Origin of the sequence: Mycobacterium sp. SMC-2 (assembly GCF_025263485.1) — a bacterium.
In the GTDB taxonomy this organism is placed as follows: Bacteria; Actinomycetota; Actinomycetes; order Mycobacteriales; family Mycobacteriaceae; genus Mycobacterium.
Genome location: NZ_CP079863.1, coordinates 5,889,198 through 5,945,562, shown reverse-complemented (window position 1 = coordinate 5,945,562; position 56,365 = coordinate 5,889,198). Strand labels below are relative to the sequence as shown.

The window sequence follows — 56,365 nt, the reverse complement described above, 5'->3', positions numbered from 1 at the left end:
TGAGGACGCCGGCCGCGTTAGCCATCGAGTAGTGCCTCCGCTTCTGCGATGACGGCGTCGGCGCGCTGCCGTGCCGATTCGGTGGTGTTCTTCCAGCCGGAGCCGACCAGATAAAGGCAGCCGGCGTGTTCTACGGCGCACGCGGGGTCTCCGCAGTGCGGATCGACGCCATGGCGGCACGCTGGCGATGGGGCGCGTCCCAGAACGTGGTCGAGAACGTCGCCGCCGCACCACTGTTTGGCGAATTCGAGGGCGTCCGCTTCGTGATCGCGGATCTCCTCGGCGGTCCAGCGGGTGGTGAGAAGTGGCGGCGCTGCCGGGGCGCGTTTTCTGCCGTGCTGACGATCTCGTGGGCTCGGTCTTGCAGCTGGCGTATCCGTTTCCAGCAGCAGCCGCAGAAGTAGGCCCAGCGGTCGTCGAGGCCGCGTTTGCGCCGGGCCGTGTCGACGAGGTAAAGCAACGTGTCTTGGGTCAGTCCGGCGCGAATGAACGTCACTACGCTCGACGGCCAATCGTTCGGGATCCAGTACGGTTTCCACGCGTCGTAGACAGCGTCGAGGATGCGTTCGATGGCATCATCTTCGGCCGCGATCTCGTCGGCGGCCTGACGCATCGCTGCGGCCCAGCGCATGGCGTCTCCGGCGACGTCAGTGACGAGCGCGGCATCGGCCGGCACCGAGGACTTCCCGCTGTTGCAGTCGCTGCAAGCAGTGACGAGGTTGGTGGACTCGTCGCTGCCGCCCAGGGCTTCTGGGATGACGTGGTCGACCGTCAGCTTGACGTCCGGTGCGGTTGCTCCGCAGTAGCGGCAGGCGTGGTTGTCGCGACGCAGGATCTCGAATCGAAGTCGTTTCGATACGGCCATCAGCTGGCGCTCTCCTCCTCGCGTGGCGTTGCGGTGCAGTCGGCGCGGTGCTTGTTGTGCACGGCGTGGTAGTAGCCGCAGCCCACGCAGAAGCCCCGGCGGTCGGTCGCGGCGGCGAACACCTGCGCCCAACGATCACGCGGCTTCGACTCCTTGCTCATATGGGTGCCTCGAAATTGAGCTGGTCTTGTTGGGTCCACGCGAGCGATGAGCTATCGAGCCGCCATGTCACCAGGCAACAGCCGAACGGCGGCCGCTCGTTAGGGCCGATAGCGGCGCGGCCGGGGGCGATGAAACGCATTCGACCGGGCAGGAACAGAACGGAGAGCGGCGATCCGGGCCGGTCGCGATACGGTTCGACCATCTGCTGCCACCAGCCCTGCTCGGTCCTGTTGGCCGGCAACAGCATCGCGACGCCGTCGGTTCGCTCGTGTTCGCGCCATGCTTTTTCGACCCAGTGACCGATGCGTGAATACGGCGGGTTGCACCAGACACGTTCGCCGGCCCAGGACTGTGCGAGCCCGTTGTCGGAGTGGATGAAGTAGCGGGCGCATTTGGCGTTATGGGCTGCGGCGGCGACGTCGAGGGTGAACGGGCCAAGTGATTTGTCGAAGCGCGCGAAGTCCTCGGGGGTGGTGGCGCGGTCGTCGATCGCATCGTCGGCGCCGCCGCGTGCCGCCAGCTGCTGACGGTGGTTACGAGCTTGAAACCGAACGAGGCTCATGCGTCTGCGAATAGTCCGATGATGCGGGCTGCGGCGGTGGTGACGTCTTGGATCGTTGGGAGGGCGTCGAGCATCCGCTGCTGCAGCTCGGCCGGCGGGACGACCTGCAGGTGCAGCGCGGTTCGGTCAGCCTCCGCGTCGTATTCGGCTGCGACGGCCCGGTAGAACGCGCCGAACTGGTCGGGGCCGACGATGTTGTCGGGATCGAATTGGCGATGGTCGCCGCGGTAGTGCAGCTGGTCAGCCATCAGCAGCGGCACCCGTCGTCGGGGTCGGACGTGCGCGCGTCGATGACGGCTTGGCGGACGAAACAGTCCTTGGCTTCCAACAGTTTCCGCAGGCCGGTGGTCAGCTCCGGGCCGTCGTCCAGGTGGTCGGCCATGCGTTGAGCCAGTGCAGCGGGGAAACCGCTGACGTCCCACAAGTGCTGCGGCAGGTGGTCGTAGGCGAACAGGTCGAGCAGGTGCTGTGTCGCCGGGTGCCGGTTGCATTCGTTGGTGGCCATGCGGCTACTCGCCTTCGATGCCGTTGTGGCTGAATTCGGGGTCGAATTCGTTGAGGCCGTCACCGTTGTCGGCGTCGTGGTCCTGGTGCTCGTCGTCGACGGCATCGGGATTCACGTCGCCAGCTTCGTCGAACAGGCCGGGCTGGTCGTCGTCGGTGCTGGGTGGCTGCTTGCCCGCTTCCCAGCACGCCTGAATCGTGAGGGTGCGGGTGTAGCGCATTTCGCCGTCTTTGCGTTCGATCGGGCCGTGTTCGGCGGTGCAGCGGGCCCGCACGATGTAGGTGCGGACTTCACCGACAGCGGGGGTTCTTCCATCGCGCACGGGGTGCTGCCGAAACCCAGGTAGGCGGCGGGGGTGTCGAGCAGGTCGTCGGGGATGTTGTCGAGCGCGTTGGTGGAGGGCAGGTCTTGGGGCTTGTCGGTCACGAGCATGGGGGTGGGTTCCTTTCGGTGCGTGGGCTATTGGGGTTTGGTCGGGCCGCGCAGGTCAGGCCTCTCCCGCTAGGAGTTGGACGGGGTCGTGGGTCTGCCTTGGCGGAGTACGGAACGCGTTGACGCGGCCCGAGGTCTGCGCTCACTGCTGCGCGTCTTGCGCCTGCGCGGTTTCGAGGACGTCGATGAGCACGTGGGCTTCGGCTTTCGATAGGTCTTTGTTGGAGCCGACCAGGCGGCCGATGTTCACGTTCACCCATTGGAACCAGTCGGCGCGGCCTTCGTCGGTGTCGGCGTAGCCCTCACGCTGGCGTAGGATCGAGAGCTTCTGCAGCTGTGCTTTGGTGATGCCTTCGTCGGCGCTCGGCTCAGGCTGGGCCTGGGCTTCGTCGCCGAGCAGGTCATCCTGCTGCGGCTCGTCTGCCTGCGCCGTGTCCGCTTTTCCGGCCTCGTTCGAGTGGGGCTCAGGTTCGTCGTCGAGCAGCTCGTCGACGTCGTTGACCACCGCGGCCGCTGGCTTGGTCTCTGCCTTGGTGGCGGCGACCTTGCGTGGCTGTCGGCGGCGTTGCGCGGTCGTTCCGGCGGCGCGTGGCAGCGCGGGCCGCATGTCCTCGGGCAGCTCGTCGAGCGCGGCCATGTCGCCGCCTTCGATGACCACCGCGTCGATCAGGTCCTCGGCGATCGACGCGCCGGCCAGCACTTCGGGGAACATGCGCCGGCACATCCGCGATGACGCGCGAGCGACGAGCTTGTCGGCAGGGTAGCCGCCCAGGTCGATCTTGGCTTTGCGGGCGTTCTCCTCGGTGAAGGTGAAGGTCTGCCATTTGGATTCGTCGTCGACGTGTTCGCGGCGGCGGCCCTTGATCACCGCGCGGCTGTCGGTGGTCTCGACGAACTTGATTTCGTGGCCGGCTTCGATGATGCGGCGGCGCATCAGCTCTGCGGAGTAGCCGACTTTGCCGTTGATGACGTGCATGTGGCCGAGGCCGTCGAGAGGGTCGATGGCCATCTCGAAGCTGCGCATCATCGCGGCGGCGACTTCAGCGGGCTTGCCCTGCATGGATTTCGGTACGAACGTGGTCTTGGCGAGCACGTTGGCGACCTGCTCGGTCTTGATGAACAGATCCAGCCATTCACGGAGGCGTTCACCTTTGCTGATCTGGCCGGCGGGGACGCGTGCCAAGGTGCCGTCCCATGGTGCGGGTTGCTGGCTGGCGAACAGCTCGCGGGGGACGTCGTTGCGTGTGGCGAGTTCGGTCATCTCGTGATCTCCTCGATTTGTACGATGGGCTGGCAGCCGTATTCGCTTGCTTCTCTTGATCGTCTGGCGACGTCGGCGATCAACTGCGCTTCGTCAAAGCTGAGCGCCATGTCGAATGTTGTTTCGTCGTCGCATCCAGAAACGGTGATGCGGTGGGTCATCTCAGGCATCTATATCGACGTCCTCGAAGACGATGCGGGCGGTGGATGGGTTGGGGTCGTCGGGTTCTAGTGCTGCGCCGACGAGGTCGCGGGAGCTGTTGACGATGTCCCGCATCGCTGCGGCGATCCGGAAGGACTTCATCTGTTCGGGGCCGCTCGTGCAAGGAATGAGTTGCGCGTCATCGGAACTGATGAGGATTGCGCCGCAGCCTTCGACCTCGATCATGGGTTGTTCTTTGCCGTCGGTGTCGAGGTAGAAGTCGGCGTAGCGGTATGCCGCCAGCTGCAACGCGGTTTCGCCGAAGATGCCTTTCTCGTTGGTTTTCGCGTCCAGCAGCAGCCGTCGGCGCTGCTTCTGGTGGGTGACCTCGGCGACGAGGTCGAGGGTGCCGGCGTAGCCGTACCGGTAGGAGACGATGGTGGCTTCGACGAGGATCGGATCGACCTCGAACTTGTCGAGGAACCTGACGTATGCCTCGACGTGGCCGCGGAGTTCGTCCGGAATTCCTTGGATCTGTTCGCCTTTCACCAACCGCTCGGCGTAGCCGTGGACTTCGGTGCCGCGTTTCTTCGCTTTGTCGGTGACCGCGTAACGGGCACCTTGAAGCTGCTTGAGTCGCGCGGACGGCTGCAGTTCGGTCAGCTGATCCCAGTTGTCGACGGCGTACTCGGCGGTGGCGTTGGCCGCCCAGTTGATCAGCGCGGGTTTAGGTACGCCGTCGCCGAGCATCGTTGTGACACCGGGGATTCGGTGGCCATTGGCATCTTTGTAGTAGTGGCCTTCGGCGGTCTCGATCCGGCGCACCGGGCCGGTGAATTTGGCGCTCATGCCGCTCCGATCGTGATGGCGTAGGTCTCCCAACTGGCCGGGCAGTACTGACGGGCTTTGTCGAAGTGGCCGGCGATCTTCCCGACCGGGGTGCGGTGCACGCGGGTCCAGCAGACGGGACAGAGACGGCGGACGTGGCGGCTCATGCGGCGACCGTCCCGACGAGCCCCTTGGCCCGCTGCAGCAACGTCTTGGCGTCGTCGACGGTGGTGGAGGGTGGTCGTTGTATTCGACGATGCTGTGGCCGTGGAAGCGGCCGGGCAGCGCGTAGCGGGCGCAGGCGAGCGCGGCGTCGCGGATCTGCTCGGTGCGTGACGCTGCGGTGATCGCGGCGACGATGCAGAAGCATCCCCAGTTGCCGATGCGCTCGATGGCGTTGCCTTTGGGTAGGTGCGGGCCGACGAGCGTCCGGGCGGCCTCGAGCGCCTCGATGATCTCGATCGGCTCCGGCGGCACCAGCGCGGGCGCCGCGTACAACAGGTTCTTCATCGGGCCACCGACCCGAGTAGCGCGTATCCGAAGATCAGCCCGAACACGACGACCCAGAACGCCCACGGGCCAAGCCACGAGTCGTTCATGCTGCGGCCGCTGCGATATCAGCGCGCCACGCAGCCAGCTCGCCGGCCACCTGGTCCGGGAAGTCTCTGCGGACCAGGAACAGTGCGATGTCCAGCGTGGTCGACAGGATCGACGGGAACGCTTCAACGGCGTGGCCAGTGACGACACGTTGGGCGTAGATGCGGTCACACATGTCGATGAAGCGGTGCATGTCGGCGTCGAACAATGCTTGGTCGTCGCCCGCTCGGCGTTGCCGCCATTTCCGCAGGATTCGTTTGGGGCCGGTTAGAATCGGTGCACTCACAGGGATTGGGTTCCTTTCCGTGGGTTTGGCCCGTGCCGGCTCTCCTCCGGCGCGGGCCGCTTACTTAGCGGGGTGCTTGGGGGAACGGTCTGCGGGGCAGTCCCAGACGTGGAAGCCGGGAACCGGGGGATTGCAGTTGCAGACCGGCGGCAGGCCGAGCGCCAACGAGTTCTGCTGCTGCAGCAGGTTCCGGATGTCTTCGAGCTGCGCGCGGATCACGCCGAGGTGATCAGACATCTCGTCGAGCAACGTCAGCTCGGCGTCCGGGCGCCGGCGGCGCTCCTCCCAGATCGCGTCAGCGGCCGGATAGGCGATGTGCGCGAGGGCGTCGAAGCCAGCGGCGGCGAGCGTGCGGAGCGCGTTGATCACGACACCGCTCCGCTCACGAGCGCGAGGGCACGCTCCACCGGCGACAGCGCGCCCAGGTGGCAGGCCCGGCACAGGCAGTCATTCGGAAACGACGGCGTCCGGAACGGTTTCGAGCAGCGGTCACAGATCCCCGAGAACGTCTTGACGACCGTGACGGGGGCGGTCACCGCGCACCGCCTTGGGCGTGGCCGGGCCCGACTTCCCAGCCGGGCCCGGCCGTTCTCCTACGCTCTGGTTGTCCAGACCGAGAGAAGGAGAAGCATCTTGACTGTTCCCACCCCGACGAGGCCCGACAGGGAATGCGGGCCCTCTTGAACCACGTTCCGGAGACGATGCCGGCGACTCACAGCGTCTTGTATCTGCTTGAGTCCCTGCGCTCCGTCCGTGGTGACGAAGGTGATATATCCATCGAGAAACTCCACCAAGTTGTGAGCAAGTTCGCGGCGACGTTCTCCATCTGCGTCCAGACCTTGGAGAACCGGATCGAGCGACTCGAAGGACGTCCCGGAATCAATGACTCCACCTGGGAGGCGATCATGGTCGAGTTCGGCTTGCTGAGCGGCTAGCTCCTCGCGGACGATCTCGCGCACACGCTCCTCCGTGAGGTACGCGAGGCCGGGGAAGTTGTAGGAGCCGCTCACGACGCGGCCTCGGCGAACGCTTCGACGTCGGCCTTATTGATTCGGTAGCTACGGCCGCCCGGGACGCGGACCGCAGGCAACTTTCCTCGCGGATCCACCGCTGCACAGTGCGGTCGGTGGTGCGGTAGTGGGCTGCTACTTCGGCGACGGTAAGGAACGGGTTGGGGTTGGCAAGGTCGGGCCGATTAACATCGGGTGAGCCGATATCCATAGGCTAGAAGGTATCGGTTTAGCCGATATTGTGTCAACGTTCTCATACGGCATGTCGCAAAGCGACGTTTATGTCCTATAGTCATGCCTATGAGCATCACGGTTACTACCGAGGTCGACCCGAAGAAGCGGGCGACCAGCTTGATTGGAGAACGGGTGCACACGTTGATGTGGCGCGCCGGCCGTACGCAAAAGCAGCTCGCCGCGATCCTCGAAGTGGGCCAGGGATCAGTGTCGGATCGACTCCGAGGCAAGACGGAATGGTCGGCGATCGACATCGCCGTGACGGCCGCATGGCTAGGAGTGCGACCCGAAGACCTCATGCCCGAAGTCGAGCTGTTCCCCGGCGACGGTGACGACGGCGGTGCGGCTGGTGCCCCCACCAGGACTCGAACCTGGGACCTGCGGATTAAAAGTCCGTAGCTCTACCAACTGAGCTATAGGGGCCGCGGAGATTCAGGATACTTGGGTCCCAAACGCGGCTCGTTTGAGGATTGGGCCCACGGTGACCTAAGCTGACGTGGCTCCTAACGAAACCTCGTTGCGAGTACCCCGGAGTGATTCGGTTCTGGCCCCCATCGTCTAGTGGCCTAGGACGCCGCCCTTTCACGGCGGTAGCACGGGTTCGAATCCCGTTGGGGGTACGCGACGCGGTGACGCGGAGCAGCAGCAAGGCCCTGTGGCGCAGTTGGTTAGCGCGCCGCCCTGTCACGGCGGAGGTCGCGGGTTCGAGTCCCGTCAGGGTCGCCAACTCGGCGAGGCACTTCATGCCTTCCGGCCAGGTAGCTCAGTCGGTACGAGCGTCCGCCTGAAAAGCGGAAGGTCGGCGGTTCGATCCCGCCCCTGGCCACCAGTCTTGAGCTGCACGGACGCGGTGATGGCACTCTATGGATGGTTCGGTGTGTCCGGTTCCTGTCCGTTCGCCCGGTTTTTGGCGACGTCCTGAAGCCGGTCGAGATTCGTGGCTACGTGGTCGAGTTCGTCTGAATAGAGGTCGCTGTAGATGTTCGCGGTGACGGTCGGCGTCGAGTGCCCCATCGTCTTCTGGACGTAGCGGAGGTCGGCGCCGGAGGCCCGGGCCAGGCTGGCGTAGGTGTGGCGCAGGTCGTGAATCGTCAGCGGCACCAGTCCGGTTTTCTTTAGGGCTTCGTTCCAGTCGGTATGCCGGCGCCAGTTGTTTGATCTGAGGAACCCGCCATTTGGCGAGGTGATTGCATGTTCTGTGGGCGCGCGATTATCGATCCTTGGTTTGAGCGCGTCGATGACGATTTGGGGGAGTGGGACGGTTCGGGCGGCGGCGCGAGTTTTTGGCGGCCCGACGATGATCCGGCCTTCCACTTCTGGCGCGGCCTGGCGGACATAGAGCCGACGCGCAGTTAGGTCGATGTCGCCGACCCGCAGGCCGACGAGTTCGGACCAGCGCAGGCCGGTGAAGGCGAGGATGATCACCACGTCGCCGTGGTCGCCGCATGCGGCTGCCAGGGCGGCGACTTCGGTGGCGGTCAGATAGCGGTGGCGTTCTCGGGTGGGTATCCGCCCGGATGACACCCCGTCAGCCGGGTTGCTGTGGATTCGACCGTCCTCGCGCGCCATGTCGAGAATCGACCGCAGCAGCCGCAGCGTGGCGAGTTTGGCCCAGGGACCGACGGTCATGGAATCGATGAATTGCTGTATATCCTTTCGGCTGATTTCATCAACCGGGACGTGGCCGAAACGCGGACTGATGCGTAGTTCCCAATGCTGGGTGTAGCCGCTCCAGGTCTTGGGCGACACTGCGGGGCGTTTCAACGCGCTGTATTGCGTCCAGACAGCGGCGAGTTTGGCCCGGCCAAGTCGGGGGTCGAAGCGTCTGGCGCCGATCGCCGCTTCGCCATCCCGGTCGGCCTTGAATGCCCGCGCTTCTCGCAAGGTGGCGAACGTCGACGACGTCTCAGCCCATCCCGACGGGGAGTCTGAATCACGCACCAGGTAGCGCACTTGATAGCGCGGCAGACCGGCCGAATTGATCCGCTTTCGGATACCGCGCGGGACCGATCCGGCCACTTAGCGACGCACCTTACGAAGCCATGCGCGGACTTCAGCTGCGTCCCAACGTCTTACGCGATCAGATAGCGTGTAGCAGGGCGGTCCCACGTCTGCGCCGTGTTCGCGCAATGCGCCCCATCGACTCACCGTCGCAGCGGACACGCCAAGCAGCTCGGCCACCTGCTCCGCTGTTAGAAGCTCTGGAAAGGTCGCTGTCGCGGTGGCGCTGGTTTTGATGCCGAGGGTTGTCATGCCGATGTCCTCAGTTCTCTGCTGAACCAGCGCGACTTGAGCTTGTAGGCCCGTATTCTTGTGCGACAGAACGGATTAGCGAATCGGGCCAGAAGTCGGCGCGTACTCGCATCGTTGACCCGTCTTCGGCGATGACGTATCCGGTACCAGGCTCATTTGGGTTGATCCGATGCGCGGGGGCGGCGTCGGCGAGGCCGTCACCCAAGACCATGGCGACTTCGTCGCGTGAGCGCAGCCGCAGTGCGACGGTTTGGGTGAACAACCCGCGCATGGGCAGAATCTCCTTGCGAGGGTCCTGCATGAATGCGGCGACCACGATGCCTACAGCCCTACCCTTTGTCAGGATGCGTGAGAGTGAGCCCGCAACTTGCTTCCTCAGTGCCGCGTCCGTCATGTATGCGGTCAAGCCCGCGAATTCATCGATGAGCAGCACGACGAGCGGTTCGGCGGTGCTCGGTGTGTGCGAACGCGCTCGGCCGGCCATCCTGCGACCGCGGCTGTCTAGTAGCTCCTCCAAGTTGGTCAGCAGTCTCGCGGCGTTGGCCTCGGTCGTCGCAATGCCGCTGAATAGTGCAGACCCGACTGACACTTCGATCCCGTACTTGAGATCCACGGCGAACAGCCGCACGGTTCCCGCCTTGATGGCTGGGCCTAATCCGCCTGCAATGCCCCAAAAAACGGAGCCCTTGCCCGCACCCGAGCACCCAACAGTGAGGGTGTGCAGGCCGGCGACGCGCAGAGTCCATGCCGACCCATTCTCACGCCGGCCGACCTCGACGCCCGTCGGCTCGACGCTGGTTGGGAATGCAGCGGTCTCTGCCTCTGAAAGGCATTGTTTCATAACGAATTCCACGCGAACCGTGCCGGGGCCGATCAGTGTCGAGCGGGCGGAATGCGCCCCGACAGCGTCACGAATTGCGGGGACCGCGTTTTCGAGGTCGTCCACCGTCTGGCCGGTCCGTGTTCGGACTGTCATCCGTAGGCAGTCGCCGAACATGCTCACCCCGAGAAGGCGAGGATGAGTCCAAACTGTCCTCGTCCTGCTCTTGCCCTGTGCGTCCGTGCGTGTGACGTGCTCGGGAGTCGACAACCCGCAGGCCTTGGCAACCCGTGGCCAGGAGATCGATGCCCAGATCAGCCATCGGGCCCGACATGCTGGTGTTGCAACATAACGCCCAAATGTGGCGGGGGAACGCACTCTCCAAACGACGAGCGAAACGGCGACCACGCCGATCACCGCAATGAGCCACATGGCGCCGACCGCCAGCAGGTGCGTGAGGTCAAAGAAGTCGATGCCGGCGTCGGGATCTGGAATCGAATACGGATCGCTAGGTACTACGGGGTCGTACGGACTCATGCTGACACCCGGTCTCCCGCTGAGGACCCCGCCTTGCCGGTGTCCGCAGTCATACCCGAGGCCCGAAACGACCACGCGATGCGGCCGGATTCGCTCGAACGGTCTACGTACGGCAATATGTATAGTTCCTCGAAAATCACTGGTGTGAAGGGCATTCCGGCAGTGTTCGGTGGGCACACAGGCTGCTTGGGCGTTGCGAACTTGACGGTGAGAGTGCGCGCTCGCTTACTAGCTGTCGGGTCGCCGTCGAGGACTTCGACCTGCCACAACGGAGCGCCTGATTCTCGATCAGTCGCCTGGACCTTGTTGTCCTTCGTCGACCGCTCGTAATCGATCACCGCCGTCACGTCGGACACCACAAACGCTTTGCGTGGGAAAACCTGCTGGTGTGACACCTTGAGCCATTTCGGCACAGACATTTGTCGACCTTTCATGAGAACTGCTCTAGACAAGTTGAGGTTACATAGTCGTCTAGAGGAGTGCAACGGTCGACGCCCAGTTGATCGAAGACTTTGGGCTCAGCGGGCCGGGAACTCGTATTCGAGCAGGTAGGCGGAAGCAACTTTCACCGTGTCGCAGACCTCAACCGCCACGTCATTCGCGTCATATGCGGTTCGCAGCACTGTCAATACGGGAACGCCTGGTTCGAGTTCCAGTTGCCGCCGTTCTTCGGGAGTGGGCATTCGGGCTGCGACCTCCTCGGTGAAGTGACCGAGTACGTGGCCATTCTCTTCCAGTCGGGCGTAGATGCCCCCGGGCCCAGTGTCCACCTGCTCGATCCTCGTGCCTTCGGCGAAAGCAGCCGGGATGAAGGAGACCGCCGTTTCAACCGGTCGGCCATTCGCCAGGTAGCGGCGCGATCGCACGACGATGTCATCGTCCGGTGATAATCGAAGTCGTTCCGCTACAAACGAATTCGGCTTCTCGCGGCTCACCGCAATATTGTCGACTTGCGGCGAGTAACCCGATTTCTCGGCCTCGACGGTAAACGCCGCCTTGCCTGCCGCGCGATGCTGTCGCGCGAATCGATCCGACGCGAGCCGGCGGATGGGGGGCGTCGGGCGAATAAACACCCCGCGGCCATGCTGCGAGACGACCAGTCCCTCGGAACGAAGCTCCTGCACAGCTTGTCTTACCGTCATGCGTGCCACACCGAAATGCTCGATAAGTTCCGTCTCAGACGGCAGTCGTTCCCCGGGAGCTAGCCGGTTGGAACGGATCGCTTCTCGCAACATGCCCGCGATCTGCCGATATGGCGGCTTGTCATCGGCTCTGTCGATTTGTCCAAGTTGCAGCACCCGCTGGCCTTCCATCACATGTCTAGACGACTAGTCTAGGAAGCCAGTCAACCCGTGTCTCTTCTGCCGGCATCGAACAAGGAGGACCCCAGAAATGGCAACCTCGCCTAAGCACTCGGTCAGTGTCGCCGGCATCGTAGTGCGTGACGATGATCGCGTTCTCGTGATCAGGCGGGACGACAACGGCCACTGGGAAGCCCCTGGTGGTGTACTCGAACTAGGCGAATCTTTTGAGGACGGTGTTCGGCGCGAAGTCCTTGAGGAAACCGGATTGACGGTGAAGGTAGAACGTCTCACCGGCGTTTACAAGAACCTGACCCATGGGATTGTCGCTCTGGTCTACCGCTGCCATCCGGCCGATGGGGACACTCACCCCACTGCGGAAGCCCGCGAGGTTCGTTGGATGACAAGGGAGGAAGTTCAGTCAGCGATGAATCCTGCATTCGCGGTGCGTGTACTGGACGCGTTCGACGAAGAAACTCATTCGCGGGTCCATGACGGCGTCAACCTCGTGTCGGGCTGCTAGGGGTCCACTACACGCTGTCCGGATGTAATCCGAACAGTGCTTGATAGAACACTGCTCGCTTTGGGGGCGCTGGCTCGACCTCGCCCGGACGAGCCTGCACGCATCCCAGGAACGCACTAGACGACGGCGCATTCGCCGGTTTGTTCCGGACGATAAGTTTCGTGAACGCTTCGATGTACTCGAGCGCCGCTCGGATGAGGGTGAAACCGGTTGTCGCAAGGTCGGCCACCATTGACGAACCGGTAAAGGGCGAAACAGGTTCGGTCTGCCACACTCCCAGCGCGTCGTAGTGGTGCTGAGTCATCTCATTGTCGGCACCGAGGGCTAACTCGGGAATCACACTGAGATTCAGCGCCACGTTCATCGTGTTGCCGTAGCTGCGGCCAGGGTGGGTGTCGACGGCAAGAACGCCATCGTGGATGTGATTCCTCAACTGCTTGCAGAGCCACGCATACACCCGCAGGCGCGTCACGTCACCCAAAAGTGACTGGTCGTACTGCGTTCGCACTTCCTTGTCGATGAAGGTCCGCGAGTCGAGTGATCCCCGAGCCTTTTTCCGATCAACTGACGGGTCGACCATCGCTTGGTAAGCACGCCCGAAAATATCGAAAACTGCTGCAAGATAGAGTAATTCACGGTCAAAAGCTTCAGCGGTAGCCTCGGCAACATCTTCGTTCCGCTTCCCGTCCAGCGGGTTCGACAGCGCGGCCAGCAGATCGTCGAACGCGCGCGCTGCACGTCTCAGGCGGATGCGAACCGACGTGAATGCCTCTGCGGCCTCAGGTCCACCTTTAGCGGCAGCCGCAAACATTGAAGCGGCATCGAAGTATGGCAATCCGCTGACCGTGCCCCAGTCGTAAAGATTGACGATGGTCGCAGTCGACTCCGTCGTCTCCCAGCTTCCGCCACCCACCAACATGCCGCGCTCGACCGTCACAACCGGATTGCTAGTCACCCGCAAGTAGTGACCGATGAGTGGTACAGCCGCGTCGGGTGTCACGCTGACGACCACATCGTTGTCGGCGACATCTGTTCGTCCCGCAGTGGGGGCGGTGGTGACGATGGCATCGATGCCAACAGCCCCGGCGGCGGCAGCATAGGCAGCTGCACGATGTCGCTGATCGAGCGTCAACGGGGGGAGGCCGTCCGGCGCATCGTGCTCATCGAGCTGCTGGTACGCGGCGAAGAACCGAGCCTTGGACCAGGCACGGTAGCTCTCGCCACGAGCGGTGCTGACGGAGAACTCGGCCGCGTCGCAGAACTTGCCTGCGTCAGCTACGTTCGTGAAATTGACGGTGTGGCAAGGCGGTTCATCGAGCAACTCGGTCCACCCGCTCGGAGCTTCCGTTGCCGCCGGGATCAATAGGTGCACCTCGATCTCGTCGCGCGTCAGGAACCCGGTGATGTAGCCCTCCTCCGGCGGCTCCGCGATGGTCCCGACATCAATGCCCAGCCGCACCGGGCGCGTTGCCGGCCTCAATGGGTACAGAGGCTCCAACTTCGAGTCTCTCGTCGGCGGCCGAACGTAGCGCATGAAGCGCCAGTTGGGCCGGCCGGATGGGATGGTGATCGCCATATTGGGATGGTCGCACTTGGGGATGACAACTCAGATCGGTCCGTAGTGTTCGCATTCCGACGACTGCATGCATACGGCAGGTCAACCGACCGCAGCCACACCAGAGCCGCACGGCAGGGGAGGCGCGCGAGCGCATTGATCGAGGTTTGCAGCGCATTCTTGATGCATGGAACGCCCGCGATAGCGCATAGGAATACTAATAGTATCGTTGCGCTACTATCGGTAGCATAGATGGGACTCACCGACGCGTCGAAGGGGGCGGTTATGCACACGCAATGGATTGAGCAATGCACCGTTCAGCGAGTCTCGCTGCACGAAGGGCTCATACTCGACCTCGACGGTTACAACGAATTGGTGATTTCCCGACCGCTGCGACTGACCCTCCCGCCGGCAGGAGCCTGGCCGTCGGATGAAGTGTTGATCGACCCCATCAACCTTTCGCCCGAGGAGCGGCCACTGTTGGACCTTGCCGGAGCGATCTGTACGCGCGCCTGGTGCGACGACGACGGGGCCTTACATCTCTGTTTCTCCCCCGGCCACCGCATCGACGTCGACCCGGATGTAGCGGCGACCTCGTGGGAACTCTATGGCAAGTGTCACGGATACGTGGCGTGTCTGCCGCGAGGTCGCGTCCGAGCGATTCGGCACGACCTTCCTGTCGACGAGAATGACTCAGACGCAACACAACCCAAAGCCATGGCACATCAGTAGCCCGGGTGGCTGAAGACTCGCTGGATGCTTATGTCAGGGTCCTCATGGCGCGGTCGAGGAAGTCGGTAACCGCGGCGGTGAACGCGTCGTTGTTGTCGCCGGCAACCATGTGACCGGTGCCGGTGACGTCCGTCGTTTCGGCGTGCCTGACGAGCTGGCGGAATTCGCTGACGGTTTCCTGGGAGACTACGTCTGAAAGTGCCCCGCGTACCAACAGCGTTGGGGCCGTGATTCGACGTGCTCCTTCGGCGAGGAATCCGCTGATGGCGTCGAACTCCTCGCTGCCCGTCATGAGATTGCCTTGGAGGACATCGAAGTTGGAGCTGATGAAGGCCGGGTCCCAGCGCCAGATCCATCGGCCATCGCTACGTTGGCGCAGAACCTTGTGCAGGCCGTCGAGATTTTCGGGTCGCGCGCGGCGTGGGTTGTATTCGGCGATGACATCGGCGGCATCATTGAGCGTGCCGAATCCGTCGGGGTGTCCGGCCATGAATGACAGGATGCGACGGGCCCCATGAAATTCCATTCGCGGGGTGATGTCGACCAGGACAACGGCTGCCCAGAGGTCGGGTGGGGCCAGCAGATGGGTAGCGAGGATGATCAGCCCACCCAGCGACGCGCCGACGACGGCGGGGGGACTGTCGGCGCTGACGTGTCCTCGTACCGAGATCAGATCGGACACAAACCGTTCGATGTCATATTGTCCGCTCGGGTCCCAGTCGCTGTCGCCGTGACCTCGTGTGTCGTAGGCGACGACGGTGTAGCCGTGGGAATAGAGTCGACGGGCGGTGGTGGCCCACGCGTGACGGTTCTGGCCGCCGCCATGGAGCAGCAACACGACGGGGTGAGTCGCGGCGTGCCGGTAGCAATCGGCCACGAGAGTGATCCCGTCGCTGGTGCGGATGCGCTCTCGGCCAATTGTCATGTGGTCCGGTGTGGTCGGCCGTTGTGAGTCGAGGATTTCCGTTGCGGCCACCAGCTGGCCTCGCGCAGGAGCGTAGCGATCGCGGGCACCGTGAGGGTGCGAACGACGAAGGTGTCGAGTAGTAGGCCGCAGCCGACGATGAATCCGACTTGGATCATGATTCCGACAGAGCCGACCATCAGGCCGAACATACTCGCGGCGAAGATGAGCCCGGCTGAGGTGATGACTGAACCGGTGTTTGCGACCGTGCGTAGCACGCCGACGCGAATGTTGTGAGCGGATTCTTCGCGTAACCGCGAGATCAGCAGCATGTTGTAGTCGGCGCCGACGGCGACCAGGATGATGAACGCCACAAGCGGTACGGGCCAGGCGATTTCCTTACCCAGGCCGTATTGGAAGACGAGCGTCCCAATGCCCAGTGCCGCGCCATAGTTGAGTACGACCGTACCGAGGAGGTAGAGCGGGGCCAGCAAGGCACGCAGGAGAAGGACAAGGATCACTCCGACGATGACGAGCGTGGCGATCGCCAGCAGATGAAAGTCGGCCGACAGCAGGCGCTGAATATCGGAGTTGACGGCGGGGAAACCGGCCATCGATATCGTGGCGTTGGCCAGGGAGGTGTTCGGGCGTGCGGCCCCGGCAACTTCGGTGATTTTCTGAGCGAGATCCATCGCTTGGCTGCTGTAGGGGTTGTAGCTCGATTCGATCGCGAAGCGGGCGGTCTTGCCATCGGCCGACATAAAATGTTTTGCCACATCGGCGAACTGGCGATTCTCGAAGGTGTTGGCGGGCAGGTAAAAGCCGCTGGCGTTGTCCGAACCGGCGCTGGACCGCGCGGAATTTTGTAATTGGGTGGCGACCTGACTCATGCCGGACAACATTTCGATGTTGCTGTCGGCAAGGGTGTGCACGCCGGTGGCCAGGGCTTGTGCACCCGACGCGAGCTGGCTGATGCCGTTTTGGAGGCGGCGGATATTGCCGGCCATGTCGGCGGGATCGCCGAGTGCTCCGAAAGCCTTGTTCAGCGAGGTGACCGTGCTCTGCAGATCTGCTACGGTGCCCGCCGCATTGTCGCTGCCCGGCTGGTACATGTCGCCCAGGTTGGCGAGCTGGCTGAAAAAGCCGCCATCGCGCAAGGTCACCAGAATCTGCACCTGATCGCGGATCTGGGCACACTCGGGTGTGGTGGCACACCACGGGGAGGTGTTGAGCGCACCAACCAGCGGATCGATCGTGGCGATCGCGTTTTGGGCTTGTTGAGCTTCTTGACGCAGTCCCGGCCCGGTTCGGATCGCTTGATCGATGGTTGGTGTGGTAGCCGAAAGTTGCTGCAGCAGAGGGCGAAAGTGTTGAAATTGCGATCCGCTGGACTGGGCTTGGGTAAGGACCGCGGTCAGCGGTGTCAATGCCGTGCGCAGGGTGGTGTCAAGTTGCGCCAGGCCGCCGGCGAGTTGGTCGGCGCCACTGGTGAGTTTGGCCAGGTCGTCCTTATGGGCGTCTCCCTTGGCGACCGCGCCGGCCATCTTGTTGCCGATCTGGCCGTTTTGCCACGAGAGCTGTGCCTGATCGAGGCGTGCACCGGTGGGCCGAGTGACACCGGAAACCTTGGTGACGCCCGGCAATTGCGACACTCGAGACGCCATTTCATCTAGGTCGGCTAGGCCTTTACTGGTGCGCATATCTGTGGGTGATTCGACGACCATGAACTGTGTGATGACGGTATCTTTGCGGAAATGCCTATCCAGCAAGCGATAGCCCTCATTGCTGGTGGTCGTCGCCGGCTGTCCTTGCCGATCGTCGTAGCTGATGTGCATAGTCAGCGCGACAGCCGCGAGGCCTAATACAAGTGCCAGGCTGGCGGCCAGCAGTGGGGCGGGTCGGCGGACCACGGCCACGGCGATCCAGTTCCAGTATCGGCGCGTGCGGTCAGCTTTGGGTTCGCCAATGCCATGTTTCGCGGCAAGCGCCAATACCGGAGGAAACAACGTTACTGTAGCTGCGACTCCGACAAAGACAGCGATCGCGCACGCCGGGCCTAATGCGCTAAATACGCTCAGCTTCGCAAAGACCAAGGATAGAAACGCAAACGCCACAGTCGCGGCGGAAGCCATGATCACCCGCCCGATGGTGGCGGTTGCGTTAATCACAGCCAGGTCAGCCGAAATCATCTGGCGGCGCTGCTCGTGATACCGGCTGATCAGAAACACGGAATAATCGGTGCCGGCACCCAACAAGATGGCAGTCATGAACGCAATCGTGAATTGCGACACCGGCATTCCTGATTCGCCCAGCGCCGAGAGCACCCCGCGCCCGACCGCCAGGCTCACACCGATCACGAGCAATGGCAGCAACGCGGTAACTAGTGACCGATAGATGACCAGCAAAATCACCGCGATCAGACCGGCTGTCACGATGGAGATGCCAATCAAATCCTGCTCAGCCGAATCGATTAGATCGCTGAATGTCGCGGGAGGTCCGGTTACACGAACGATCGTGGACGTACCGCTAAACGACTCGGCGACAATAGCGCGCACCGCCCGAACGGATTCCGCCGCTCTAGGATCGCCGAGCGTGCCAGCTACCCCGACCGGCACATACCACGCCTTGCCATCCTGGCTCATCGCCTGACCCGCAGTAACGGGGTCGGCTAACAGATCCTGAACCAGTCGCACGTGCTGGGAGTCGGCACGCAACCGCGAAACCATCGTTTTGTAGCGCTGACGCACCGGCGCAGTCAGGCCCGTCGGGTCCTCGAATGCAACAAAGACGGTGGTCTTGGACCCCTGCTCGCCGAATGCCGTGCCCATCCGGTCAACCGTCTGCAGCGATGGAGCATCAGGGGGGACCAGATTCACCGACTGCTGTTTCACAACGGTTTCCAGCTGGGGGAACAGCATCGCCAGGACGCCGGCGGTCACCACCCACGCCCCGATGACCAGCACCTTATGTCGGATGCTGAACCCCGCCAGGCGAGCTAGTCGATCACTGTATGCGCCCTCGCCCGCCGCGACCTTGCGAAGTTGCTCCCGAACTGGGCGACTCAGCGTCGCCACCCCCGAGGAAACCCACCCGTTGTCCGCCATCCCCCACCTCCGTTATCCCAAAAGAAACTAACGGTGTCGGAACAGTACCGCTAGTACCCTTTCGCTTCGTCGCCGAAACCGCGACAGGCGTGCACCCGTCGACCGCTACCGCACTACTCACCTGGATTGGCCCGAGAGCACCCCGCAGGCGACGGACCAGCATTTCGCGCCTGGCGCGACGTGCCCCTCGGCGCGCAGGTTGATTGACCGTGACGACGCACCGTCGCCGAAATTCTGAAAGGTTCATGAACGCCGCAGACGAAAAGCCAGCCGGGAAGTTAGCCTGGTGGGATCGTCGTGCACGTGGTTGTACATTTCCCGGTTCATCAAATTGTCGTCCAGGTATGAGCAGTAGCGAGGCGGGTAATGCCGAGGACGAACGCGGTCTTGGTCCGGCGGCGTTCGGTGGATGTCACTGGTAATGGTGCGGCCGCTGAGCCTGAAACCGCGAGCCGCACTCATCCACACTTGGGTCCTGGTTAGCGCAAGCAGCGCATTCATCGCAGAACGCCATCCTCGGCGTGTGCGAGTCCCTGCCGCACAAGTTGGGAGGGTTCGTGGGATGGCCTCATGAACCGACATGCCAGCCGTGCATTGGTGGCCTTTTGGACCACGGGTTGTTCGAGCCGTTGCCTGATCACGAATCCCCCTACTACGCACAAACCCCTACGAATAACTGTACTATTGGTAGCGCTATGCTACCAACAGTAGCGTTAGTTGGGTAGTGGCTGGATCAATCGCCAATGCAGATGCGATTCGGTGCGGGCCAGGTATGCGTAGGGTTTACGGTGACCATATGGAGCGCGACGGTTTTGACATGCCGGTCGACTGTCGGCTGCCAGGAATAAGGGACCAGCTCGGCGCCGGTTTTGCCATGAGCATGGGACCACCCGATTGCCAGTGATGGGACCATCTGGCTAGCTGTTTTGCCAGTTATGGGACCACCCCGGCGTGGCGTTGGGGGCTTCCGGTTGCTCGGCCGCTGTATTGGCCGAATGAGCTACCGGGAGGTGTCGGTGATCGAAGTCAGGGAGATGCTGCGGTTGTGGCTGCAGGGTCATGGGTTGCGCGAGGTGGCCCGGTTATCGGGCACGGACCGCAAAACGGTGCGCCGGTATGTGGACCGCGCCCGCGCGTGCGGGCTGGACCGTGACGGCGACGGGTGTCAGTTGACCGACGAGCTGTTGGCGGCGGTGATCGCCGGCGTGCGGCCGAGTCGGCCCAACGGCAAGAGCCAGGCCTGGGAGACCATCGCCGCCCAGCACGAGCAGATCAAGGCGTGGCTGAAGCAAGACTTGACTCTGACGAAGGTGCACACGCTGCTTGGGCGTCGGGGCGTGGTGGTGTCGTATCGAACGTTGCATCGCTATGCCACAACGGAATTGGGGTTCGGGATTCGGCAGGCCACGGTGCCGGTGGCCGATTGCGAGCCCGGTGCTGAACTGCAGGTCGATTTCGGTCGGCTCGGAATGCTCACTGATGCCGCGGATGGCCGCCGGCGGGTAGTGCAGGGGTTGATCTTCACTGCGGTGTATTCGCGGCACATGTTCGTCTGGCCGACCTACCGGCAGACGCTTCACGAGGTGATCGCCGGGTTTGAGGCCGCGTGGGCATTCTTCGGCGGGGTGTTCGCGGTGGCGATCCCCGACAACATGAAGGCCATCGTCGACAAGGCTGATGCGACCGATCCGAAACTTAATGACGCCTTCCGCGAATACGCTCAGGCGCGGGGCTTCGTCGTGGACCCCACCCGCATCCGCAGCCCGCGCGACAAGCCTAGGGTTGAGCGCTGTGTCCAATATGTTCGGTCGAATTTCTTTGCTGGAGAAGACTTTCGGAATCTGAGTGACTGCCGGGCACGAGCCGAGCAGTGGTGTGGGCAGGTGGCGGGGATGCGGATACACGGCACCACTCGGCTGCGCCCGGCCGAGGTATTCGCCACCGACGAGCTACCCCACCTCAAACCGGCACCCGACGAGGTGTTCGACATCCCGACCTGGAGCCGGCCCAAGGTGGCTCCCGATCGGCACGTGCAGGTCGCCAAGGCGCTCTACAGCGTTCCCGGTGAGCTGATTGGGCGCCGGCTGGATGCCCGGGTGGATGCGCGCACGGTGAAGCTGTATTGGCGCGGTGAGCTGATCAAGGTCCATCCGGTCATGGCGCCAGGACGCCGCCATACCGACCCCGCTGATCTACCGGCCGAGGTGTCGGTCTATGCGATGCGAGATATCAACACCTTGCAGCGCAAGGCATCCGCACACGGGCAGCATGTCGGCGCCTACGCGGCGGCGGTGCTGGAGCATCCGCTGCCGTGGACCAAGATGCGCCAGGTCTACCGACTCCTGGGACTGGTGCGCCGCCACGGCGCCGACGCGGTCGATGACGCCTGCCAGCGCGCGCTGGACGCCGAGGTCATCGACGTCGGGCTGATCGAGCGCATGCTTACCCGCGGTGCCGGCGCACAGCTGCCGCTGATCCCGAACCCGCCGCAGGCGTCGCGGTTCGTCCGCGCGGCCACCGACTTCGCGGTGCGCAGGCCCTCATGAGCACAACCCGCCGCCCCGATGCCACCCCCGCGGTCAAGCCGATCGAGGTGTCTGCAGACCTCAAAGCGCTGATGCGCCGCCTCAAGCTCGGCCGCCTGCTCGACACCCTGCCCGAACGGCTCGCGCTGGCACGATCGAATCGGCTGCCACACCACGACTTCCTGGAAATGCTGCTAGCCGATGAGGTCACCCGCCGCGACCGCGAGTCCGCCGCCCGCCGCGCCAAGACAGCACAATTGGATCCGCAGATGCAGCTGCAGGCCTGGGATGACACCGCCGCGGTCAGCTACGACCGCCAACTATGGGCAGAGTTGACCTCGCTGCGGTTTCTGGCCGACGCCTACAACGTGCTCATCATGGGACCGGTCGGAGTCGGAAAAACGTTCCTGGCCAACGCATTAGGCCACATCGCCGTGCGACGTCACCACAGCGTGCATACCGAACGCGCCGACAAACTGTTCAAACGCCTCCGCGGAGCACGGCTAGACGGCAGCTATGAAGACGAGATGCGCAAACTACACCGCGTCGAGCTGCTCATCATCGATGACCTCGCGTTGCACCGGCTTGAGGCCACCGAGACCAATGACTTCTACGAGCTCATCGTGGAACGCCACCGCACCGCATCAACGGTCATCACCAGCAACCGCGAACCACCGGAGATCCTCACCATGATGGCCGACCCACTCCTGGCCCAGTCGGCGATGGACCGGCTCCAATCCGCGGCCTACGAACTCGTCGTCGAGGGCGAGTCCTACCGGCAACGCCAGAAACCCCGTCCTCGAAAGCCGGTCAATTCGGACCAGCCGAATTGACCAGCAGCCAGGTCATCAGTCACCATCACCCCACGGCCAGCAACCGGAAACAACCGGTCCCATGCTCATGGCAAAACGGTGGTCCCATCACCCTGGCAAGCGACAGTCGACGACGATGTCGATCCGCGCCTGGTGCGCTCCCGGACCCGGCTATTAGATGCAGCCACCAAACTCCTCAGCGCCGGCGGGATTGAAGCCGTCACCATAGACGCGGTCACCAAGGCCTCTAAAGTTGCGCGCACGACCCTCTATCGCCACTTCAGCAGCTCCACTCAACTACTGGCCGCCACATTTGAACGGCTGCTGCCGCAGGTTCACCTTCCGCCGGCGACGGGATCGTTGCGCGACCAACTCATCGAACTGTTGAGCCGACAGGCCACGCTGTTCCAGGAGGCGCCGCTGCACGTCACCACACTGGCTTGGGTCGCGCTTGGCCCAACATCAAACAGCACTCAGGAGACCTACGATCGGCACGCGCTGCGGACCCGGATCATCGAGCAGTATCGCCAGCCGTTCGATCTACTTTTGCAAAGCCCCGAAGCCTGCGCCGACCTCGATGAATTCGACCCCGAGCTGATCCTGTGCCAACTCGTGGGGCCGGTCGCCTTCGCGCGCCTCACCGGGCTGCGTGCCATCGATCGTCAAGACTGTGAGCGCATCGTCGATGACTTCCTCGCCGCGCACCGCCGCAAGGTCGACGAGCCCGCATCGTAGTGATCCCGCTCCGCGGGAATGGCGCCGCCCCAGCCGCTCTGCCTGACGCGCAGTTCGGCTAATTTGCCGACCACGAGATAGGCAAAGACATATAGCCCCGGATGAGGCCCGACCGCAGGCGCTGCGCGTTCTCTAGGTCGACTTCCCAGTTGGGCACTCGGGCCAGCAGGGCGCGCAACGCTATCCGGGCCTCCATCCGCGCTAATGACGCACCGAGACAGAAGTGGATACCTCGGCCGAACGCCACTTGATGTTCGGGTTTGCGCCCGATATCGAACACGTCGGGATCAGCAAACACTCGTTCGTCACGGTTAGCCGAGCCGAACAACAGCAGCACTGAATCACCGACGGACATCGTGACGCCATGCAGCGTGACGTCGCGGGTCAGAGTTCGTGAAAGTCCTTGCACCGGTGAGTCATACCGGAGGAGCTCCTCAACTGCGGGACCAAGCAAGTTGTCATCGGCGACTAGTCGTCGGCGAATGTCGGGATCGCTCGCAAGCACTACTGCGGCGTTGCTGAGCAGGTTCGAGGTGGTCTCATGGCCTGCGATGAGCAGCAACAGGCAAAAGCCAAGGAGGTCCTCGTCAGTAAGACGCTTTCCGTCGATCTCGGCGGACACCAAGGCCGACATCAAGTCGCCGCGCGGTTCGCGTCGACGCTCGGCGAGGAAGTCGGTGAAGTAGGCATAGACGGCCGCAGCCGCGGCCAGCCCCTCGCCCATCTCACCGCGCGCCGGATTGGACTGGACCATCGTGGTTGACCACTGCCGAAACTGTGCGCGGTCCTCGCGAGGAATGCCGAGCAAATCAGCGATCACCATGGCCGGCAGGACGGCGGCAAAGTCGGCGGCAAAGTCAACCGACCCTGCGCCCCGGTCAAGGCAATCTGATAAATCCTCCGCCAGGTCCTCAATCCCACTACTTAACGCCGCGATGCGCCGCGGGGTGAACGCCTTGCTTACCAACGCGCGCAGCTGATCGTGTCGCGGGGGATCCATCAAAATCATCATGGGCAAGAACGATGCGTGGAAATCTGAGCCCGGTGGAGTTGGAAATATGCCGTCCACGGATGAGTAGGTGTGATGGTCAAGCAGCGCGCTGACGACATCTTCGTGGCGACTGAAAACCCACGTGTTGGAATCGGCTGCGCGATACAGCGGGGCTTTGTCGCGCAGCTGCCGGTAGATGGGGTAGAGATCGTCCTGAATCGTCGCATCGAACGGGTCGTAGCGAAGTTGCACCGTCGTCATCTGAGCTCCTACCGCTGTGAATCTAATTATACGGCTGTCTAATCCAGTAGTTTAGACTGTAAGTCCAACCGAGAGGAGCGTCAATGCGCGAGGTTCCGCGAAAAATTGCCGACCGCCTGCCGCCGGCGGCGGCACTTTTCGCAGACCGCGGGCTCAACGACACCAAGATCGAAGACGTCGCCGCCACCACCGGCATCGCCAAGGCCACCCTTTACTACTACTTCGCCGGCAAAGAGGAAATACTCGCCTTCCTCCTCGAAGACGTCCTACAGCAAGTCGCGCACGAGGTCGCCGCAGTCGTGGAGGCAGAAGGCTCCGCCGCTCAGCGCCTGCACGCAGTCATCAGTGCCCAGCTGCGCGTGATGGCACAGAGACCCGCCGTCTGCCGCGCTCTCATCGGGGAACTGGGCCGCGCCGCCCGCATGCCCGTCATCGCCGACATGATCAGCGCCGCATACTTCGCACCCGTCGAGACGTTACTTCGCGCTGGCGCCGGCGACGGCTCACTCGTGACCCTCGACAACCCAGCAGTTGCCGCGATCGCGCTATTCGGTGCCGTCACGACCAGCGCACTGACCTACCTAGTGCTTGACGATGCGCTCGACGAAGATCGAATTGCCAGAACAATTCACGACCTCGTTTTTGTCGGTTTACGACCGCGCTAGCCGTCCCCCGCACCGCGTGGACGGTAGTGCGCAGCTGAGCATGGCCCGCGACTCGGACTATCCGGAGCATCCAGGCGACGCGGGGTCGTCGGAGTGAGCTACAGACAGCGCGTGACGCAGCGGATGAAGTACGGCTGGCCCACCCGTATGCACCGCCAGCCGCAGCTGCTCAATGACTGTGTGCACCTGACGTCGCTCTTCAGTGTCGGAAAGTCCGAATTCATAAAGCTCCCAACGATATTTATGATCCTCCAGCCGCAGGAGTAGCTCGTTGATCACGTTGTCCAGGTCCATCTGCTCAGCGGCCAATTCCTGATGATTCCTCGGCCGCTCACCATCCGGCAGGCGCGGCGACAGTTCGATGGTCACGTGCTAAGCGTATGTAGCCGGTTGCTGCAATGCGACGGTCAGAGGTGAATTGCGTTAGATCACTTACGGCCCGCGAGTTGTTCGTCGCGCACCGCCTTCGCCCGATCCGCCGATAACGCTGCCGCGAGCTGGGATGCGAACGCTGGTCCGTCGTTCACAAGGGCGTAGCCACCCGCGAAGCCGCCTTGGCGGCAGAGAAGTCGCCTCCGACAGACGTTGCGGTGGCGTACTTTGCCAGTCTTGGAGTTTGTTCGTTGAACTGCGACGCGGGTCATTCGCGGAACGAGTGCGGTGGGGAAGCAGTGGGTGCAATCGCTATGAATGGCCTGTGAGCGAGACCACCGACGGATGATCCTTCGGGCCGTCAGGTATGCGTCCTGGGCGATCTCAACGACTGCGGTTGCTCGTTCCAACCCGTGGACCCCCCAAAAGCGACCCGGTCCGCGGCCCGGCCGCCGCCAGGCCTCCGGAACGATGTGCTGGTATTCCTTGTCGCCCAATCTATTCGGTGATGAGTGCTTCGTGAAGTAGATCGCCAAGCGTTTGGGGTCGCAAGCACGCAATCCGTTGAGGCTGTCGATAGCCGTACCGGCGCGCAAGTGGCGTGTGCGTTGTTCAGGGTCGGGATGGGCGACGACTTCCGCCCATTCCTGCGACAACCATTCGCTGAACCTACGGCCTGATCGACCGACGGTATACGGGGGAGCCATCCATAGGTGAATGTGTGGTGCGCCGCGGCGTTGAAATTCCATCTTCCAGATGTAGCGCGCTGGTTCACCCCATTCGCGCTGAAATCGTTTGCGCCACAGCATCATATGTCGCTTTACGCTGGCTCCATCGGGTGCGACCGATTCCCAGTCGCCGGGGTAGGTCAGCGTGACCATCGCGGGTACCCGTCCGCTTTCCACCATCGGCGTGTAGTCCAGCTCGGCGAAGGTGCGGCACATCGCCGCACGCGACTTGCGGGACCATTCGGTGATCGCACGGCCCGACGGGTCAGGCACATCACGACCGGCCTTTATGCGGTCTACCTCGCCCGCTACGTCCTGCATGTGCTGGCCCACGGTCCGCTCAGATGCCTTCTCCGCGCGAACGGGATTGGTCCAGCCGAGACGGACGACGCCCGGGCCGATCGTGATCCGGAATCGCCCGCACTCAGGTTCGACATCCAGCCGGTCCCGTCCATGCGCCCATGGTTCGGCCGGTTCGAACAGCGCCGCTGCCGAGGCCACCATGTTGGGCCTCGGGAACCGCAGCCCCAAGGCATCCGAGGCCGACAGTTCCGCATCAACAATGCCGTCGACGGTGTCGCGGACACTTTTGGCGCATATAACAAGCCCGTTGGTCCCAGCCGGAACACGGTCTACGCCGCTCCCGCCGTCCGACCGACCGCTACCGCTCTCGCGCCCTGCGGCCTTGCCGGCCTCGGGCACTCGCGGTCTACCGGCGTCCGCCGCTCCGTCCGTGTTCCGGCTGGCCGTTCGGGTTGTGTCCGGCCGAAGGGTGAGTCGCTCCGCAATCGAGCTCGTTGAATGCGCGCTCGACCTCGTGATGCCGGGCATCGGGTACCTGCTCCCCGGGAGCCCCCAGCGCGCATCACTGAGTGACGGGCGATGAAGGGTCCCTTGTCGGGAGTGCTGTCACCGTGTCCGGTCTGTGTCCGATCGCCGGACGAGCAGCCTGCGTCAGACGCGCTCAGCGCGGCGTATTTGACGTATGGGAGTCATTAAACCGCAGGCCAGCGGCCGTTCCATCCACCTGAAAAGCGGAAGGTCGGCGGTTCGATCCCGCCCCTGGCCACCACATTGTTTATGCAGCTCAGAGCGCTGCTGAACGGCCCCGGCGCCTCCTCGACCGCGTGAGCAGCGGGTGAAATGGGGCCAAAATGGGGCCAAACCGGATTAACCGCGGCCCTCGTGGAAACTATCGTCGAGCGAATCAAGCGCGGTTGCAATGTCGTCAAGCTCGTCGTCGAACAGGTCCGCGTAGGTGTGCGCGGTCACGGTGATAGATGCGTGACCCATTGCCTTTTGCAGGAGTCGCAAGTCGGCGCCCGCCCGTCGCGACAGCGATGCGTAGGTATGCCGCAGGTCGTGCACACGCAAGTTGGCCCGGCCGATGTCAGTCACAGACTTCCGCCAATTGACCGCACGCTTCCAGTTCTCCAGGCTCAGCCGGGAACCCTTCGGCGACGCGATCGCCGGCGCGCCCGGGGGTCGTGCGTCGAGCCGCGCCTTAAGTGCCGGCATCAAGCGCTCGGGGATTGGGACAGAACGTCGGCCGGCTTGCGATTTCGGGTTCCCTTCAACGAGTTTGCCGCCGACTTGGGTCATCGACCGACGAACACGGATTCGACGAGCGCCCAGGTCGACATCCTCGACATTGAGGCCGGTGAGCTCACCGAATCGTAGGCCTGTGTAAGCCAGGAGCAAGACGACGTCGCCTTGAGCCCCGCATGTTTGGGCAAGTGTTGCGACTTCGCCGGCGGTGAGATAGACGTGTGTGGCTTGCCGCATCGGTGGGAATTTGGTGCGTGATGCGGGGTTCTTGCCGAGGAGCTGGTCTTCCTCGACGGCGCGGTCAAGGGTCATCTTGAGGACCGAGTGCGTCCACCTCACGGTCCGCGGTCCGAGACCCGACGCTGACATGGCATTCACCCACCGTTGGATCGACTCGTGGTCGATCCGTGCGATCGGCCACGAACCAAACTGTGGCTCGATACGCAGCCTCCAGTTGTCTTCGTATCCGCGGCGGACTTTCGCGCTCAGGTCGGGTCGGGAGGCTAGCCAGGATCGATAGACGTTGCGGAGCAGGATTTTGCCGCCGCGTGGGTCCACCCTGACGCCCGCGGCGCTGTCGGTGACGAGCCTTGCTTCGAACTGGCGCGCCTCGCGCTCTGTTCGGAAGCTCTTCTTGCGCTTCGAACGATCCGGTAGGCGCCACTGGACGTCATAACGCACGCCGTCCTTCGTCTCCCGGCGCTTTATGGCCAAGATTCCTCCCGAATGCCGTTGGGGGAATTGAGGATCAGTGCCTCCAGCCAGCAGTGACCGTGTGCAAGCTTGGTCGTTAGCTCAAAATTTGCGTTTGCGCCAATTAGTCTGTGAGGGCGAATCGCTCTACACCCGAGTCGATTCCAGCCAATCTTTGACGTCATCCAGTAACCATCGACGGTGCCGATCGCTCAGCCTGAGGTGATGTGGACCAGGCGCATCGATCCCACGTTCCCGCCTGGCCGCCCAATCATGCAGCGTTGAGACCGGAACTCCGGTCATCGCTCGAACTTCATGAGCGGTGAGCATGACGGACGCATTTTCTATAGTCATCGTCTCCAACCCCCTCTCCCGCCGTCGGTACTAGCCGGCAGGTCATACCGAGATCATGAGGCCTAGTTCTCGATTCCCGCTACCAGCAGTGCGACATTCGATCGGAAATGCACCGTCGAGTGCGGTCAGGGGTCGAAATCTGCGAGACCAGCTCGAGGAGAGCCTAAAAGCCCGAACGGGGTGAGACGCCGAAAGTGCATCTGAAATGGTCATATTGCGCCATCGCACACCAGGCGAAACCACGGTGTGTCGACCAGCGCATCTAGCGGTTTGAGGCTGCGGTACGGGGCGCCGTTGGCATACGTGCGCGTTAGCCCGTGAATGAGCACACCCGACCGGTTCCCGAATCGGACAGGTGGTTGTGGTGAGTGGTACGGATCGGTGCGTATGTGTTGCATTGGTGGGCAGACGATTTGGCGGCAGTGGGTGCGGACAAATGGGGACACAGATGATGTTGGTCAAGATGGTAGAGCGCGACGGTGCGTGCGTCCTATGGTTCCTACGTGGTGAACATCAATTCGAAATCGGCGGCGCGCAAGCGTGTCCGGGAGGCGCAGCATAAGGCCAACGAGGCACGTCTGGAGCGTGAGCGTCAAAATGTCGATGACGCTGCGTCGTTTCTCGTCGAGCTTGGGCGGCTCGTCGCCGTCGACGAGTGGGAGCGCAACCGTATCCACGAGATACGCGCAGAGGGGGAGCGGCGCCGTCACGAACACCGCCAGGCCGGCGCGACAGCGGTGGCCCGGATGCAGGGCCGCGGTGAAAGCCTCACTGCGATCGCTGAACTGGCGGGCGTCAAAGTCGGTGAGGTGCGCGCGGTGTTGAAGGCTGCCGACGCGCAGGCAGCGCCGCGCGCGGATGCATTAGGCGCGGAAGCCAGTGCGGCGCGGGGCGCAGGAAAGGGCGCGGTGCGGGAAGCCGACGGTGGCGCGGCCACCGACGCCGCGGCGCAAGCACTAGGTTCAGTAGACGCCGCCGCGCCAGAGGTTGGCGGTGGCGTGCCCAACAATGTGGCCGCGCAAACACTAGGTGCGTCGTGAACCGTCGACCCACGGTGTCGGTGAGGCGGTCTGGCGTCTGTGCACGTGCCAACGACTACTGGGCGCTGTTGTGGGTGGACCCGGTTGTGCATGCCAGCGACTGCGGCCGGTTCGACTCCTACATCGTGCGGGCCCCGGCGCAATGAACGCCCCGATCCGCGAGCGCCCGAGGAAGTGTTCACCCTCTCGGCGGCGGCTGCCGGCCAGCATCATGATGCGGCCGGATGCCATCGGGAGCGGCGAGTCGACGGGGCGCGCACAACTCACTGCCGCCGCGGAATTGCGTGACTTTTGGGGTGATGATCTGAGCCCGGCATGTCCAGTTTTCCGCGGAAAACTGGCCTCTCACTCGTCAATCGACGCAAGTCATGGACTCGCTGATGTGATTGACGGATCGGGAAGGCGCGAAAGACAGCGCGCGATCTCCGGTTGGATCCGGGCAGTTTTCCGCGGAAAACTAGCGAGATGTAACCCACAATTCAGCGTGTCTGAGGGGCGGTCGTTCGGTCAGCGACGTACTTCCTGGCGGCCGATTCCCGGAGTAGGCCGCGGCCGCGGCCCAAGCACACCAAGGTCTTCGCCCCCATGACCAAAGTTGTCACTGTTTTGAACCAAAAAGGCGGTGTCGGCAAGAGCACTGCGACCGTCAATCTGGCCGCCGTACGAGCCCAAAAACTGACCGCACATCTCGAGCCCGACGCGTTCTCGCCGGTGGCTGCAGTCTCGATAGACCCGCAGGGATCGGCAAAATGGTGGGCCAACCGGGTCGACGCACTCCCCTTCCATCTTGTCCAAGCGCACGACGATCCCCTCGAATGGCTGCAGCAGCTCAGCAACCTGCCCGGTATTGCCGAGGTCTACGTCGATACCGCCGGCTGGTTCGACATCGACGCGGACTCCGCTCGAGATGGTCTCGGTGACGGACACTCTGCCGATGCACTGCGGACCGTCCTCGACGTCACCGACGAAGCGATCGTTCCGGTGCTGCCGGCGCCGATGTGCTTCGACCCAACCGCGCGCACGATCCGTAAGCTTCTAGAACCGCGCAACATCCCCTACCGGGTCTTCATCAATGACTGGGACCCGCGCGATGGCGAACACTGGTTAGAACAAACAAAGAAGTTCATTCGCGGACAGGGATGGCCCTTAGCCGAGACGGTAGTGCGGCACTACAAGATTCACACGAATGCCTCCAGCGAGGGCGTCGTGGTCACCCAGTACAAGAAGAGTGGCTCGGCAGCCAACGCGGCGGCTGACTTCTACAGGCTTGCCGACGAACTGAACATGGTAGGAGTCCGGTAATGGGACGCGGTGGTGTCAAGACATTCGATGATCTCGTCGATGCTGTTGGCGACAACTCATCTGTTGACGGAAATGCGACCACTCCCGTCGTCGCCCCACGGTCGGGCCTGTCGCGGTCGGTGGCTCTAGGAGACCTGGTCGGCAACCCACACAACCCGCGCGATTCAGTCGGAGACCTCGACGAGTTGGCCTCCATCGTTGACTTCCAACTACAGCCCGTAGTTGTCGTCACCCGAGGCGCATTTCAAAACATCTACCCCGAGACCACGATTTCGGCGCGGTGGGTCGTAATCATCGGCAACCGGCGGTTGGCCGCCGCGCACAAGTTCGGCCGACCCGAGCTCGACATCGTGATCAAAGACGAACTCGCCAATGATCGCGCAACGCTGCTCACCGCGGTCATCTCCGAGAACGTCGACCGCTCGGGATTCGACGTGATCGAGGAAGCCAAAGCTGTCGAGAGGCTAGTGGGGGAGTACGGCAGCGCTGACGCCGCCGCCGAACATCTTCGTAAGAGCAAGACGTGGGTGTCACATCGGCGCGCACTACTCAAACTGGCCCCCGATCTGCAGGAAGCCACCCGCAGAGGCGATCTGGCGATTCGCGAAGCGCGTACACTTGCCCAGGTTCCGCTCGCACAGCAGGTCGCCCGATGGAAGGCCGCTCGCGGCCGGCCCAGTGAAGGGGCCAACACCGCCAACGAAACCGAGGACGGCAATTCGGATTCGGCGGCACAAGACGAACCAACGACGCCGCCGCTGCGCTCGGTGACGCGGGCGCTCCGAAAGTTCGACGCGGATCCAAGCGCCCTGGCGATAGCGCTGCGCGATCAACTTGGCGAAAAAAGAGCCAGGACACTGGTCGGCCAGCTCAAGAAGTTGCTCACATAGCATCGCGAGGGTCAATTTTCCGCGGAAAACTGACCCATCCATCGAAGTGGCGTGGCATACTGCACGCTCAGCCGCAATCAATTATGTTGGGCGTCAAGCGGTTTCGGTGGCACCGTTCGATATCGCAGGTGGTGGTTGTCGGCGTCAACACCGGCGAGCCGAACGCCAAACGCACCCCACGGCAACGCTCACAGCTGGGAGCGCTGGGAGGCCTGAGCGGCGAAGTTGGTGCTGGTGATAGCCGGGTGGGCGCGGCGTGGGTGATACTGCCGGGTATGTCGCTCGATGAGGTGGTCGCTGAGGCCGGCCGTGTATTGGGCGATGCGCGCAGGCTTTTCGGGGCGGCGCCGGTGATTAACGGGGGTTGGTCATCAACGCCGGGGCTGGTGACGGGTCGCCAGGTTGTCGCGGGCGCGGGACAGGCCGCCGCCGCAGGCTGGGGTGGTGCGGCGGCCACCGGGTACGGCGTTGCCAACACTGGGCAGCTATTTTCCCTGGATCACACCATCGCCGCCGACGCGGGGACCGGCCCGCCGCTGACCGGCGGGGGACAGGCTGCTGCCGCGGGTGGCGGGGGCATGGATGGGGTGATCACCGATGCCCGTTCGGGGGTGGCCGCGATCGCTCCTGCCACCGGAACCCCGGCCGGCAAGCGGGAATTGGTGACGCATTTGCAAAGCCAGCTGGATCGGGCCAAGGCCCTGTTGCGCATCTCTGAGCGGCGCAATATGGAGCTGGCGGCGTTGATCGGGCGAGGTGCCGGCGGCTACGGCGCCGGGATGGGTGCAATGCCGATGGGCGCCGGCGCCATGACCGGTGGCATGCCGATGGGTGGCTTGGGCGCCGCCGGCGGGGGAGTGGGCAGCCCACTTGCTATCCCCGGCCTCGACACCGCCCTGTCCGGCCTGACCCCAAACCACCACCACACCAACCCCGAACCGGATCGGGGATTGAACCTGGCCGCCGAGCCCGCAGGTCCCGGGGCCGACCGTGTCCGCGCGGCGATCCGCAAAGCCCTCGACATCGAAGGCGTTCACGATCCCGTAGCACGTGCCCGGTGGGAAGCCGGGATGATGCTGGTGGCTAAACGCGAATCCGGATACCGCAACGACGCCATAAACCACACCGATGCCAACGCGCAAAGGGGAGATCCCAGCGGAGGGTCGTTCCAATTCACCGGTGCAACATTCCGGCAGTACCACCAGCCGGGCACAGCAAGTAGCCGCTTCGACGACGTATCCGAAGCGTGCGCGTTCATCAACTACGCCCGCGGCCGCTATCACGTCGCAGCCGACGCGTCGAATCTGGCAGCCAACATCCAGCAGGCCGATCCCACACGACCGCCGAAGGGTTACTGAGCGGCGAAGTTGGTGCTGGTGATAGCCGGGTGGGCGCGGCGTGGGTGATACTGCCGGGTATGTCGCTCGATGAGGTGGTCGCTGAGGCCGGCCGTGTATTGGGCGATGCGCGCAGGCTTTTCGGGGCGGCGCCGGTGATTAACGGGGGTTGGTCATCAACGCCGGGGCTGGTGACGGGTCGCCAGGTTGTCGCGGGCGCGGGACAGGCCGCCGCCGCAGGCTGGGGTGGTGCGGCGGCCACCGGGTACGGCGTTGCCAACACTGGGCAGCTATTTTCCCTGGATCACACCATCGCCGCCGACGCGGGGACCGGCCCGCCGCTGACCGGCGGGGGACAGGCTGCTGCCGCGGGTGGCGGGGGCATGGATGGGGTGATCACCGATGCCCGTTCGGGGGTGGCCGCGATCGCTCCTGCCACCGGAACCCCGGCCGGCAAGCGGGAATTGGTGACGCATTTGCAAAGCCAGCTGGATCGGGCCAAGGCCCTGTTGCGCATCTCTGAGCGGCGCAATATGGAGCTGGCGGCGTTGATCGGGCGAGGTGCCGGCGGCTACGGCGCCGGGATGGGCGCGATGCCGATGGGCGCCGGCGCCATGACCGGTGGCATGCCGATGGGTGGCTTGGGCGCCGCCGGCGGGGGAGTGGGCAGCCCACTTGCTATCCCCGGCCTCGACACCGCCATGTCCGGGCTTACCCGAAACCACCACCACACCAACCCCGAACTCGTCGGTGACCACGACGCCGCGATCGCTGGGGGAGGGCCATTAGCCCGCATCGCGGTCAAAGCCGCACTAACCCGCTTGGGGTGCCCCTATGTCTGGGGGGCCAAGGGGCCCAACCAATTTGACTGCTCCGGCCTGATTCACTGGTCCTACGCTCAGGCCGGCGTCACCTTGGGTCCCGACACATACACCCAGATTCACCAGGGCGCCAGGGTAGCTCATGGAAACGTCGAAGCCGGAGACCTGATCTTTCCCGAAGCAGGGCACGTCATGCTCGCCATCAGCCCAACGCAGTGCGTCGAGGCCCAGCAATCCGGTGTGCCGGTCAGGATTTCGCCGATGCCAGCCTCGTACGTGGCGCGCCGGCCGATGGCGTAGCAGTTTCGGTCGAGGCCTCCGCGTCCCCGGCGGCGTCGCGGATGACGTCGCGATACTCGTGCAGCTCGGTCAGCGCCGACATGGTCTCGCTAAACGACTTTCCGCGCACGTGCGGCAGACTCGCGACAATGAGCGACTCTAACTGCAACAGTTGATCGTCGAGGTCGCGCAACGTTGCCTTCGCCTGTGCACTGTTGCTGTGGCGCACCAGAATCTGCGCGCATATCGCAGATATCGCCGCTACCGCCTTAGCGATTCCCAACGCCTGCAACGTGGTGCGCGGATCGGTCGACACCGACTCGAACGAGGGCTGCGACGTGAGCGCCGCTGCCGGGCGCGGTTGGGTCTGCGGGATGGGCTCACCGCGGCGTAGCGCATCGAGGGTGCCGCGCGGCCACTGCAGGGCATCTTCGAACTTCACGCGGTTGATCCGATGAGGAAATGACTTGCCGCGCTCAAGCAACGCGGCCGTGTTCAGCGACACATTCGCCGCGTCAGCTAGCTCTCGCTGCGTTTCCAGCCCAACTTCGACTCGACGGTCGGCAACGGCCTTACCCACCCGCTCTAGCGGACTCTCGCCAGGTGGAGTCACCTTGGTGCTCACCGTGTCCTTCGCCATCGTCGCCGCCGTCGTCGACCGACGACTTCTCGGATACTTGCAAGTTAACTATAGAAGTTGACCACGTTCAGCCACGATCGGACACGGGATCCGCCACAGATGCGCCAACTGACGGATGAGCAGAAATAGTCTGGTTTAGATGGCAATACATGGTCCCGCGCAGCGGGATGCACCAGGCTCAAACGCGCCACACGCGTGTGAGCTGCGTCGACTTATTTTGGCGACGCCATTGTCCGAACCGCTGTTGCCTATCAGCGCATGAGCAGCTATAAACGTACTCAGCGCACAATATACACAGGATTATGCACAGGTATGATTAGGAATGGAGAGTGCCGTGACCACCATTCGACCCTTGCGAGCCGACACCGGCCTGTGCGAGTACGAAGACCCCGACACCTGGTTCAGGGGATATAGCGGGGAGCGAGAGTCGGCAGCGATATGCACCAACTGCCCCATCATCGTCGCCTGCGCCCAGAACGCCCTCAGATTTGGCGCTACCGATGGGGTGTGGGCGAGTGTGGCCATGCCCGGCGCCCGTGACGTCACCGCCCTCAAGGCCGCTCGAGCGCAATTACGCGAGGTCATCGCCCGCTACCGAAAGCAACCTCCAGCGCTACGGCTGCGGTCCCTGCAAATCCGTCAGGCCGTGCACTTCGCGGCGACCCAGCGCGACCTGCGCCGCCGACAAGCAGCTAAACCCGCGTCCAGGGCAAGTGTGACGCTAAGGGAGAAGGCCAGTGCCTAGCAGCAGCGCAGCCACCCGCGTCCTGCGTGATGATCTGCTCGCCCAACTCCGCATCGCGCAACGGCCCCTCACGACAGCCCAGTTGCGCCTGCACGCGCCTGACGTGCCGGTCCCGGGGGTCGCGATATCCTGCGCCCCGATCCACGAGCAGATCTACCGGGTGCTGTGCGGCCTTGAGCGTCAAGGCCTGCTGACCCGCGGTGGCCGTGAAGGCCGCGAGGTCACCTGGACGGCGGCCGCCAACCCCGCCGACCGCGAAATAGCCGCCCTGGAAGCCGCTTTCAGCGCCTCGGACGGCCAGCCGGCGCCACGTTGAAAGGGCGCCATCCGATGAGCACATGTCCCGTTCGAGCGGCGCTGACAGCTCGGGTGCCCGAACTGGCCAACGGCTCCGTCGAAATCATTGCGGTCGCACGCGAGCCCGGACTGTTGGCTAAAGTCGCGGTCCGATCACGTGTTCGCGGGATCAACGCGGTCGCCGTCTGTATCGGGTGGGGCGGCCTGCGTATCGCCGACGTCGAAAAGCGCCTCTGCGGCGAACATGTCAGCATCATCGCCTACGACAGCGACACTGCCAGGTACGTGATCAACGCGCTGGGAATCAAGTCTGCGATCGCCGAAGTCGTCAACCCTGAACAGCGCCGCATCCGCGTCTGCGTCAACCCCGATGAGTATGCGCGCGCACTAGGCAAGGCTGGTCGCAACTTGCGCCTTGTTCGGCAGCTGACCTCCTGCAGCATTCACATCCGCACCGCCACTGCCGCTCATCGTGCCCCCCGTGGTTGCACCACCAGGCAGTTGGCGCCGATCCCGTACCGAAAGGCAGCCCAATGAGCGCAAACACCCTGTATGACATCGAGCTGCGCGATTGGGACCGAGCCGAAATCCCATCTGCCACATCGCAAAGCGGCGCCTACGCGGCGCGTACCGAGGTCTCGTGGTCCAACCGGCAGATCTCCACCCCGACATTATTCGACTGCGGCACAACGACATGACTTCCCCCGATGCACGCTCGGCTGCGGCACGAAGGCGGGCTGCTGAGTGTCGGCTGCGCCAGTTTATGGCTAACCACGGTTACCCCGACCCCGACACGAGCCGATCGGAGCGCACAATATGGCACGGAGGACGCGGCCAGATCCACTCCAGCCGGGTCTGTTCGATATCTTCGGCGGGGACGGTGGTGGTGACGAGCCCAGAGATACGCCAGATCGTGGCGGAGGCCTACGCGGGCCCGCTCGAGCTGCCCCCGCAGTGGAGCCCAGCCCAACGCGAGACATTCCTGGACAGCCAGGCGGCCAGGATCAGCTACCAGGTCGCCGAGCTGGCGGCCGAGATGGGCGCCCAGGCGGTAGGGGCGTGGATCCGCGGCCGCGGCCAGCATCCGGACTACCTGACGAAGGCGGGGCTGCTGAACACCGCACGCAGCCAGGCGATGGAGATCGTGCTCAACAACGAGCTCTACGAGCAGATCCCGACCGAGGAGGACCAGCCCAGCAACCTGTGGGGGGAGCGCAACGACCCAGCGTCCGATCGCAGTCAGGTGCCCTGGGATCAACGCTGGACCCGGCCCCAGTATCGCAGCGACCCCAGCCAGAACATCGAGGCGCTGATCGCGGATCTGTGGCCGGACCCGAATTACTCGGCGGTGTTTCGGATCAAGGCCGGATACCTGCTAGCCGCCCGGGCCGAGGATGGCCTCCCCCTCCCGAGCGGGCCGGACGATCCGCTCACGAGCACGCTGTCTCAGATGGTCTACACCGATCTGCGCGACGACGGCATACCCGAGCGGTAAACGCCCAGCCCTCACTGTTCGATGAGGCCGATCAGCCCACCGATCCGCGCTCGATTGACCCCGGCGGCGCCCCGCTGCCGCGGCTGAACTCGCGCACACCAGCCCACCAGCCAATCGACCCGCCGGCGGGCGCCGTACAGAGCCCGGCTGTATCAGACGAACCGACGCCGGCCGCCGAGCGGCGGATAGAAGAATTCACCAGCCCCACCGATTTTCCGGCAAGCCTCGACACCCTGGTGCCATCGGGGTCCAAAGCGCGCATCCGCGCCAACATTGCCGCCGTCGAGCTGCTGCGCGCCCTGCAGGACGCGCAGCGGCCGGCCACCCCAGCCGAACAGCGTGTTCTGGCCACCTGGTCAGGCTGGGGTGCGGTACCCCAGGTGTTCGACCCCCGCGCCAGCGAGCTCGTCGCCGAACGCGACACACTGGCCGAGTTGCTCGACCGCGATCAATACCGCCAGGCAGAGGCCTCCATCCTCAACGCCCACTACACCGATCCGGCCATCGCCGCCGTGGTGTGGGAAGCACTAGGTCGGGCCGGGTTTACTGGCGGCAGGGTCCTCGAACCAGGTTGCGGGGCGGGAACATTCATCGCTCACGCCCTCGATGAGGCAGTCATGGTTGGTGTTGAAAGTGACGCCACCACCGCAGCCATCGCCGCCCTGCTCTACCCATCGGCTCAGATCCGCCACGAAGGTTTCGAATCCACTCGCGTCCCCGAGAACAGCTTCGCCGCCGCCGTCGGCAACGTCCCCTTCGGCCGCTACGCGGTCACCGACCCCGCCCACAACCCCGCACGTCACTCCATCCATAACCACTTCATCGTTAAGTCCCTCGCGCTGACTGCCCCTGGTGGATACGTGGCTGTGCTGACCAGCCGCTACACCCTGGATGCAGCGAAAACGGCTGCCCGGCGTGATATTTCGGCCAAAGCCGACCTCATCGGCGCGCTCCGGCTCCCGTCGAAGGCGTTTACGCGGGTGGCCGGCACCGAGGTCGTCACCGACCTGCTCATCCTGCGCCGCCGCGATCCCCGAACGCCTGCCCCCGACGAACTGCCCGACTGGATCAACACCGAAGCCATCGAGCTCACCGACCCCGACACCGGCGCCGGCGAAACCCTGCACATCAACTCCCATTTCGTCGCCAACCCCCACAACGTGCTCGGCCAGATGCGCGCGGGCCGCGGACTCAACGGCTCCCACCAACTCGTTGTGCGCGGCACCAGCGGCATCGAGCTCGCCGAGCAGCTGCGCGACCGGCTACACGTGCTCATCGACTCGGCCATGAAGCACGGGCTCGGATTAACCGCCACGCCGGCTGAACTCACCGACGTCGCCGCAGACGCCTTCGACCCCGGCCTGATCACCGCCGCCGACCGCGGTGAGGACACCCCGCTCTACACATTGCGCTACAGCGAGGCCAACCGCGGCATCGAGTACTGGGCCGGACACCAATGGGAACCCCACAGAACCCCGAAAACGCTGCTAGCAGAAACCCGTGAACTCATCGGCCTGCGCGACGTCGCCGTCAGCCTGATCGCCTCCCAACGCGACGGCCGGCCCGCCATCGAGCGCGACCAGCTCCGCGGACACCTCAACACCCTCTACGACAACTACGTGCGCCGCCATGGCCCACTCAACCGGTTTACCTGGGTCTATCCCACCGTCACCCAAGAACGCCACGATCAGCGCTTGGCCGCCGCCGAAACCGCCTGGCGCGCCGCCGAAGGCACCCCCGAGCGCCCCTACACCGGGCCCGTGCCCGACGACGTCGCCGTGCAATGGGACACCGAGGCCTCCGAAGCGCCGGCGCCTTACAAGAAGCGGCGTCACCTCGACGGCGGAATGCGTCACGACCCCGGATGGGCACTGGTCGCCTCATTGGAAATCTTCGACGAAGACACCGGCACCGCCCAGAAGTCGGCCATCTTTTCCACCGACCTGCTTACCCCGCCGCTGGAGCGCGCCAGCGCCGACACCCCCGAAGAAGCGTTGGCGATGTGCCTGGACCGCACCCAGCGCGTCGACGTCGACCTAATCGCCAACCTGCTAGAAGTCGAAGTCGACGACGTCCGTGACCTGATCGCCGGACTGGTCTATCCCAGCCTCGATGACCCCGACGAACTCGTCCCCGCCGTGAGTGCCCTGTCAGGCAACGTGCGCACCAAACTCGCCCGCGCACTCGATGCGGCAGAAACCAATCCGATCTACAACGACTACGCCGCCGCCCTGCAACAGGTGCTGCCGCCCCAGCGTGAAGCCCAAGACATCAAAGTGCGCCCGGGGGCCCCCTGGATCCCGGCCCAAGTCGTCGCCGCCTTCGCCGAGAAAACGTTCGATGCCACCGGTGTGGTCGCCGAACACCTCGGCGGGCGCTGGGTCGTCGACGTTGCCTCCTACAAACGCCACGGCCGGCTGATGACCGACGAATGGGGAACCGACCGACGCGGCTGCGACGCGGTTAGCCTGCTCGAGGCCGCCTGCAACTCCAAAGCCGTCCTCGTCAACAACGACGACGGTGTCCTCGACCCGCAGGCCACTTTCGCCGCCCAGGCCAAAATGGCCAAAATCAGCGAGGAATTCACCCGCTGGCTGTGGTCTGACGACGCCCGCCGCGACACCCTGGTCGCCGAGTACAACCGGCGCTTCAACTCGCTGCGCGCGCCTGCCTACGACGGCTCACACATGCGGTTTCCCGGCATGTCGGACCACTTCACGCCGCACTTCTACCAGCGCAATGCCGCCGCGCGAATCGTCTCCGAGCCCACCGTTCTCTTGGATCATGTTGTCGGAGCGGGCAAGACAGGAAGCATGGTCGCTGGTGCGCTGGAACTGCGGCGGCTGGGGTTGGTGCGCCAACCCTGGCTCGTGGTACCCAACGCGATCACCGAACAAGTTGGCCGCGAAGCCCAACAGTGGTATCCGGCCGCCAGGATTCTGCTCGGCTCAGCGGCCACCACCGCTGATGGACGGCGCCGCTTCATCGCCCAAACCGCCTCAAGCGATTGGGATCTCGTTGTCATCCCGCAGTCGGCGTTCACCGCGATCAACGTCTCCACGGACATGCGCGTCGACTACATCGAAAACCAGCTCGACACCTTGCGCGAACAACTCCAATCCGCCGAAGCCGACCGCAGCAAAAAGCGCATCGAACTGGCCATCAAAAGCGCCAAGGCGCGGCTAGAAAAACTGTTGGCAGCCAACGCCAAAGACACTGGCTTGCGGTTTGAGGAATCCGGTTGCGACTACCTGATGATCGACGAGGCCGACACATACAAGAACTTGGGCCGCACCTGCAACATTGAAGAATTATCGTGCCCCAACGCATCGCAACGCGCCGAGGACCTCGCCCTCAAACTCACCGTGTTGCGCCAGCGGCGCCGCGACGAGGCGCTGGCCAAAGGCATTCCCGCGCACCGGGTCGTCGAACGGGTCGCCACCTTCGCCACCGGCACACCGATCAGCAACTCATTAGGCGAGCTATGGGTCATGCAGACCTACTTGCGGCCCGACCTTTTAGAGCAAGCCGGGGTCGCTGACCTGGGGGACTGGGGTGCCGCGTTTACCGCGACCACCACCAGCATCGAGGTCAACGCCACAGGCACCAAGCTGCGGCCCGTCACGCGAGTAGGAAAGTTCACCAACTTGCCCGCACTGCTGGCCCTGTCCTCGGTCTACACCGCCGTCGTGACCCGCGACCAAGTCCCCGTCGAGCTGCCGCCGCTTCGCAGCGGGCAACGCCAAATCATCAGCTTGCACCCCGACATCGAAGTCGTCGACTTCATTACCGACTTGGGCTACCGCCTCGATCATCTCGACTCACGCAATCCCCGACGCGACAACCCACTCAAAGTCAGCAACGACGGGCGCAACGTGTCGTTGGATCCACGGTTGGCCCACTTGCCCAAACCGCGACACAGCCGCGCCTGCGCAGTCGCCGAGGCAGCCATGCGCGTCCATCACCGTCACGCGCATCGCGCCTACACTCATCCCGACACCGGCGCGCCGGCTGGTACTGGGGCACTGCAGATCATGTTCTGCGACCGTGGCACCCCATCCAAAGACCCCGCCCAGTTCACCATCTACCAGGCGATCAAAGACGAACTCGTGGCGCGCGGCATGCCCGCAGCCGCGATCCGCTTCGTCCACGAGGCGAAAGATCTTCAAGAGATCAAAACGCTTTTCGCCCGGTGCATTAGGGGAGACGTCTCAGTGCTGATCGGTAGCACCGAGAAAATCGGCGCCGGGGTCAACGTGCAAGCCCGAGCCGCCGCGCTGCATCACGTCGACGTGCCATGGCGCCCGCGCGACCTAGAACAACGCGAAGGCCGCATTCAGCGCCAAGGCAACCAAAACCTTGACGGCGTCGACATCTTCATCTACGTCACTGAAGGCTCCTACGACACCGTCATGTGGCAAAAAGTCCAAGCCAAAACGCTGTTCATCGAACAGATGCGCCGCAACGAGGTCCTCGATATCGAGATCGACGACCTTTCCGGCGGTGACATCGGGACGGCCGCCGCAGAAACCAAGGCCATCGCCACCGGCGACCCGCGTTACATACACCAAGTTGAACTCGACGACACCGTTAAGCGCCTCACCGCCCTGCAGCGCGCACACAGTCAATCGGTGCGCAACCGCGACTGGCAAGTCAGTGTGCTCGAGCGCGCGATTCCCAACAAACAACGCGCCATCGACGAGCTCACCCCAGTCGCCACGGCAGCCGCCGCGCATGCCTCCGCCGGCGGGCCACCACGGCTGACCGTCGCAGACACCATCTACACCGAGCGTGTCCCCGCCTCCTACGCACTGGCTGCGGCCTGCCGGCGCGCCTACGCCGCCGGCAAAGACCGCGGCGCCGGCCGCTTCGAACCCATCGGCGCCACCATCTACGGCATCGACATTCTGGCCGCCTGCGACCTCACCCACGACCAATTGCTACTCCGACTAGCCGTGCCGTCGCGCACGGCAGAAATCGACGGCCTTGAAGTGTTATCCACCGGCGCAGGTCTGGGCTCCGACGTCAACGGCCCCAAACAACTCGGACTGCTGCGCCGCGTGGAAAACCTCTATACCGGCCTACCCGAACACCACGCACGACTGCAGCACGAACGCGACCGCGACCAGGCCGCCCTCGACGACTTTGTAGCCAACCCCCCAGCACCGTTCGAACACGCCGACGAACTGGCCACAAAAGACGCAGAACTTAAAGCCCTCACCCTCGAGCTGCGCATGGCCGCCCAAAGCCCCGAAGCCAAAGCCAAAGCCGCCGCGGCCGAACAACGCATGGCCGCCCGCGGCCGCAAACCCGGATGGAGCCTGCTCCTGAACCCCACACCGGCTCTGGTCGAAGAACTCGGCTACCCCAGCGCCGATGCCCTACGCAAAATTGTCCGCGCCCGAGAACGCCTTGGCCTCGAACAACACGACCACCAGCAAGGCCTCGCCGGTCCCGAGCACGACTTCTGAATGTCCAAACCGGAAGTTAGACACTACATTCGAACACAATCCCTGGTGTGGCGCTTGAGTTCCCCGCGCCGTTTCATCGCCGCATATTCGAGCCGTCGCCGCCGCATGCCGACCCATGGCGAAACCTCGCAGCCTTTGTCGCGCAGCACAGCCACGCGGTTTACTGTGCGGCATGCCCGAATCCGGACCTTCGGCTCAAGCCCAACAAGACATCCGCGCCGTGCAAGCCTTGCCCGACAATCTCGCCCGCCGCGAGCACGTCCATGCCGCCCGGCAACGCGCGCGGGCCCTCCTTCTGGATGCCACGAGCACGCCCGAACAAATGTCCGCCGCCCGGCGCGATATCGGACAAGCGCGCGCACTCACTAGCGACCTGTACCGGCCGCGCACCCCCAGCACCCCTGACCTGGATCACAGCCTCAGTTTTGAATAAAGCTGTGACGCCGCTCATACGCCAGTACGTGCATGCCGGAGACCGAATGAACGAGCAGTTGGCCGATCCGGTCGCCGACGCCCCGCACGCCACATGAGCACGAAGTCGGCGACGGCGATGGAAGCCGCACTGGATCTGGGTAATACTGGCCAGTATGTCGTCACTCGATGGACTGGTGGCCGAGACAGGTCGCGTGCTCAGTGATGCTCGCCGGCTTTTCGGCGCGGCGCCCGTCGAAGGGGCGTTGCCTTCAGCGCAGCAGTTGATGGCGGGCCGAGCAGCTGTAGCGCACGTGGGGCAGGCCGCAGCTGCCAATTGGCAAGGCGAGGTAGCGACGACCTATGCTGCGACCAACGCCGATCAGGTCCATGCGGTAGACCGCACGATAGCCGCCGATGGCCAAGTCAATCCGGCGCTGACCCATGCCGGACAGGCCGCCGCGGCGGGAGCACGAAGCATCGACGACCTGATCTCTCACACCCGCGCGGGGGTTAGCGCACTGGCCCCCAGCACACGTAGCGCCGCAGGACAGCAGCAACTGGCCAGCTTTTTGCAAGGTCAGCTCAACCAGGCGAAGGGATTGCTGCAAAACTTCCAGCAGCGCAATGCTGAAATAGCCGGCACCATCCAAAACGCTGACTACGGGCGCCTTTCCGGTAGCCACGGCAAGGAGTCACCACCTACTGCGCCGCTGGATTCGCGCACGTGGAAGCCGGGCGATAAGCGGCATATGCCCTACAACGCCGGCCCGGGTGGGATGGGCCCGCCCAACTATCCTGATTCGCCGCCGTGGGTTGATATATGGGATCGATCAGGAGCGGACGACCCCGACAAAGTTCCGCACTACTTTGTCAGATCCGATGAAATCCCCGGCTACAAGGTGTATCCGCCTGGAGCCCTCGGGCCACCAACGGTGCTCGACGAACACGGCAATCCAGACCCATATGTCCAGTTGGGCCCAAACACAGGCGTCTGGGTACCGCAGTCGGACTTTCCGGGAGCGAAAATCTATCCGCCTGGCTCTAACCCACTGCCACCCTACGGATACGACGAATGGTTGCCAGGGTCCGGGATTTATATGTGGCACAGCGATTTAACCCCCGAACCGTACAACCCTTCCGGCCCTCTAGGGCCACCAACCTATCCGCAGCAAGGCCACTAACTACGAACTAGAAGTCACGCCCGCGGACGGCCGGCGAACAACGGGCGGCCTACAGCCGCCCCCTGGCCCGTCGCGGTGCAAATCTACCCCAAGGCCGGCGTCAACCTGCGCGCGTCAAAGTTCTGGCGGGAATTTGATCGCGACCGTCGCGTCGGCCGATAAGTTGCCCGAGCGTTGGTGGAAAGTGCAGCGCTCGAAGGGATTTAACATCGGAACCAAAGAGGTGCTGCGCCCGGATCGCTGATACCGGATCGCTGGTAGAGGTGTCAGGTTGCATCGCGAGAATAAAGTGGATCGCCGACGAGCTGACCAGTTTGCGCGACGGTACCCCAGCTAAGCTAGCCGACGATCCGAGCATCACGCGCGCAGTCGTGCAAGACGTCGATACAAAGATTGAGGAAATCCAGGACGTACTTACGGCCAGCCGCAAGACCGCTTCTCCGGCGCCACCGGTCAGATGATCGGTTCCCGGCCGGGTCGCAATAAGCCTGTGTGCCAGGCTGATTCGTTAACGTCGCAATTTGACCCTGCTCTTGTCCAGGCTGGCCCTGCCAGAGGTGCGTCGGCTTTCGCGTCGCGCATGTCGGGTGTTGGCGGCTACTGCTTGTGCAGCTAGGGGATTCAACTGCGGGGAAGGGCCGTGCGGCGAGAAGAATCGACGAGGCGCAACCCGTGATGGTGCCGCGAACCCGAAAGTCATTGCCGCCGACAGATATGCGCGCGGTGCTCGATGCGACCGATGTAGAGCACGCGATCGTTGCCTTCGGAGCTTACGGCTAAGATCGCCGACTGGCTCGCCGTCGACGCTCACAGTCGCGAGGCTTCTCAACTTAAGGCACTCCTGTGTGCCGTATCTCCGGACCGATTGACGCAGGTGTGCGAAGTTGCAGGACGCATCTGGTGCGTTGTGTCTTGACAGAAAACAAAAGTCGACAAGCCGTGTGGACATGCTGGCGTAGCCGGTCTTTGGTGAATGTGGCGTTGTTGGTAGCGGCTAACGCGACTCGGGACTTATTGTCCCGAACATGACGGGCTGGACCGATGTAGCGCTGTCCCAGGTGCTCGGCGGAGTATCCGAGGTATTGGGGTCACCTTTCCCTCAAAGCCCGGCGCCTGGCGGCCCGATGCCACTAGACCCGGCCCCAACGGCTCCGGTCAGCTCACGCGATCAGCTCACCAAGCTCGACCGGGCCAAGCTGACTTACATGGGTATTAACCCGGATACGGCTCCGATGCCCGAAATCAACAGGGCACTTGGCCGCGATCAACCCGCAGCGCCTCCTGCGCCGCCGCCCCCTCCGGGGTCCCCGGCCCCCACGACCCCGGCCGGCACGCCACCGCCACCGGGACTGAGCGGGGCGGGGGCCGAAGCCGCCAAGCGTCTCGATGAGGCGCTGGCCAAGAATCATTCGGCGCTCAATGACGCTGATGACAAACTGGCTGACGCGCTGCTTAAAGCGTCGAGCTCTAGCGCGGATGGCCGTCAGCGGCTGCAAGGCCTGCAGCAGGACATCATCGACCAGGTCACCAAGTTAGGGTCGTCGCTGGATACTGCGACCGGCCAGCAGCAGCTGGCAGAGTTTTTGCAGGGCAAAACCGACGACATCCTCAACGTTCTGAAAAATGCTGGGCTGGACTCGGATTCACAAGCGCGGGTGCTAGACGGCCTCTCGGCGCGCTATCAGGCGTTGCAAGACAAGAAACCTGGCGATGACCCACACACCGAGGGTGCGGCCGGCGACGGCACTGGCAGCCCGGATACACCCGGCACCGCACTGGGCGGCGCGGATTCTCCCGCCGGGACCGGCGACGGTACTGGCAACGGCAATGACCCACTACTGGACGGGCTGGCATCCGACCCGTTGATGTCGCGGTTGGGCATGATGGCAGGACCTGCGATGGGCGCTCTTGGCTCGCTGCCAGGTGCGCTCGGTTCAGCGATTCCCTCGCTCGGCGGTGGCGGTGGCGGCGGGCTGGGAGATTTAGGTTCCGCGATCGGTGGGGCGCTACGAGATGGCGGCCACGATCCGGACCTGGCCTCCCATGAGCACGCCGATCCGTTAAAAGACCCGTCCGGGTCGCACACCAGTGACGACAAAACTCAAGATGGTACGCAGCCAGCCGCACTGCACGACCCAGGCGACAAAGGTGACAAAGGGGACAAGGCGGGCACAGAAAACGCTGGCAGTGGCTCCACACCGCCGCCGTCAGCGCCGGCAGCGCCCGGTCAGATGCCAGCACCCTCGACTCAGGTCCAGTTGCCCGACCAATCGGTGCGAACCGCGGCCAATGGCGCACTCGCGCAGGCCGGACGTGCAGTGCTCTCAGGAGACAGCATCGATGACGCCTATGCCGCGGCCAAACTTCAGTTGCCGCCGCTGGGTTCGCCGGTGAGTTCACCCATGGCTCCCTCGCGGCTGCAGTTCGGCGATGTGGGCCAATACACCGACCATCGAGTCATGGCCCTGGACAAAGACCATGTTTGGCTTAATGACCAAGTCACGCCGATCGACCAACTCGAGACCGGCCCGAATTTCTTGGGATGGACGCACGTGTCGGCCCCGACAGCGACAACGGTGACCGCGGCGGCCACCGCGCCGGCGCCGGCAGTGGCGCCCGCACCGGCGCCGCGGACAACTTGAGCGACCTTTTACTACAACGTGAGGGAGTAGCGTAATGACCGTGAACGAGCAGGCCTTGCAGGTCAACACCGATGACCTGACTCAATGGGCGATCGCCCACGAACGCGCCGCCGAGGCGTGCGAGCAGGCCCGTGCTGACCATGCCCGCACTGTGGCTGCGGCCGAGTCGTGGGGACCACTGTTTTACGAGGCGCGTCGTGCTGCAGTGTCCGCGGTCAACGACCGCGAGACCGCATTGCGCGACCAGCAAGAGCGGCACGGGGCCATAGCACAGCAGCTTCGCACCGCCGCGGCCCGCATGGCGGAGATGAACGCCGAAAACCGTGCCAATTTGACGATTTCCACGGATTAGCAACATGTCTGAAGCGCCGTCGACCGACTACGACACCGTGGTGTTCGAGGCCGTAAGTCGCGATGAGTCGATCGTTGTGGCGGTGGGCCGCAGCGGCAACTCGTTAGGCGTGGAGCTGCAGGCGGCGGCGATGCAGCTCAGCGACGCCGAACTGGCTAACCGCATCATCAAATTGAACACGCTGGCTCATCTACGTTCGCAGTTGGCGCTGCGCCGGGAGTGGGAGGCCCAACACGTGACGGTCTCGAGTACGTTGCCCACCGAGGACCAGGTGGCCAGCTATGAGGCCCTGATCGATTTCTAGCGAACTGGTCGCAACGTCGGCAAGGAAAAGGGAGGGAGGACCGCGGTGCTGCAGGTGGATGTTGCTGGGCTGCAGAGCGCCGTCGCTGGTCTCGTCGCCGCTGCCAACAGCCTTGCCGAGCTCGGCGCGCAGTCACCGGTACACCCTCCGCTGGCCACCGATGAGACCTCAACGAGCGTGGCTGCCCGCCTCAGTGAGCACGCAGCGGTGATGACGTCGCGAGCCGCTGACGGTGCCACGGTCCTGGCCGCCGGCGCCAATGCGATAACCCAGTCAGCAGCGGCATATGGGCAGATGGACCAGTCCAATCAAGCCGTGGTCAGCTTGCAAGGTAACCCTGCACCCCCCACACCGGGCTTCACCCCGGCGGTGACGGTCAATCTTGTTGCCCCCGATGTGCCGATCGCCCCGCCGGCACCGCGCCCAGCCGAAACGACCGCAGCGATCATGGAAGCGGGTCAGCCCGCTGCCGGGGATCTCTTTGTGGCAGACTGCGCCGCACTCTCAGAAGGATTTAGCGCTGCCGCCCAATCTGCCCGCCGCGGGGCGGCCAGGGTCAGTGAACACCTCAAAGGGGAAGCGGCACCGCGTATTACGGCGGCGTTGAATCGTTACGCCGACTGGGCGCAGGAGATGGCTCGCCATGCCGACACTGTCGGACAGCTCGCCGGCAGCCACAAGGACAGATTTGCCCAAGCCAAGCAGGCGACTCCGACGACCACGGAATTCGCTAACCGTCACCGCGAGCTGCACAACGCGATCGCACTCAACGGCTCTTATCCCAGTCCGGGATCGGCGGCCGCGGTGGCCAAGGCACATACGAATTTGACCCAGTTAACGAACCACACCCAGGTTGTGTCCGCTGGCTACCACACCGGCGAGACCATACCGCAGGCTCCGCCTGGGCCACCGCCAGCCCCAGCGATTGTGGAACCTGGTGCCGGACAAGGGGATAGCCTGCCATCGACAACCTTGCAGGGAACCGATCCGAAAACGACGCGCGATCACCCGGGCACCACCCACGGGGGCGACGCCGACCCCGACACAGAACCTGGCGACCTCGACGGTCTGGATTCTGGCGATGGTGATCCAACCGCTAACCCGCTAGCGCCTGCGGGAACCAGTTCAATGGCTGGCATGGCCTCGTCTTTGCCCTCGATGTTGATCGGCATGCTGGGCGCTGGCGTCGGCATGGCCACCCAGGTACTGCAGAAACTGGGCCAAGAGCTTCAGGGATTAGCGCAGCAAGCCACCCAGGGCGTCGCAGGATTAACGCAAGGGATGGCAGGCAAGAACGGGCTCGACGACGCCGCCAAAATCGAGCCAGCAGACTCCCTGGGCTCCGGTGCCGGCTGTGGCGGTGGCGGTGGTGACGACGGCGCTACCACCCCAGCGTCCGGCGGCGGAGCAGATCTCAAACCGGCGGCTTCAGCGATCTCCGGAATGGGATCGCCCGCCTCAACGCCGCCTCCGTTGGCGGGGGCCAGCGGCACTCCGAGTCCCACTGGTGCCGCCGCTGAAAGCGGTATGGGTGGCCCGCCGATGTTCATGCCGCCGATGGGCGGCATGGGCGCCGGCGCCGGGGCGGCCAACCGCAAGGTAAAAGACCCGGATAAGTCGATCGAGATGCCATCGCGACCTAATTCCGAACCGATCAAAGGCGAACGGGGAGACCCAATTCGGCACACGGCCACCGTTGACGCAGCTGTCTACCCCAAAGACGGGCCGAACCGGACAGTGACCGTTAGGTCGCGCAGCCGACGCATCGACCCCGACACCAGCGGTGACTCCCAGTGACGGTGGATGGGTACGTGGGCTATCAATCCGATCAGGATCGCGTCGCCGAGGTGATGGCCCAGCTCGATTCTGCGTCGATAGCCCTGGCCGAGCTGAAGAAAGAAATCGCTGCCAACAACCGCGGTGAGGCCTCGTGACGGTGTACGAGTATGACGGCTACCAGGCGGATAAGAATCTCACCGCCAGTGTCATAGCGCGCATGGAACGGGTGTCATCGATGCTCTCCAAGCTGCTTGAGGAGATGGATGGCATCGACCTGGAAGCTATCGGCGGCGATGGTGATGTCGTGTTGTCGGTGAACTCCCAAGGACAACTCACCTCGCTGTCGCTGGCTCAGGGCTGCACCACCCGATACTCACACGGGGCGTTGGCCGAGCTGATCAACACCACGATCGACGAAGCAGTCAATGCCGCGGTCGAGGAAACAGCGAGCGTGGGAGGCGGCCAGGACCAGGAGGCGCTCGACGCTGCTGTGCAAGCGTTTACCGACCCCAAAAGCGAAATCTGGACCGCCACCTGAGCACGTGTTTCGCCGCGGATTCACTTGCAGTGGTAGCCCGATGTCACCGCAGACAAGTACCCTGAATTCATGAATCCGCAGGCAGTTGGGCAGCCGGGGTATCCAGCTGCATCCAGCGGCCCGCCCCCCTCCATGAGTACGGTCGGCGTGCCGACCGGTGCCGCGGTGTTGCCACCGCCGCCGCCCAACTACATGTCGCCGCCGCAAGCCCCAGCACCACCGACGGTGTATCGGAGGCGCGGGCCGGGCTGGCTGGCAGTATGGGTAATGCTGTCGCTCGCGCTGCTGTTGGCGTTGAGCGCAACGGTGATGAGTGCGATGAAGTTGGACCGATCAACCCCGACCGCGACGACCACCACGGTGACGGCGCCACCCCCAGCACCGCCGAGCTACAGCCCCGACCAAGTGGCCGCAGCCAAGAAAGAGGCCTGCAACGCCAGCAACGTCGCCGCTGCATCGATCGCTAACTCCCAGCAGAACTTTGCCGTGGCGGCGCGTGACCGGCAGGTGCCGCAATACCATCCAGCGCTGGCCAACTTTCAGCTCGTCGCGATAGTCGAGACGCAATACATGCAACAGCACCTCCCCCCGGCTACGCCGAAACCTGTAGCCGACGCCGTCAACGGCTACATCGCCGCCGTCTTGGCCGCGGTCGACGCCGATACGCGTGAGGTGTCCAATCATGATGCGCAGGTCTTTGTCGATCGCGTGGACAATGCCAGCACCGAACTCGACAAGGCGTGTGAGTGATGGAAACGAATGACGTTCTGCAGGTCTCGCCTGCCGCAGCGGGGTCAGCGAACATGCTGACCGGTTCGGCAACGGTCGAATTCGCTGCGACCGTGCCCGAGCAGGCAGCCCATGGCGCCGCGGCTACGGCGGCAGACGGCGTCCACGCGGCCTCCATGTGGGCGCCGAGCGTGGCAGCCTGCGCAGGCGTGAGCCAGGAAGTCGCAGGCGCCGGTGCCACGCTGGCGCCACACGGTGGCAACGTTGCTCAGCGCAACGACCAATCGTTGACCGCAGACCTCGAGACCGACAATCAGAACGCTCAGGACCTAACACCGGTGGTGACCATATGACACTTCCTGAGTCAACCTCAGGCTGTTTGTGGCAACAGTCTTTGTGTTCCGCCGTGGAGGTTGGGGTCGTAGGGGCGGTGGTCGTGCCAGCAGCGGTAGATGACGCGGATCCAGGCGCGGGCGAGGATACGTACGGCGTGAGGGTGGTCGTGTCCGCGAGCGCGGGCTCGGGCGTAGATGTCGGCGGCCCAAGGACTTTGGTGACGACTGTTGTCGGCGAAGGTGGTCAGTGCCCGGCGGAAGCGTTTGTTGCAGGCCCAGCGGAAGTGCACGGCGTGCTGTTTGCCGGAGGCTTTGGTCACTGGAGTGGCTCCGGCCAGAGCCGCTACGGCGTCGGGTCCGTCGTAGGCTGCCCGGGAGTCGCCCCACTCGGCGAGCACCTGGGCGGCGTTGATCTGACCCGACCTTGGCAGCGACGTGAAGATCTCGGCGTCCGGGTGCTTCCCGAGGCGGGCGATGACGGAGCGGTCGAGAGTTTTGGCGGCGCTGTTGAGGGCCTCCAGCACGGTGACCAGGGCTCCTACGGCGTCGGCGACGGCGACCGACAGGGTGGGGTCGGTGGTGCCCGCGGGGTCGCGCGCAGCCGGCCCAGCAGCTCGCTGGCTGGCCGACGGCCGGAGTAGCCGTGCTTGGCCAGGAACGCGGCCAGGCGTTTCTCACCGAGGCGCGATGTGCTGCCCGCAGTGGGGTACTGGCGCAGGAACGCCAGGCTGATCGGGGACTCGATATCGGCGAAGATCGCCTTGGCGCCGGGCCAGTGGTCATCGAGCAAGGCGCTGAGTTGGTTGGTGGCCGATACCCGCATGGCGACGATGTCATCGCGGGTGCGCACTACCGTGCGAAGTGCCTTGGTCTGAGCACTGTAGGGCGCTACGGGATGCAGTCGGTGGTGGCGCAGTCGCAGGTACTCGGCGATCACCAGTGCGTCGCCGGCGTCGGACTTAGCGCCGGAGATGACTTCGCCGTCGCGCCAGGTTTTGATGGCGTTCGGCGATACCGGGATGACCGGGTGGCCGGCCTCGAGCAGCAGGTCGACCAACCGCCCATTGGGTCGCTCGATCCCGATGTGTATCTGGGTGGGATCGCCGTACTTGGCGAGTCTACGGATCAGCATGGCAATGCCTTCCGCAGTGTGGTCAATCATGAACTGTGCCAATACTTTTCCCACCGCAGACAGCACGCACACAGCATGTGCGGCAGCGGCCCAGTCCAAACCGACGTAGATAATTCCTGTGGTGTCTTCCGGCAACGGATCTCCTCAACTTGGCAGCGACGACGCGGCGAGGGGATCGACCACCGGACGGTCACTAACTGGCGCTCTGCGGCGCGTCTTCCTGATGCCGGTCTGCGACCCCGGGAGGACCGAGGGCGGCGGTGTCATACAGGCCCTCAACGAGCGACCACCACTGGCCGTCACCTCGGCCCCCGCCGAGTCCCTTCAACGAATGCCCATCAGACATCCGCCGAAAGGATGGTGCCCTAGTGACCGCCACCCTGCACTCACCCCAAACGGGGACACCGCTTCCACCCGCTTTCCCGCTACCTCCGTCGCCTCCGGCGGGGCCGTCCCGCGGAGCGGTGGTGGGCTCGGCGGTGGTGCTGGTCGTTGCGCTCGGGGCTACCGCGGTTGCCGCAGTAGCGTGGATGACCCCGTCCAAGGCTCCCGTCAGTATGGCGGTCGTGCCGTGGTCGCCACCTGCGCCAAGTTCCGATCAAGTGGCAGCAGCACACACAAAGGCATGCGAAGTGTGGGGGATTACTGCCACAGCGATGGACGCGGCAACCAACGCGGTCGCCCACGCTCCGGCGGACTGGAATGATCCCGTTACCCAAGAGGCTTTGGCGAATGAGGCGCGGGTGATCCTGGTGGAAAGCGCATACCTGCGCGCTCAACTTCCTGCCGAAACACCGGCAGCGATCCGCTCAGGGATCAACGACTACCTTGCAGCCAGCTCGGACATGGAAGACGCCACCACGCATCGCAAGGGCAGCTTGCGAAATACCGCGATCGGTAAAGCAAATACCGCGGAAGGCAAGGTAAACACCGCTTGCCGGTAGCGTGAGGAAGGGGGAGCCGTGGCGGACGTGCCCGCAACCAGTATCGCTGGCAACATCATCATCACGCCCGATATGGTGCCGCCGGCAGCGGAGCCGTTAGAGACCCAAGCCGCGCACTATAAGGCGTTGGCGGAGAAAGTCGGTCGGCTGCAGCAGCAGCTCAAAGCCGCGAACGCGATGCGGGAAGAGGCCGCACAATCGCCCGGTTGGGAAGCTGGGCACGAAAAGAATCGCCAATTGGCCGCCGACTACGGCCGCATGGCCGGGATCTACAGCGCAGCGGCAGACTATTTCAATGGAGTCGCTGGCGTTTACCGTGACGCGCGTACCGCCCAGCAGAGTGTTGTCATCAAAGCCAATGCTGAACTCTCGCAGGCCAAAAACGCGATACAACAGCACGAGATCGTTGCGCGCTGGCACGCGCACGCACGGTCCCTGACGACCAGCGCAGTAGGAGCCGCCACAGCCAAGGCCGGGGTCTTCCAACACACTGCAGGCACAGACATCACCGCGCTGACCTCACGCCTAGGCGGTCCCGTACCTCAAGACCCCGTCTTACCTCACACCGGCGGAGGCGGAATAGCAGTACCCACAGGCAAAGAAGGATCTGGACTAGGCGATGACACCACACCAACGAACGGGGACCCTGCCGGCCTCAATGGCGGTGACAGTAGTGTCCCGACGGGCGCGAATAACGGACACGGTCACCATCCGAAATGGGTCGACCGCGACAACAATGGGATAACAGACCCGCAACCCGCTCCTGCACTGGGAAATCCGTTCGCCAGCGGCGGCGGGCAGATGCCGACACCGGGTGGTGGCGGCAGCGGGATTCAGTCGGTTGGTTTCCCTCCAGGTCTGACGTCCATGACGGGCGGGCTGGGCTCGATGCCCGGCGGGGGCGGTATGGGGGGCCTGGGCTCTGGCGGGGGCTTGGGTGGGCTGCCCGGCGGTATGGGGCAGCTGCCCGGGACTCAGGCCGCCGGGCTGGGCAACCTGCCCGCTAACGCCGCACCGGCAGCGGGCGCTCCGGCGCAGGCGTTCTCTCAGGGCGTTTCAGCAGGATCGGCACTGGGGTCGTTGCCGCCGGCGACCGGGACTGGGACGCCAGCCGCGGGACAGGCAGCGGCCACGCCAGCGGCGGGCGTGACTTCGGGTGCGGGTGTTCCCTCGGCGGGGCTGACAGCGGCGGGTGCTACCCCTGCGGCGGTGAACCCCGCGGGCGCGGGGGTCGCCAGCTCTGCAAATGTTGGCGGGTCAACCGGTGCTGCACCGGCGATGATGCTTCCGCCCCCGGGGATGGGGGCACCCGCGGCCCCGGTTGCTGCGGGGGTCGCAAGCGCTGCCGCCGCCGTCGCCCCTACGGGCAACACGGGCTCACCAGGTGGTTCCGCGCCGTCTACAGGTCCGGTGGCTGGATCGACGGCCGGATCGGGTGGGGCGGTAGTGGTGCCGGCAAGTGTTGTCAGCGCCGGGGCTGGTGTCCGACAGTGTGGACGGCCGGAGTCAGCCGAGCTGGCGACCGCAAAAGCGTTGGTGCGCAAGCTCCGTCGTGACAGTGACATCGTTAATTACGCGTGCATTGAGTGGGCAGTAGGGGTATTTCGTCGGGAAGCTGGCGGGGCTACCGAGTGCGTGGTGATGTCCAACGAAGGCTTTGGTTTCATTCCGCGGGGAGTGTTCTTGCCGCGCACTGCACGCCTTTTGGTGTCAGATAAGCTGGTAGACAATCAATTTCGGGAGCGTTGGTTCGGGTCGTCCGATGCTGCTGAGGTGCTAGCCGAATACGCGCGGCTGCGCGGCCGCGGTGGAACGCATTTAGTTGCGATGGCGGTAACTGCGGCGAGTCCCTTGGGGCGGGTCCCCGGTGTCGAATACGCGGTGTGTCAGCGCGAATTCGACGACGGCGCTTACATCCGCCCCATCCTCGATGATATGCACATGCATCGTCTCGAAGCCTTGCACCCGGAGGTATATGCCCGGCTTCAGGAGACGACCTCTGCTGACCCAGAGAAGCGCATGGTTGAAAATCAAGTGGTTGTGCCGCTGGCTGTTCAGATGATTGAGGCCGTGAAGATGTCGGGGGAGATGATGCCGGATCTGCGGCAGATGTGGGATGCGCTGGGCACGGGCGACGGCATTTCGGAGGAGGCGTGGAACCAGTATCGGATCGCCTCAACCGTGTATTACGTGAACCTCAGCGCGAACAGGCCTCGGCCGGAGGCCTCCACGGGAGATCGCGAGCGTTATCACGCGCAGTGGGTTACCGCCCGCACGATGGAGTTGCTGGCAGGTTGGGAGCGGCGGCCGGTCGATGTCGCGGATATGGTTTACGCCGCGGCGACTGCGTATCCAGGCGATTTCGTTACCAAATTTGAATTGTTGTGGCGGGTAATCGAATCCGAGCTCGTTGCTTGAAATATCGCGGCTTCGCCGTGGGGGCCGCAGTGTTGGGTTGACCCCGCTTAGACCCCCTTAGCTATCTCATGACCATCCATCGTAGTTATCCTGTGTGGTGGAGTGCAGCCGTGACAGAAATCGAACCGCAGCAGTGGCGGGGTCTCACGGATCGTCGGCAGGGCATGTTCAGCGTTGGACGGCGTCGCGCCGAGAACGTCACAGTGACGGAATGCGCCGCAATTCAGGGGCACGAGGCGTTAACGGCGTTCTGGGTTTTCATCCAATTTGGACGCGCTGGTAGCGGGGGTATAGCGGTGGGCGGTACGGTGCCGGTGTGCCGTTGAAGTTGGCGTCTAAGACGCAGGTTTCCGGTCATTTCTTTGTTCGGCGACGCTTGTCGTTTGCGTTGCTGCGCCGTTCGGTGGGCATGGAGATCAATCCGGTTCGCTGGCATCGCACGCTGTTGATGTTGTCAGCGGTGCTGGGCGTGGTGCTGGTGGTGGGGGCGTTCGTGTACGGGTGGTTTCGCCCGGCTGGGGTGATCGATGACGCGTCGAAGATCGTCGCTGATAGTTCCTCGGGTGCGTTGTTTGTGGTGGTCGACAAGCGGCTGTATCCGGCGCTGAATCTGGTGTCAGCGCAGCTGATTGCGGATTCGCCGGAACGGCCGACGTTTGTGGCGCCAACCGAGATCGCGAAGTGGCCGAAGGGTCCGACGGTGGGGATCCAGGGCGCTCCGGTGGAGACCCCGGCGGTGCTATCGCCGCAGATTTCGCGCTGGGCTGTGTGTGACACGGCGCCGACAACGGTTGGCGGGTCGCCGCTGGTGACGGGCATCGATGGGCAGCTGTCGCTGGGGGAGGCCGCCGGGGAGCTCGCCGGCAGCGAGGCCTTGCTGTTGTCCTACGGGCCGCAGGTGTACCTGGTGACAAATGGTGTTCGGATGCCGATTGATCTGTCTGCGTCCGCGGTCGCCGGGCCGCTGGGGATTGCGCCGGGGGC

General features: G+C 64.0%; 61 protein-coding genes and 5 tRNA genes (2 of these 66 only partly in view). 35 read left to right on the top strand and 31 right to left on the bottom strand.

All coding sequences use genetic code 11. The annotated features are described in order from the left end of the window. The 13 genes from KXD96_RS27965 to KXD96_RS27905 form a co-directional block, all read right to left on the bottom strand. A protein-coding gene (locus KXD96_RS27965) for a hypothetical protein (protein ID WP_260742088.1) crosses the window boundary here: on the bottom strand, positions 1–25 show its start. Its footprint begins 488 nt before the window's first position; 25 of the gene's 513 nt are visible here — the first part of the coding sequence; its start codon is at positions 23–25; the stop codon falls past the left edge of the window. A 105-nt stretch (positions 26–130) separates the two neighbouring features. Then, complete coding sequence (locus KXD96_RS27960; protein WP_260742087.1) at positions 131–865, bottom strand: HNH endonuclease; 735 nt, start codon at positions 863–865, stop codon at positions 131–133. Further along, a complete protein-coding gene (locus KXD96_RS27955) occupies positions 865–1,026 on the bottom strand; it encodes a hypothetical protein (RefSeq protein WP_260742086.1) in 162 nt (53 codons plus the stop codon). Before KXD96_RS27955 ends, KXD96_RS27960 begins: the two co-directional genes overlap by 1 nt. Beyond that, positions 1,023–1,589: a phage N-6-adenine-methyltransferase gene (locus KXD96_RS27950; protein WP_260742085.1), complete on the bottom strand. Its 567-nt coding sequence runs from the start codon at positions 1,587–1,589 to the stop codon at positions 1,023–1,025. The genes KXD96_RS27955 and KXD96_RS27950 overlap by 4 nt, the downstream gene beginning before the upstream one ends. Next, on the bottom strand, positions 1,586–1,837 hold the full coding sequence (locus KXD96_RS27945) for a hypothetical protein (protein ID WP_260742084.1): 252 nt from the start codon (positions 1,835–1,837) through the stop codon (positions 1,586–1,588). Before KXD96_RS27945 ends, KXD96_RS27950 begins: the two co-directional genes overlap by 4 nt. Then, positions 1,837–2,094: a hypothetical protein gene (locus KXD96_RS27940; RefSeq protein ID WP_260742083.1), complete on the bottom strand. Its 258-nt coding sequence runs from the start codon at positions 2,092–2,094 to the stop codon at positions 1,837–1,839. The genes KXD96_RS27945 and KXD96_RS27940 overlap by 1 nt, the downstream gene beginning before the upstream one ends. Before the next feature lie 4 nt (positions 2,095–2,098). Beyond that, positions 2,099–2,416 (bottom strand): hypothetical protein, encoded by a 318-nt coding sequence (locus KXD96_RS27935; protein ID WP_260742081.1) that lies wholly within the window; start codon positions 2,414–2,416, stop codon positions 2,099–2,101. Between the two features lie 252 nt (positions 2,417–2,668). Then, positions 2,669–3,787, bottom strand: a complete 1,119-nt coding sequence (locus KXD96_RS27930) for a hypothetical protein (RefSeq protein WP_260742080.1) — start codon at positions 3,785–3,787, stop codon at positions 2,669–2,671. Beyond that, positions 3,784–3,957 (bottom strand): hypothetical protein, encoded by a 174-nt coding sequence (locus KXD96_RS27925; RefSeq protein ID WP_260742078.1) that lies wholly within the window; start codon positions 3,955–3,957, stop codon positions 3,784–3,786. The genes KXD96_RS27930 and KXD96_RS27925 overlap by 4 nt, the downstream gene beginning before the upstream one ends. Further along, positions 3,950–5,266 carry a hypothetical protein gene (locus KXD96_RS27920; protein WP_260742077.1) on the bottom strand — a complete coding sequence of 439 codons (1,317 nt, stop codon included), beginning with the start codon at positions 5,264–5,266 and terminating at the stop codon, positions 3,950–3,952. Before KXD96_RS27920 ends, KXD96_RS27925 begins: the two co-directional genes overlap by 8 nt. Positions 5,267–5,351: 85 nt before the next feature. After that, the gene (locus tag KXD96_RS27915) at positions 5,352–5,639 is read right to left on the bottom strand and encodes a hypothetical protein (protein ID WP_260742076.1); all 288 of its coding nucleotides are present in this window, start codon (positions 5,637–5,639) and stop codon (positions 5,352–5,354) included. Positions 5,640–5,699: 60 nt separating this feature from the next. Next, positions 5,700–6,008 carry a hypothetical protein gene (locus KXD96_RS27910; RefSeq protein ID WP_260742074.1) on the bottom strand — a complete coding sequence of 103 codons (309 nt, stop codon included), beginning with the start codon at positions 6,006–6,008 and terminating at the stop codon, positions 5,700–5,702. Continuing rightward, the gene (locus KXD96_RS27905) at positions 6,005–6,175 is read right to left on the bottom strand and encodes a hypothetical protein (RefSeq protein ID WP_260742073.1); all 171 of its coding nucleotides are present in this window, start codon (positions 6,173–6,175) and stop codon (positions 6,005–6,007) included. The genes KXD96_RS27910 and KXD96_RS27905 overlap by 4 nt, the downstream gene beginning before the upstream one ends. Positions 6,176–6,436: 261 nt before the next feature. Here KXD96_RS27905 and KXD96_RS27900 point away from each other — a divergent pair, with 261 nt between their 5' ends. Then, positions 6,437–6,574 (top strand): hypothetical protein, encoded by a 138-nt coding sequence (locus KXD96_RS27900; protein ID WP_260742072.1) that lies wholly within the window; start codon positions 6,437–6,439, stop codon positions 6,572–6,574. Between the two features lie 71 nt (positions 6,575–6,645). Here KXD96_RS27900 and KXD96_RS28855 read toward each other — a convergent pair whose 3' ends face one another. Both KXD96_RS28855 and KXD96_RS27895 read right to left on the bottom strand, forming a co-directional pair. Then, positions 6,646–6,747, bottom strand: coding sequence for an excisionase family DNA-binding protein (locus KXD96_RS28855; RefSeq protein WP_396877604.1), 102 nt, complete (start codon positions 6,745–6,747; stop codon positions 6,646–6,648). Between the two features lie 483 nt (positions 6,748–7,230). Further along, positions 7,231–7,306 (bottom strand) — tRNA-Lys (locus tag KXD96_RS27895). A gap of 124 nt (positions 7,307–7,430) precedes the next feature. Between KXD96_RS27895 and KXD96_RS27890 the strand changes: the two genes are divergently transcribed. The 3 genes from KXD96_RS27890 (at position 7,431) to KXD96_RS27880 (ending at position 7,712) form a co-directional block, all read left to right on the top strand. After that, positions 7,431–7,503 (top strand) — tRNA-Glu (locus KXD96_RS27890). Positions 7,504–7,532: 29 nt separating this feature from the next. After that, a tRNA-Asp gene (locus KXD96_RS27885) sits at positions 7,533–7,609 on the top strand. 26 nt (positions 7,610–7,635) lie between these two features. Further along, a tRNA-Phe gene (locus tag KXD96_RS27880) sits at positions 7,636–7,712 on the top strand. 32 nt (positions 7,713–7,744) lie between these two features. Here the strand turns inward: KXD96_RS27880 and KXD96_RS27875 are convergent. From KXD96_RS27875 to KXD96_RS27855, 5 genes are all read right to left on the bottom strand, one after another. Beyond that, positions 7,745–8,902: a site-specific integrase gene (locus KXD96_RS27875; RefSeq protein ID WP_008263933.1), complete on the bottom strand. Its 1,158-nt coding sequence runs from the start codon at positions 8,900–8,902 to the stop codon at positions 7,745–7,747. Next, positions 8,903–9,136 (bottom strand): AlpA family transcriptional regulator, encoded by a 234-nt coding sequence (locus tag KXD96_RS27870; protein WP_008263943.1) that lies wholly within the window; start codon positions 9,134–9,136, stop codon positions 8,903–8,905. 10 nt (positions 9,137–9,146) lie between these two features. Further along, positions 9,147–10,493, bottom strand: a complete 1,347-nt coding sequence (locus KXD96_RS27865) for a hypothetical protein (RefSeq protein WP_020821580.1) — start codon at positions 10,491–10,493, stop codon at positions 9,147–9,149. Then, entirely contained in the window at positions 10,490–10,912 is a 423-nt protein-coding gene (locus KXD96_RS27860) for a hypothetical protein (RefSeq protein WP_008263947.1), read from the bottom strand. Before KXD96_RS27860 ends, KXD96_RS27865 begins: the two co-directional genes overlap by 4 nt. 99 nt (positions 10,913–11,011) lie before the next feature. Beyond that, on the bottom strand, positions 11,012–11,806 hold the full coding sequence (locus tag KXD96_RS27855; RefSeq protein ID WP_020821582.1) for a GntR family transcriptional regulator: 795 nt from the start codon (positions 11,804–11,806) through the stop codon (positions 11,012–11,014). 79 nt (positions 11,807–11,885) lie between these two features. Here KXD96_RS27855 and KXD96_RS27850 point away from each other — a divergent pair, with 79 nt between their 5' ends. Further along, positions 11,886–12,317, top strand: a complete 432-nt coding sequence (locus KXD96_RS27850; RefSeq protein ID WP_008263949.1) for an NUDIX hydrolase — start codon at positions 11,886–11,888, stop codon at positions 12,315–12,317. A gap of 7 nt (positions 12,318–12,324) precedes the next feature. Here the strand turns inward: KXD96_RS27850 and KXD96_RS27845 are convergent, their stop codons facing one another. After that, positions 12,325–13,893 carry a hypothetical protein gene (locus KXD96_RS27845; protein ID WP_224097130.1) on the bottom strand — a complete coding sequence of 523 codons (1,569 nt, stop codon included), beginning with the start codon at positions 13,891–13,893 and terminating at the stop codon, positions 12,325–12,327. Between the two features lie 264 nt (positions 13,894–14,157). On the opposite strand from KXD96_RS27845, the gene KXD96_RS27840 reads away from it, so the two are divergent. Continuing rightward, positions 14,158–14,604 carry a DUF6188 family protein gene (locus tag KXD96_RS27840; protein ID WP_014710938.1) on the top strand — a complete coding sequence of 149 codons (447 nt, stop codon included), beginning with the start codon at positions 14,158–14,160 and terminating at the stop codon, positions 14,602–14,604. A gap of 28 nt (positions 14,605–14,632) precedes the next feature. On the opposite strand, the gene KXD96_RS27835 is transcribed toward KXD96_RS27840, so the two are convergent. Continuing rightward, the gene (locus tag KXD96_RS27835; RefSeq protein ID WP_014710939.1) at positions 14,633–15,529 is read right to left on the bottom strand and encodes an alpha/beta fold hydrolase; all 897 of its coding nucleotides are present in this window, start codon (positions 15,527–15,529) and stop codon (positions 14,633–14,635) included. Continuing rightward, positions 15,526–18,612 (bottom strand): RND family transporter, encoded by a 3,087-nt coding sequence (locus tag KXD96_RS27830; protein ID WP_260742070.1) that lies wholly within the window; start codon positions 18,610–18,612, stop codon positions 15,526–15,528. Before KXD96_RS27830 ends, KXD96_RS27835 begins: the two co-directional genes overlap by 4 nt. A gap of 995 nt (positions 18,613–19,607) precedes the next feature. Between KXD96_RS27830 and istA the strand changes: the two genes are divergently transcribed. The 3 genes from istA (at position 19,608) to KXD96_RS27815 (ending at position 22,684) form a co-directional block, all read left to right on the top strand. Next, positions 19,608–21,158 (top strand): IS21 family transposase, encoded by a 1,551-nt coding sequence (istA, locus tag KXD96_RS27825; RefSeq protein ID WP_260737107.1) that lies wholly within the window; start codon positions 19,608–19,610, stop codon positions 21,156–21,158. Continuing rightward, positions 21,155–21,970 carry an IS21-like element helper ATPase IstB gene (gene istB / locus KXD96_RS27820; RefSeq protein WP_260737101.1) on the top strand — a complete coding sequence of 272 codons (816 nt, stop codon included), beginning with the start codon at positions 21,155–21,157 and terminating at the stop codon, positions 21,968–21,970. Before istA ends, istB begins: the two co-directional genes overlap by 4 nt. Positions 21,971–22,048: 78 nt before the next feature. Continuing rightward, complete coding sequence (locus tag KXD96_RS27815; protein WP_260742068.1) at positions 22,049–22,684, top strand: TetR/AcrR family transcriptional regulator; 636 nt, start codon at positions 22,049–22,051, stop codon at positions 22,682–22,684. Between the two features lie 58 nt (positions 22,685–22,742). Here the strand turns inward: KXD96_RS27815 and KXD96_RS27810 are convergent, their stop codons facing one another. After that, positions 22,743–23,936, bottom strand: coding sequence for a cytochrome P450 (locus KXD96_RS27810; RefSeq protein WP_014710942.1), 1,194 nt, complete (start codon positions 23,934–23,936; stop codon positions 22,743–22,745). An 83-nt stretch (positions 23,937–24,019) separates the two neighbouring features. Between KXD96_RS27810 and KXD96_RS27805 the strand changes: the two genes are divergently transcribed. Continuing rightward, on the top strand, positions 24,020–24,601 hold the full coding sequence (locus KXD96_RS27805) for a TetR/AcrR family transcriptional regulator (RefSeq protein WP_014710943.1): 582 nt from the start codon (positions 24,020–24,022) through the stop codon (positions 24,599–24,601). Between the two features lie 57 nt (positions 24,602–24,658). On the opposite strand, the gene KXD96_RS27800 is transcribed toward KXD96_RS27805, so the two are convergent. Together KXD96_RS27800 and KXD96_RS27795 are read right to left on the bottom strand one after the other, a co-directional pair. Then, a complete protein-coding gene (locus KXD96_RS27800) occupies positions 24,659–24,970 on the bottom strand; it encodes a hypothetical protein (RefSeq protein WP_131806047.1) in 312 nt (103 codons plus the stop codon). 59 nt (positions 24,971–25,029) lie between these two features. After that, a complete protein-coding gene (locus KXD96_RS27795; RefSeq protein ID WP_224097131.1) occupies positions 25,030–26,403 on the bottom strand; it encodes a hypothetical protein in 1,374 nt (457 codons plus the stop codon). 302 nt (positions 26,404–26,705) lie between these two features. On the opposite strand from KXD96_RS27795, the gene KXD96_RS27790 reads away from it, so the two are divergent. Then, positions 26,706–26,773: transfer RNA gene (locus tag KXD96_RS27790), tRNA-Phe, on the top strand. Positions 26,774–26,871: 98 nt separating this feature from the next. On the opposite strand, the gene KXD96_RS27785 is transcribed toward KXD96_RS27790, so the two are convergent. Then, positions 26,872–27,963: a site-specific integrase gene (locus KXD96_RS27785; protein WP_225601244.1), complete on the bottom strand. Its 1,092-nt coding sequence runs from the start codon at positions 27,961–27,963 to the stop codon at positions 26,872–26,874. 836 nt (positions 27,964–28,799) lie between these two features. Here KXD96_RS27785 and KXD96_RS27780 point away from each other — a divergent pair. From KXD96_RS27780 to KXD96_RS28675, 5 genes are all read left to right on the top strand, one after another. After that, positions 28,800–29,336: a hypothetical protein gene (locus KXD96_RS27780; protein ID WP_225601243.1), complete on the top strand. Its 537-nt coding sequence runs from the start codon at positions 28,800–28,802 to the stop codon at positions 29,334–29,336. 585 nt (positions 29,337–29,921) lie between these two features. Continuing rightward, the gene (locus KXD96_RS27775; protein WP_225601242.1) at positions 29,922–30,638 is read left to right on the top strand and encodes a ParA family protein; all 717 of its coding nucleotides are present in this window, start codon (positions 29,922–29,924) and stop codon (positions 30,636–30,638) included. Continuing rightward, complete coding sequence (locus KXD96_RS27770) at positions 30,638–31,528, top strand: peptide transporter (protein ID WP_225601241.1); 891 nt, start codon at positions 30,638–30,640, stop codon at positions 31,526–31,528. The genes KXD96_RS27775 and KXD96_RS27770 overlap by 1 nt, the downstream gene beginning before the upstream one ends. 245 nt (positions 31,529–31,773) lie before the next feature. Further along, a complete protein-coding gene (locus KXD96_RS28850) occupies positions 31,774–32,886 on the top strand; it encodes a lytic transglycosylase (RefSeq protein ID WP_396878927.1) in 1,113 nt (370 codons plus the stop codon). 59 nt (positions 32,887–32,945) lie between these two features. After that, positions 32,946–33,986, top strand: a complete 1,041-nt coding sequence (locus tag KXD96_RS28675) for an NlpC/P60 family protein (protein WP_313901602.1) — start codon at positions 32,946–32,948, stop codon at positions 33,984–33,986. Here the strand turns inward: KXD96_RS28675 and KXD96_RS27755 are convergent. After that, positions 33,934–34,605, bottom strand: coding sequence for a helix-turn-helix transcriptional regulator (locus tag KXD96_RS27755; protein WP_225601358.1), 672 nt, complete (start codon positions 34,603–34,605; stop codon positions 33,934–33,936). The genes KXD96_RS28675 and KXD96_RS27755 overlap by 53 nt on opposite strands. A gap of 334 nt (positions 34,606–34,939) precedes the next feature. Here KXD96_RS27755 and KXD96_RS27750 point away from each other — a divergent pair, with 334 nt between their 5' ends. From KXD96_RS27750 to KXD96_RS27675, 16 genes are all read left to right on the top strand, one after another. Then, positions 34,940–35,350: a WhiB family transcriptional regulator gene (locus KXD96_RS27750; protein ID WP_260742045.1), complete on the top strand. Its 411-nt coding sequence runs from the start codon at positions 34,940–34,942 to the stop codon at positions 35,348–35,350. Further along, positions 35,343–35,666 carry a hypothetical protein gene (locus KXD96_RS27745; RefSeq protein WP_225601356.1) on the top strand — a complete coding sequence of 108 codons (324 nt, stop codon included), beginning with the start codon at positions 35,343–35,345 and terminating at the stop codon, positions 35,664–35,666. Before KXD96_RS27750 ends, KXD96_RS27745 begins: the two co-directional genes overlap by 8 nt. A gap of 53 nt (positions 35,667–35,719) precedes the next feature. Further along, complete coding sequence (locus tag KXD96_RS27740) at positions 35,720–36,184, top strand: transcription elongation factor NusA (RefSeq protein WP_225601355.1); 465 nt, start codon at positions 35,720–35,722, stop codon at positions 36,182–36,184. Further along, positions 36,181–36,345 carry a hypothetical protein gene (locus KXD96_RS27735; RefSeq protein WP_260742043.1) on the top strand — a complete coding sequence of 55 codons (165 nt, stop codon included), beginning with the start codon at positions 36,181–36,183 and terminating at the stop codon, positions 36,343–36,345. Before KXD96_RS27740 ends, KXD96_RS27735 begins: the two co-directional genes overlap by 4 nt. Before the next feature lie 188 nt (positions 36,346–36,533). Beyond that, positions 36,534–37,142 (top strand): hypothetical protein, encoded by a 609-nt coding sequence (locus KXD96_RS27730; RefSeq protein WP_225601354.1) that lies wholly within the window; start codon positions 36,534–36,536, stop codon positions 37,140–37,142. Positions 37,143–37,378: 236 nt separating this feature from the next. Further along, the gene (locus tag KXD96_RS27725; RefSeq protein WP_225601353.1) at positions 37,379–42,613 is read left to right on the top strand and encodes a helicase; all 5,235 of its coding nucleotides are present in this window, start codon (positions 37,379–37,381) and stop codon (positions 42,611–42,613) included. Between the two features lie 172 nt (positions 42,614–42,785). Continuing rightward, the gene (locus KXD96_RS27720) at positions 42,786–43,046 is read left to right on the top strand and encodes a hypothetical protein (protein WP_225601352.1); all 261 of its coding nucleotides are present in this window, start codon (positions 42,786–42,788) and stop codon (positions 43,044–43,046) included. 154 nt (positions 43,047–43,200) lie between these two features. Beyond that, positions 43,201–44,208, top strand: coding sequence for a hypothetical protein (locus KXD96_RS27715; RefSeq protein ID WP_225601351.1), 1,008 nt, complete (start codon positions 43,201–43,203; stop codon positions 44,206–44,208). 1,025 nt (positions 44,209–45,233) lie between these two features. Continuing rightward, entirely contained in the window at positions 45,234–46,850 is a 1,617-nt protein-coding gene (locus KXD96_RS27710; protein ID WP_225601350.1) for a DUF4226 domain-containing protein, read from the top strand. A gap of 34 nt (positions 46,851–46,884) precedes the next feature. Beyond that, a complete protein-coding gene (locus KXD96_RS27705; protein WP_225601349.1) occupies positions 46,885–47,202 on the top strand; it encodes a type VII secretion target in 318 nt (105 codons plus the stop codon). Between the two features lie 4 nt (positions 47,203–47,206). After that, the gene (locus KXD96_RS27700; protein ID WP_225601348.1) at positions 47,207–47,506 is read left to right on the top strand and encodes a DUF2694 family protein; all 300 of its coding nucleotides are present in this window, start codon (positions 47,207–47,209) and stop codon (positions 47,504–47,506) included. Positions 47,507–47,551: 45 nt separating this feature from the next. Continuing rightward, positions 47,552–49,303, top strand: a complete 1,752-nt coding sequence (locus KXD96_RS27695) for a PPE domain-containing protein (protein WP_225601347.1) — start codon at positions 47,552–47,554, stop codon at positions 49,301–49,303. Further along, positions 49,300–49,440 carry a hypothetical protein gene (locus KXD96_RS27690; RefSeq protein ID WP_225601346.1) on the top strand — a complete coding sequence of 47 codons (141 nt, stop codon included), beginning with the start codon at positions 49,300–49,302 and terminating at the stop codon, positions 49,438–49,440. The genes KXD96_RS27695 and KXD96_RS27690 overlap by 4 nt, the downstream gene beginning before the upstream one ends. Continuing rightward, positions 49,437–49,823 (top strand): YbaB/EbfC family nucleoid-associated protein, encoded by a 387-nt coding sequence (locus KXD96_RS27685; RefSeq protein WP_225601345.1) that lies wholly within the window; start codon positions 49,437–49,439, stop codon positions 49,821–49,823. The genes KXD96_RS27690 and KXD96_RS27685 overlap by 4 nt, the downstream gene beginning before the upstream one ends. 267 nt (positions 49,824–50,090) lie before the next feature. Beyond that, a complete protein-coding gene (locus tag KXD96_RS27680) occupies positions 50,091–50,573 on the top strand; it encodes a hypothetical protein (RefSeq protein WP_260742038.1) in 483 nt (160 codons plus the stop codon). After that, positions 50,573–50,905 (top strand): hypothetical protein, encoded by a 333-nt coding sequence (locus tag KXD96_RS27675; protein WP_225601343.1) that lies wholly within the window; start codon positions 50,573–50,575, stop codon positions 50,903–50,905. The genes KXD96_RS27680 and KXD96_RS27675 overlap by 1 nt, the downstream gene beginning before the upstream one ends. A gap of 17 nt (positions 50,906–50,922) precedes the next feature. Here KXD96_RS27675 and KXD96_RS27670 read toward each other — a convergent pair whose 3' ends face one another. Next, positions 50,923–51,411 carry a transposase gene (locus KXD96_RS27670; RefSeq protein ID WP_260739794.1) on the bottom strand — a complete coding sequence of 163 codons (489 nt, stop codon included), beginning with the start codon at positions 51,409–51,411 and terminating at the stop codon, positions 50,923–50,925. Between the two features lie 14 nt (positions 51,412–51,425). Further along, the gene (locus KXD96_RS27665; protein WP_260745249.1) at positions 51,426–52,073 is read right to left on the bottom strand and encodes an IS110 family transposase; all 648 of its coding nucleotides are present in this window, start codon (positions 52,071–52,073) and stop codon (positions 51,426–51,428) included. A 602-nt stretch (positions 52,074–52,675) separates the two neighbouring features. Between KXD96_RS27665 and KXD96_RS27660 the strand changes: the two genes are divergently transcribed. Further along, positions 52,676–52,963 (top strand): hypothetical protein, encoded by a 288-nt coding sequence (locus tag KXD96_RS27660; RefSeq protein ID WP_225601341.1) that lies wholly within the window; start codon positions 52,676–52,678, stop codon positions 52,961–52,963. Between the two features lie 96 nt (positions 52,964–53,059). On the opposite strand, the gene KXD96_RS27655 is transcribed toward KXD96_RS27660, so the two are convergent. Next, positions 53,060–53,389 carry a hypothetical protein gene (locus tag KXD96_RS27655; RefSeq protein WP_260742036.1) on the bottom strand — a complete coding sequence of 110 codons (330 nt, stop codon included), beginning with the start codon at positions 53,387–53,389 and terminating at the stop codon, positions 53,060–53,062. Between the two features lie 1,212 nt (positions 53,390–54,601). Here KXD96_RS27655 and KXD96_RS27650 point away from each other — a divergent pair. Together KXD96_RS27650 and eccB are read left to right on the top strand one after the other, a co-directional pair. Then, a complete protein-coding gene (locus KXD96_RS27650) occupies positions 54,602–55,381 on the top strand; it encodes a hypothetical protein (protein ID WP_225601339.1) in 780 nt (259 codons plus the stop codon). Positions 55,382–55,697: 316 nt separating this feature from the next. Next, positions 55,698–56,365 carry the start of a type VII secretion protein EccB gene (gene eccB / locus KXD96_RS27645; RefSeq protein ID WP_225601338.1) on the top strand. It continues 823 nt past the right edge of the window, so the window shows 668 of its 1,491 coding nt (coding positions 1–668); its start codon is at positions 55,698–55,700; the stop codon falls past the right edge of the window.

Bases quoted from the DNA above. Each gene is read 5' to 3' on its own strand.
- KXD96_RS27675 (WP_225601343.1), top strand. From the start codon at position 50,573: ATGGAAACGAATGACGTTCTGCAGGTCTCGCCTGCCGCAGCGGGGTCA.
- KXD96_RS27960 (WP_260742087.1), bottom strand. From the start codon at position 865: ATGGCCGTATCGAAACGACTTCGATTCGAGATCCTGCGTCGCGACAAC.
- KXD96_RS27945 (WP_260742084.1), bottom strand. From the start codon at position 1,837: ATGGCTGACCAGCTGCACTACCGCGGCGACCATCGCCAATTCGATCCC.
- KXD96_RS27940 (WP_260742083.1), bottom strand. From the start codon at position 2,094: ATGGCCACCAACGAATGCAACCGGCACCCGGCGACACAGCACCTGCTC.
- KXD96_RS27715 (WP_225601351.1), top strand. From the start codon at position 43,201: ATGTCGTCACTCGATGGACTGGTGGCCGAGACAGGTCGCGTGCTCAGT.
- KXD96_RS27680 (WP_260742038.1), top strand. From the start codon at position 50,091: ATGCTGTCGCTCGCGCTGCTGTTGGCGTTGAGCGCAACGGTGATGAGT.
- KXD96_RS27840 (WP_014710938.1), top strand. From the start codon at position 14,158: ATGCACACGCAATGGATTGAGCAATGCACCGTTCAGCGAGTCTCGCTG.
- KXD96_RS27850 (WP_008263949.1), top strand. From the start codon at position 11,886: ATGGCAACCTCGCCTAAGCACTCGGTCAGTGTCGCCGGCATCGTAGTG.
- KXD96_RS27845 (WP_224097130.1), bottom strand. From the start codon at position 13,893: ATGGCGATCACCATCCCATCCGGCCGGCCCAACTGGCGCTTCATGCGC.
- KXD96_RS27700 (WP_225601348.1), top strand. From the start codon at position 47,207: ATGTCTGAAGCGCCGTCGACCGACTACGACACCGTGGTGTTCGAGGCC.
- KXD96_RS27705 (WP_225601349.1), top strand. From the start codon at position 46,885: ATGACCGTGAACGAGCAGGCCTTGCAGGTCAACACCGATGACCTGACT.
- KXD96_RS27735 (WP_260742043.1), top strand. From the start codon at position 36,181: ATGAGCGCAAACACCCTGTATGACATCGAGCTGCGCGATTGGGACCGA.
- KXD96_RS28675 (WP_313901602.1), top strand. From the start codon at position 32,946: ATGTCGCTCGATGAGGTGGTCGCTGAGGCCGGCCGTGTATTGGGCGAT.
- KXD96_RS27660 (WP_225601341.1), top strand. From the start codon at position 52,676: ATGGACGCGGCAACCAACGCGGTCGCCCACGCTCCGGCGGACTGGAAT.
- KXD96_RS27855 (WP_020821582.1), bottom strand. From the start codon at position 11,806: ATGGAAGGCCAGCGGGTGCTGCAACTTGGACAAATCGACAGAGCCGAT.
- KXD96_RS27835 (WP_014710939.1), bottom strand. From the start codon at position 15,529: ATGACAATTGGCCGAGAGCGCATCCGCACCAGCGACGGGATCACTCTC.
- KXD96_RS27830 (WP_260742070.1), bottom strand. From the start codon at position 18,612: ATGGCGGACAACGGGTGGGTTTCCTCGGGGGTGGCGACGCTGAGTCGC.
- KXD96_RS27925 (WP_260742078.1), bottom strand. From the start codon at position 3,957: ATGCCTGAGATGACCCACCGCATCACCGTTTCTGGATGCGACGACGAA.
- KXD96_RS27870 (WP_008263943.1), bottom strand. From the start codon at position 9,136: ATGACAACCCTCGGCATCAAAACCAGCGCCACCGCGACAGCGACCTTT.
- KXD96_RS27720 (WP_225601352.1), top strand. From the start codon at position 42,786: ATGCCCGAATCCGGACCTTCGGCTCAAGCCCAACAAGACATCCGCGCC.
- KXD96_RS27865 (WP_020821580.1), bottom strand. From the start codon at position 10,493: ATGAGTCCGTACGACCCCGTAGTACCTAGCGATCCGTATTCGATTCCA.
- KXD96_RS27860 (WP_008263947.1), bottom strand. From the start codon at position 10,912: ATGTCTGTGCCGAAATGGCTCAAGGTGTCACACCAGCAGGTTTTCCCA.
- KXD96_RS27710 (WP_225601350.1), top strand. From the start codon at position 45,234: ATGACGGGCTGGACCGATGTAGCGCTGTCCCAGGTGCTCGGCGGAGTA.
- istB (WP_260737101.1), top strand. From the start codon at position 21,155: ATGAGCACAACCCGCCGCCCCGATGCCACCCCCGCGGTCAAGCCGATC.
- istA (WP_260737107.1), top strand. From the start codon at position 19,608: ATGAGCTACCGGGAGGTGTCGGTGATCGAAGTCAGGGAGATGCTGCGG.
- KXD96_RS27805 (WP_014710943.1), top strand. From the start codon at position 24,020: ATGCGCGAGGTTCCGCGAAAAATTGCCGACCGCCTGCCGCCGGCGGCG.
- KXD96_RS27810 (WP_014710942.1), bottom strand. From the start codon at position 23,936: ATGACGACGGTGCAACTTCGCTACGACCCGTTCGATGCGACGATTCAG.
- KXD96_RS27955 (WP_260742086.1), bottom strand. From the start codon at position 1,026: ATGAGCAAGGAGTCGAAGCCGCGTGATCGTTGGGCGCAGGTGTTCGCC.
- KXD96_RS27920 (WP_260742077.1), bottom strand. From the start codon at position 5,266: ATGAAGAACCTGTTGTACGCGGCGCCCGCGCTGGTGCCGCCGGAGCCG.
- KXD96_RS27775 (WP_225601242.1), top strand. From the start codon at position 29,922: ATGACCAAAGTTGTCACTGTTTTGAACCAAAAAGGCGGTGTCGGCAAG.
- KXD96_RS27930 (WP_260742080.1), bottom strand. From the start codon at position 3,787: ATGACCGAACTCGCCACACGCAACGACGTCCCCCGCGAGCTGTTCGCC.
- KXD96_RS27755 (WP_225601358.1), bottom strand. From the start codon at position 34,605: ATGGCGAAGGACACGGTGAGCACCAAGGTGACTCCACCTGGCGAGAGT.
- KXD96_RS27770 (WP_225601241.1), top strand. From the start codon at position 30,638: ATGGGACGCGGTGGTGTCAAGACATTCGATGATCTCGTCGATGCTGTT.
- KXD96_RS27950 (WP_260742085.1), bottom strand. From the start codon at position 1,589: ATGAGCCTCGTTCGGTTTCAAGCTCGTAACCACCGTCAGCAGCTGGCG.